Here is a 57,237-nt window from a genome sequence, read left to right on the forward strand (position 1 = left end):
ACACGGTTCGGCAGCCCACCATCCCCGCCGCCTCTCCCAACAACCGCCTGGATCAACCCACCAACCCCACAAGCGCTCATAGCGTCCAAGTAGCAGGACACTGTCTCAGAAACCTTGACAGGTACCGCCCGGCCAAATCAGGGGGTGGATGGAGGCGACACAGAAGGAACGTTGCATACTGCAATTATCAGGTGAAAGGTCGTGGTCTCGATGACCGTCAGAGCGAAGGCCCTGATCACTCTCTTCCCGACAGGCGAGGGCGGCCTGCCACATGAGCTTCCTTCTCGTACGCAGTCGCTGGTGGTGGTCGCGCGCACGGTCGATCACGGCGGGCAGCTGAGCAGGCCGTTCTCGGCGGCCATCGCCGCCGACGACCAGGAGCCGCTGGTTCCAGGCGAGCGCCTGCACGTCGTCACCATCACCACGACAGACGAGGGTGCGCGCGCTTACATGTGCCCCGGGAAGCGCTTCCGGCTGTGGTGCGGGCACGACGTCGGCTACGGAATCGTCTCGCGCCGCTTCATCTGACGCGCTGGGCCGGACCATCGGTCACGGCACGCGGCGCAGCGCCTCGGGCGTGAGGTCCTTGACGGCGGGATAGCCGTCGACCGCCATGATGAGGTCCGCTTCGGCCAGGATGGAGCGGATGACGTGCACGACGCCGTCGACGCCGCCGATCGCGAGGCCGTACGCGTAGGGCCGGCCGATCCCCACCGCGGTGGCGCCCAGGGCCAGCGCCTTGACGACGTCGGCGCCGCTGCGCACACCGGAGTCGAACAGGACGGGTAGCCCGTCGGCGGCGTCGAGCACGCCGGGCAGGCACTCCAGGGCGGGCAGCCCTCCGTTGGCCTGCCGTCCGCCGTGGTTGGAGCAGTAGACGGCGTCGGCGCCGTGGTCCTTGGCCCGGCGGACGTCGTCGGGATGGCAGATGCCCTTGAGCATCAGCGGCAGCCTGGTCTGGGTCCGCAACCAGTCCAGGTCGTCCCACCAGAACGGTCCGCCGAAGATCGGCAACGTGCGCACCACCGCCTCGACGGCGTCCTCGCCGGGCCGCAGCCCCTTCCGGAACACCGGGTCGCTGGTGTAGTTGCTCAGGCATCCGCCGGGCACCTGCGGGTAGTTCGAGCCGCGCAGGTCCCGGGGCCGCCAGCCGGTGACCCAGGTGTCGAGGGTGACGGCGATGCCTTTGAAATCCGCGGCCTCGGCGCGGTGCACCAGGCTCGCCGCCAGATCACGATCCGGCGGCGTGTAGAGCTGGAAGAAGCCGGGCGTGCCGTCCAGCACCGCCGCCACGTCCTCCATCGGATCCGCGGACAGGGTCGCCGCGAAGAACGGGACGCCCGTACGGACGGAGGCCCGCGCGCACGCGAGGTCGCCGTGCCCGTCCTGGGCGCACACCCCGATCACCCCGATGGGCGCCATGAAGACCGGCGAGGGCAGCGTCGTCCCGAGCAGCTCGATCGACATGTCGCGCTCGGCGGGAGCGACCAGCATCCGCGGATACAGGCCCCATCTCGCGAACGCCGCACAGTTGGCCCGCTGGGTGCGCTCGTCACCCGCGCCCCCGGCCACGTACTCCCAGACCTTCGGCCGCATCGCGGCCGACGCCCTTTCTTCCAGCTCCGCGAACGTCATGGGATACGGCGGCTGCCGACCGGCCCGCCCCTCGGCGTACAACTCGTCCTGGTACTCCGCGAAGCTCATACGTGCGCGTTACCCCCGGGTGGGTGCGTCACCCGGGCCGGGCGGCCAAGCCTGGGGAAACAGCCTCGACGGGAGCGAGCGCGGAAACATTGCATAGAGCAAATTGCCTGATAAAGAAGGGTTCCGGCCCGAGCCGCCGTTTGCGCCGCAGGGCACTGGGAAAGGCGACCGGGTAGCCGCTGGAAGCCGTGACAAGTCGCCGCAGATCGTCCATGCGGGCCTGTCTCCCCTCTCGCCTGTGAGGACTCGGCGGAGCGGAGCTGGATCATGACGAATGCGAAGATCCGAATCATGGACGTGCGAGAGACCCTCGCGCCCGTGGCAGGCAGCGTGGCCGGCGCCGTCGTCGACCCCAAGGCCGCTCTGAAACGCCTGAAGTCGGCGGTCGTGTCGCCGAAGCCGCTGTTCATCGCCGCCGCGCTCGCCGCGGCCTATGCCCTGGGGCGGTGGCACGGACTGCGCGCGTGCCGTTGACCGCGGCCTTCCACCTTCTCTATCCGAACGGAGAGCCACATGACTGAGATCGTCGGTGAGAGCCTGGCCAAGCGGCTGGTGGAGTGGGGAGTCGACACGATCTTCGGGCTCCCGGGTGACGGGATCAACGGCCTGATGGAGGGCTTCAGGCGGCAACGGGAGAAGCTCCGCTTCGTGCTGGTGCATCACGAGGAGGCCGCCGCGTTCATGGCGACGGGGTACGCCAAGGCGACCGGGCGGCTCGGCGTGTGCGCCGCCACTTCTGGCCCCGGCGCGATCCACCTGCTCAATGGGCTGTACGACGCCAAGCTCGACCATGTGCCCGTGCTTGCCCTGACCGGCATGCAGGAGACCTCGGTGCTGGGAACCCACTACCAGCAGGAGGTCCACCTCGACCGCCTCTACCAGGACCTCGCCGCTTACAACCTGATGGTCACCAACCCCCAGCAGATGCCCGGCGTCGTCGACCTCGCCATCCGCAACGCCATGAGCAGACGGACGGTCTCCCATCTGACCTTCCCCAACGACATCCAGGTCGCCGCCGCGAGCGAGGACCCCTACCGGCACGTCGGCCCGGGCAACCCGCCGTCGAGCATGCCCGGCTGTTCCCGGCTGCCGCTGCGTCCCCGGGAGGACGACCTGGCCCGGGCCGCCGAGGTGCTGCGGCAAGGCCGCAAGATCGCAATCCTTGTCGGGGTGGGCGCGCGCGACGCGCGGGAGGAGGTCATCGCGGTCGCCGAGAAGCTGGCCGCCCCCATCGTCAAGACCCTGCCGGGCAAGTTCGTGGTGCCCGACGACCACCCGTTGACCACGGGCGGCCTGGGGCTGCTCGGCACCGCCCCCAGCGAGGAACTCATGGAGGAGTGCGACACGCTGTTCATGATCGGCACGTCCTTCCCGTACGGGAAGTACCTGCCAGAGCCGGGCAGGGCCCGGGTGGTGCAGATCGACGTCGATCCCACCCTCCTGGGGGTGCGCCGCCCGACCGAGGCCCCGGTGGCCGCCGACGCGAAACTCGCCCTCCAAGCGCTGCTGCCCGTGCTCGACCCGGCCAAGGACCGGTCGTTCCTGGAGAAGTACCAGCGCAAGATGGACCGGTGGCGTTCTGACATGAAGGCGCTGCAGGATCCGTCCCGGGATCCGGTCGCCCCGCAGTACCTCATGGGCTGCGTCGACGAGGCCGCCGCCGACGACGCGATCTTGACCTGCGACTCGGGGACCATCGCCACCTGGGCCGCCCGCCACTGGACGATCCGCGGCGGGCGGGAGTTCTACCTGTCGGGCAACCTCGCCACGATGGCCCCCGGCCTGCCGTACGCCATCGGCATGCAACTCGCCTATCCCGGCCGGCAGGTCGTCGCCTTCGTCGGTGACGGCGGGTTCGCCATGCTCATGGCCGACTTCCTCACCGCCGTACGGCACGACCTGCCCATCAAGGTCGTGATCAACAACAACAACTCCTACGGCCAGATCCTGTGGGAGCAGATCATCCTCGGCTACCCGGAATACGCGGTGCGGCACCGGCCGCCGGAGGCCGACTTCTCCGCCTGGGCCAGGGCGTGCGGCGCCTACGGCGCGAAGATCAAGGACCCGAAGGACCTGCCCGGCGCGATCCGCGAGGCCCTCGCCCACGACGGCCCGGCCCTCGTCGACTGCGACGTCGACCCGAACGAGCCGCCCATGCCCGGCAGGGTCAAGTACGAGCAGGCCAAGCACTTCACCGAGGCGTTCCTGCGTGGGCAGCCGCACAAGGTCAGCACCCTCGCCGCCGTCGCCCGCGACAAGATCAATGAGTTGCTGTCATGACGGAGACGATTCGGCTCCTGCCCGATCCGGTGCTCGCAGCGCCCGCGCCCGGCGGCCGGACCGATCTGGCGGCGCTCGAACGGGACCTCAGGGAGACCGTGGACGGAGAGGTCCGCTTCGACGCGACGATGCGCGGCGCCTACTCGACCGACGCATCCAACTACCGGCAGGTGCCGCTGGGCGTGGTCATCCCCCATACCGTCGAGGCGGCGGTTGCGGCGGTGAAGGTCTGCCGGCGCCACCGGGCGCCGCTGCTGTCCCGGGGAGGGGGCACCAGCCTGGGCGGCGAATGCACGAACACCGCCGTCGTCATCGACTGGTCCAAGCACTGCCACCGTCTCCTGGAGGTCGACACGGAGAACCGGACCTGCCTGGTGGAGCCGGGCATCGTGCTCGACCAGCTCAACAAGCGGTTGCGCGACGTGGGCCTCGAGTACGGCCCCAGGCCGTCCACGCACGACCGTTGCACCCTCGGGGGAATGATCGGCAACAACTCCTGCGGCGCGACCGCCCAGCGGGCCGGCAAGGTCGTGGACAACATCGTCGAGATGGAGGTGCTCCTCTACGACGGCACCCGGATGTGGGTGGGCGAGACCAGCGACGAGGAGATCCAGCGGCAGAGCGGGCGAAAAGCCGAGATCTACGCCCAACTGCGGGCGCTGCGCGACGAATACATGGAAGAGATCCGCACCCGCTACCCCCGCATCCCGCGGCGGGTCTCGGGCTACAACCTCGACAGCCTGCTGCCGGAAAAGCGCTTCAACGTCGCCCAAGCACTGGTCGGCTCGGAGGGGACACTCGTCGTCGTGCTGCGGGCCCGGCTCAAGCTGATCCCGGTGGTCAAGGCGCAGACCATGGTCTACGTGGCGTTCCCCGACATCGCCGCCGCCGGGGACGCGGTGCCGGCGATCCTGCCCCACCAGCCGATCGCGCTGGAGGGCATCGACCACAAGCTCATCCACTTCCAGCAGGAGAAGAACCTCAACCCCGAGGCGCTGAAGCGGCTGCCGGGGGGCGGCGCGTACCTGCAGATCCAGATGGGCGGCGAGGACGAGGCCGACGCCGACCGCAGGGCCGGGGAGGTGCTGCGATCGCTCGGCAAGAAGCTGGACGACTCCGCGGTCGCCGTTTTCGACGACCCGGAACTGGAGGAGCAGATGTGGCAGATCCGGGAGTCGGGCCTCGGCGCCACGGCGCGCGTGCCTGGCCTGCCCGACACCTGGCCCGGCTGGGAGGACTCCGCCGTCTCCCCAGACCGGCTCGGCGACTACCTGCGCGACCTCGAAGCCCTGTTGCGGAAGTACGGCTACCAGCAGGCCTCGCTGTACGGGCACTTCGGGCAGGGCTGCGTGCACACCCGCATCCCGTTCGACCTGAAGACCGCCGAGGGCGTGGCGAACTTCCGCTCCTTCATGGAGGAGGCCGCCGACCTGGTGGTCGGCTACGGCGGGTCGCTCTCCGGCGAGCACGGCGACGGACAGGCCCGCGGCGAGTTGCTGCCCAGGATGTTCGGCGAACGCCTGGTCGAGGCGTTCGGCCGGTTCAAGGCGATCTTCGATCCCGATGACCGGATGAACCCCGGCAAGGTGGTCGCGCCGTACCCGCTCGACGACCTGCTGCGGCTGGGCGCCGACTACAACCACGGCGATGTGGTCACCAACTTCAAGTTCCCGCACGACCAGGGCAGCTTCGGCCGGGCCGTGCTGCGCTGCGTGGGGGTGGGCAGGTGCCGCCGCCCCGAGGGCGGAGTCATGTGCCCGTCCTACATGGTCACCCGTGCCGAGGAGCACTCCACCCGGGGCCGCGCCCGGCTGCTGTTCGAGATGCTGGACGGCACGGCGCGCGGCGGCGCGGTCGCGGACGGCTGGAAGTCGGAGGCCGTCCATGAGGCGCTCGACCTGTGCCTGGCCTGCAAGGGCTGCAAGTCCGACTGCCCGGTCGACGTCGACATGGCGACGTACAAGGCGGAGTTCCTGTCCCACCACTTCGAAGGGCGGCTGCGCCCGCGCGCCCACTACGCGATGGGCTGGCTGCCCGTCTGGGCCAAGCTCGCGTCGTACGCGCCGCGCACGGCCAACGCGCTGTCGCACGCGCCGGTGCTGGACCGGGTCGCCAAGGCCGCCGCGGGCGTGGACCGGCGGAGGGAACTGCCGCTGTTCGCGCCGCGGACCTTCCAGGAGTGGTTCGCCGGTCACGAGCCGGCCGGCGACGGCCTCCGAGGCGAGGTCGTCCTGTGGCCCGACACCTTCGACAACCACTTCCACCCCGGCATCGCACGGGCCGCGGTCGAGGTGATGGAGTCGGCAGGATGGCGGGTCCGGGTGCCTGAGCGGTCAGTGTGCTGCGGCCTCACCTGGATCTCCACCGGCCAGCTCTCCGCCGCGAAGAAGGCCCTGCGGCGTACGGTCGACGTGCTGCGCCCGCACATCCGGGCGGGCACGCTCGTGGTCGGCCTGGAGCCGAGTTGCACCGCGGTGTTCCGCGGCGACGCGCTGGAGCTGTTTCCCGACGACGAGGACGTCCGGCGGCTGGCGCACCTCACGGTGACGCTGGCGGAGCTGCTGCGCGACCACACGCCGGGGTGGACGCCGCCGCGGGTGCCGCGAGAGGCGCTGGTCCAGGTGCACTGTCACCACCACGCCGTGATGAAGCACGAGGCCGACGCCGCCCTGCTCGACGCCGCCGGAGTGAAGGCGAACGTGCTCGACTCCGGGTGCTGCGGCCTGGCCGGCGACTTCGGATTCACGGAGGGCCACTACGAGGTGTCGCAGGCCTGCGCCGAGCGGGTGCTGATGCCCGCCGTACGGCAGGCCGGCACCGGCACGGTGCTGCTCGCCGACGGATTCAGCTGCCGCACCCAGATCGAGCAGAGCGACCCGGGCGGCCGCCGGGCGATGCACCTGGCCGAACTGCTGCGCGCCGGGTTGCACGGCGACCTCGGCGACAGCTCCCACCCGGAGGAGACCTACGCCCCGCGGCCGTCGCCGCCGTCGACGGCCGCCCGGGTGGCCGCCGCCGTGACGGCCGGCGCGGGCGCGGTGGGCGTGGCGGGCGCGGTGGTGGGTGCGGCGCTTGTCATGGGCCGGCGGCTGCTGCGGAGGCGACCGGCGTGAAGATCGACCTCAGCGCTCGGGCGTACACGGTTCCGACCGACTTCCCCGAGGCCGACGGCACCCTCGCGTGGACGAGCACCACGATCGTGATCGTCCGCGCAGGCGCCGACGGCGTGGACGGGCTCGGCTGGACGTACGGCCCGGCCGCCACCGCCTCGGTGGTGATGGAGATGCTGGCCCCCGTCGTCGCCGATCTCGACCCCGGCGACGTGCCCGCCGCGTGGTCGGCGATGGCGCGCGGGATCCGCAACGCGGGACGGCCGGGGATCGCGGGCCTGGCTCTGTCGGCGGCGGACAACGCTCTGTGGGACCTGAAGGCACGCCGGTGCGAGCTCCCGCTGGCGCGCCTTCTCGGCGCGGCCAGGGGCGCCGTTCCGGTGTACGGCAGCGGCGGCTTCACCAGCTATGACGCCGAACGGCAGCACCGGCAGCTCGCCCACTGGGCACACGAGCTGGGCATCCCCCGGGTCAAGATCAAGATCGGCGAGTCGTGGGGCCGGCGCGAAGACCGGGATCTGGAGCGGATGACCGCCGCCCGGCGCACCATCGGCGACGGGACGGAGCTTTTCGTGGACGCCAACGGCGCCTACCAGCGCAAGCAGGCCGTACGGCTGGCGCGCCGGGCGGCCGACCTCGACGTGCGCTGGTTCGAGGAGCCGGTCTCCTCCGACGACCTGCGTGGCCTGGGACTCGTCCGCGACCTGGTGCCGGCCGATGTCGCCGCCGGCGAGTACGGCTACGACCTGGTCTACTTCGAGCGCATGGCGCCCTACGTGGACTGCCTGCAGGTCGACGTGACCCGGTGCGGCGGGATCAGTGAGTTCCTGCGGGCGGCGGCGGTCGCCGCCGCCCACGGGCTGCAGGTCAGCGGGCACTGCGCCCCGCACCAGCACCTGGCGGTCGCGGCCGCGGTGCCCAACCTGCGGCACCTGGAGTGGTTCCACGACCACGCGCGGATCGAGAGCATGCTGTTCGAGGGGACCGCCTCGCCCGAGGGCGGCGAGGTGCCGATCGACCGCGCCACGCCAGGGAACGGCCTGACGCTCAAGGAGGAGGACGCCGCCCGCTGGCGTACCGCCTGAGCCGTCTCGTCCCGTGGTCCCCGCGTGGGCCGGGAGGGAGGACGGATGCGGATCGAGGACTACGCGCTCATCGGCGACATGCACAGCGCCGCCCTCGTGGGCCGCGACGGCTCGGTCGACTGGTTGTGCCTGCCCCGCTTCGACTCCGGTGCGTGCTTCGCCGCGCTGCTGGGCGGGCACCAGGCCGGGCGGTGGCTGCTCGCTCCCGCCGGAGGCGGCACGTGCACAGAGCGTCGTTACAGGGACGGCACGCTCGTGCTGGAGACCACCTGGGACAGGCCCGGTGGGTGCGTACGAGTCGTCGACTTCATGCCGCCGCGAGGTGAGGCGCCCGACGTGATCCGGATAGTGGAGGGCGTACGCGGCCGGGTGGAGATGCGCATGGAGTTGCTTCTGCGCTTCGAGTACGGCCACGCCATCCCCTGGATGCGCCGGCAGAAGGGCGAACTGGCCGTCATCGCCGGCCCCGACGCCGCCTGGCTCCAGTCTCCCGTCGAGCTGTGTCATGACTCTCGTCTGCGCGCCGCTACCGCGTCGTTCACCGTCGCCGAGGGGGACGTGGCGCCGTTCGTGCTCACCTGGCAGGAGTCCTGGCGGGGCCGGCCGCGGCGGCTCGACGCGACACGGGAGATCGAGATCACAGAACGGCTGTGGCGGCAGTGGCTCGGCCGGGGCAGGTACGAGGGAGAGTACGCCGAGGCCGTCAGAGGGAGCCTCCTGACCCTCAAGGCCCTCACCTACGCGCCCACCGGCGGCATCGTCGCCGCGGTCACCACCTCTCTGCCGGAACGGCTGGGCGGCCCCCGCAACTGGGACTATCGCTACAGCTGGCTGCGGGACGCGTCCTTCACCCTGCAGGCCCTGCTGGGGGCCGGCTACGGGGCGGAGGCGACGGCCTGGCGCGACTGGCTGCTGCGGGCCGTGGCCGGGGACCCGGCCGATCTGCAACTCATGTACGCGGTCGACGGCGCCCGCCGCATACCCGAGTGGACGGTCGACTGGCTGAGCGGATACGAGGGCTCCCGACCGGTGCGGGTGGGCAACGCGGCCTCCCGGCAGTTCCAGTTGGACGTGTACGGCGAGGTGATCGACTGCCTGTATCTGGCCAGGCAGGCCGGGCTCCCCCCGGACGACGAGATGTGGGACGTGCAGCGCGCGCTCATGGAGTACCTGGAGGGCGCATGGCGGGAACCCGACAACGGGCTGTGGGAGGTGCGCGGGCCGCGCCGCCAGTTCACCCACTCCAAGATCTTGGCGTGGCTCGCGGCGGACCGGATGACGCTGTCCGTGGAAAGGCAGGGCCTTGACGGTCCGGTCGGTCGCTGGCGTGCCCTGCGCGAGGAGATCCACCGCGAAGTCTGCGCGCGTGGGTACGACCCCGGCCGCAACACCTTCACCCAGTTCTACGGTTCGAAGGGGCTGGACGCGGCCCTGCTGCTCATCCCGAGGCTCGGCTTCCTCCCACCGGACGACCCCCGCGTCACGGGGACCGTCGACGCGGTGCGCGGCGAACTCATGGAGGACGGCTTCGTCCTGCGTTATCGGCCCGAAGCCGACAGGGTCGACCGGATGCCGGGAGGAGAGGGCGTCTTCATCGCCTGCTCCTTCTGGCTCGCGCACGCGTTCGCCCTGCTGGGCCGTCGAAAGGAGGCACGGGAACTGTTCGAACGGCTGCTGACCCTGCGCAACGACGTCGGACTGCTCGCGGAGGAGTACGACCTCGGCCGCCGGCGCCAGATCGGCAACTATCCCCAGGCGTACAGCCACGTCGCGATCGTCAACACCGCATTCGCCATAACCGATGACCAGGACTCCCGTGAGATCGGAACGCCGGGCCGGACCCGCACGCCGCACCCGGGCGACTGACGGATCTGCCGGCCTGCCCGCTTCAGCACCTCTTCGGTGACATCCCCTACGTCGTGCCGGCGGCTGATCACACTGATCGCACCCTTGCTTTCGAAGATCACGTAACGGATCGAGGCGAGGGAGGTGACGCCGTGCTGGCGCAAGGTGGCGTAGAGGTCTTCTTCGGTGAGCCCGCAGCGCCTCAGCTCTCCATGGTGGATTTTCCCCTCGGTCACGAGGACGCGGGGCGCGTGGTCGGTCAGGAAAAGCATCCCGGGACGCAGCCGTAGCTGCGTGATGGCGCCGTGGGCGATGATCACGATGAGGAGCGCGACGGCTCCGGTGAGGTAGGACGTGTCGGCCGCCGTCGCCGTGCGGCCCACGATCGCACCCACCGCCACCGCGGCCACGAAGTCGAACAGCGAGAGCTCGGCGACCACCCGGCGCTTGGTGAGCCGCAACCCGGCGACAGCCGTGACGTAGAGGAGCAGCGCCTTGACGGCCACCCACCCAAGGCTCTCGATCTGTCCGAATAGCAGGGACATTTCTCCCCCAGGACTTCTTCGTCCACCGCACCGCAGGACACCGCACCGCAGGACACACGCCGCCGGGGCGCAGCACCGCAGGGCACCCGCACGAGGACGCAGCACCGCGGGACACCGCCCTCGACCAGGTCTTCCCGGCCCGGCTTCAGGTATTGCGGTATTCCCGCCGCTACGGCAATGCGCGTGGGGCCGTACGACCGGGGGCCCGCTTCAGGCCGGGGGGCGGGTGAGGAAGGCGCGGATGGTGGCGCTCGTGACGATCTCGTACGTCTTGCCGTCGGACAGGTGCCCGGCACGTTCCAGACCGAGCGCGCCCTGGGCCGCGGCCCACAGCGCATCGGCGATCTTCCGGGGCTGGGTGGGCACGAGGTGACCGGCGGAGATGCAGTCGGCGATCACCCGGTCCACGATGTTGAGCGCGGCCCTCGCGAGCGTTCTGGCGCGCTCGCTCGGCACGAAGCCGGGGATGGCCCGCTCGAACATCAGGCTGTAGTAACCGGGCTCGGCCAGCGCCGCCTCCCGGTACGCGGGGCCGAGCAGGCTCAGGTGCTCAAGCGGGTCGTCGCGCTTCGGCACCGCCTCCAGCCTCCGCCGGAACCGTTCGAAGCCCTCCAGGTAGAGCGCTTCGGCCAGCCCTTCCTTGCTGCCGAACATCGTGTAGATGACCTGGGTCGAGCAGCCGGCCTCGGCGGCGATCCTGCGAACGGTCAGGCTTTCCGGCCCGGCTTTGCCGAGCAGCCCGTTGGCGACGTCGAGGAGACGGGTACGCAACTCGTCGTAGTTGCTGCGGTGGCCGCGTGCGTAGGCACCCTGAAGACCGAGCGGCGCCGGCGTACCCATCAGCGACGAGCCCTTCTCATATTGGGGGTCCCGCGACAGACCCGGATGATGACTTAACCATGCTGCTCGGCCTTCAAACCGGAGTGAAACAGAAAACATCATGAAATTGCCGCGCATCTGTGACATCTGAGAAGTTGTCCATGATGGCGCGAAGGAGGGCGGTGATTGTCCCGCCCGGCGTAGGGACCACCTCCCGTCAGGGGCATAGCGTGAAGACATGGACGTAGGCCGCACTTCCGATCCCCGCCCCTTCTGGCTCGCCGGGCGCCCCGCCACCGGGGACGCCGAGCAGGCAGTCACCAGTCCCTACGACGGCAGGGTCGTCGGCGTCCACTCGGTGCCGACCGCCGAGCAGGTCGAGCAGGCGGTGGCCGCCGCAGACGCCGTGCGAAAGCAGGCCGCCGCGCTGCCCATCCACGTACGCGCCGAGGCGCTGGCCCACGTGTCCCGGCGGCTGACCGAGCGCGCCGAGGAGATCGCGCGGCTCATCAGCGCGGAGAACGGCAAGCCGATCTTCTGGGCGCGCGGCGAGGTGGGCCGCGCGATCTCGACCTTCCGCTTCGCGGCCGAGGAGGCCCGCCGGTTCAGCGGCGAGGTGCAGCGGCTCGACACCGAGCCCGCGGCGCAGGGACGGCTCGCCTACGTCTCCCGCGTGCCGCACGGCCCGGTGCTGGCGATCACGCCGTTCAACTTCCCGCTCAACCTGGTGGCGCACAAGGTCGCCCCCGCCATCGCCGTCGGCGCGCCGATCGTGGTCAAGCCCGCGCCCGCGACGCCGCTCTCCGCGCTCGTGCTCGGCGAGATCCTGGCCGAGACCGATCTGCCCGAGGGCATGTTCTCCGTGCTGCCGGTGCCCAACGACCGGGCGGCCGGGCTGGTGGAGGACCCGCGGCTGCCGGTCATCTCCTTCACCGGCTCAGGCCCGGTCGGCTACTCGATCCTGGAGAGCGTGCCGCGCAAGCACGTCACGCTCGAACTCGGCGGCAACGCCGCGGCGGTCGTGCTGGCCGACGCCGACCTCGACTGGGCGGCGAGCCGGGTGGCGCTCTTCTCCAACTACCAGGCGGGCCAGAGCTGCATCGCGGTGCAGCGGGTGCTGGTGGAGGACGCGGTCGCCGACGCGTTCACCGACAAGCTCGTCGCCGCCGTCGGCGCGCTCGTGACCGGCGACCCCGCCGACGACAAGACGCAGGTCGGCCCCCTGGTCAGCGAGGACGCCGCGATCCGCGTCGCGAGCTGGGTGGACGAGGCCGTCGCCGCCGGGGCGCGCCTGCTGGCCGGCGGCGTCAGGGAGGGCGCGACCGTCGCCCCCACGGTCCTGGCCGACGTGCCCGCCGGCGCCAAGGTGGCCTGCGAGGAGGTCTTCGGGCCCGTCATGATCGTGCAGCGGGTCGCCTCGGTCGACGAGGCGTTCGCCGCGGTCAACGACTCCAGGTACGGCCTGCAGGCCGGGGTCTTCACCCGCAGCCTGGACGTCGCCTTCCGGGCCAACCGCGAGCTGGAGGTCGGCGGCGTCATCATCGGCGACGTGCCGTCCTACCGGGCCGACCAGATGCCGTACGGCGGGGTCAAGGAGTCGGGCGTGGGCCGTGAGGGGCTGCGCTCGGCGATGGAGGACTTCACCTTCGAGAAGGTCATGGTGCTCACCGGCCTCACGCTCTGAGAGGCGAACGCGGCGAGACCGGGCTCGGGGACCACGCCCCCGAGCCCGGTCTCTTTTCTCCGGGGAGCCAGTCCACCACGAGCGAGCTCCGGGACCGGATCCCCGCCAGGGAATAGCACCGCCCGAGGGGGATTGGAATCGTCCGACAGGTGTAGTAGAGGGCCCATGGAGACGCCGGAAGCTTCACAGAGCGCGCGGGAGCACCCGGACGGCATCGAACTGCTGCGCCGTACGCCGGGTCTGAAGGTGCTGGACGACGATGACGACGATCCCGTCCTCGTACGGGCCGACGGCGGCCCGGTGGACACCTGGCGCGAGCACTACCCGTACGACCACCGCATGTCCCGGCAGGATTACGACCGGCAGAAGCGGCTGCTGCAGATCGAACTGCTGAAGCTGCAGTATTGGCTGAAGGACACCGGCGGACGCCTGGTCGTCCTGTTCGAGGGACGGGACGCGGCCGGCAAGGGCGGCACCATCAAGCGCTTCATGGAGCACCTCAACCCCAGGGGAGCGACCGTGGTCGCGCTGGAGAAGCCCAGCGAGCGTGAGCGCGGCCAGTGGTACTTCCAGCGGTACATCCAGCACCTCCCGGCGGCGGGGGAGATCGTGCTGTTCGACCGGTCCTGGTACAACCGGGCCGGGGTCGAGCGGGTCATGGGCTTCTGCACTCCTGAGGAATACATGGAGTTCATGTTCCAGGCTCCGCTGTTCGAGCGGATGCTCGTGCGCGACGGCATCCGCCTGGTCAAGCTGTGGTTCTCGGTGTCGCGGGCCGAACAGCGCACCCGGTTCGTCATCCGCCAGGTGGACCCCGTGCGGCAGTGGAAGCTGTCGCCGATGGACATCGCCTCGCTGGACGTCTGGGACGAGTACACCCGGGCGAAGGAGGACATGTTCCTCAACACCGACACCGAGGACGCCCCCTGGACGATCATCAAGAGCAACGACAAGAAGCGCGGCAGGCTTGAGGCGATGCGCTACGTCCTGTCCCTGTTCGACTACGAGAACAAGGACCACTCGGTGGTGGGCGAGCCCGACCCGCTGATCGTGCGGTCCGCCGCCGACATAGTGGACGAGGACAACGCGGAGCCGCTGTCGCCGTTCTGACCGTTCACGCCCGCTCGGCGGTGCGGTACAGGTCGCGTACGGCGGCGCCGAAGTAGGGGCCGTACATCGTGCGGTGGTCGTTGCTGTACTTGAAGCTGCTGACGGACGTCAGCCTGCCCCGGCCGGAGGCGGGGTCGAAGCCGCTGAGCCAGGGCCCGCCGCTCGCCCCCGCGGTGAGGTCGCATCGCAGGCCCTGGTCGCGCGTCTGCCGCTGCGGGTCGCCGTGCGGGACGCCCGCGCAGTAGAGCAGTCGCTCGCCGTCGTACGGAGGATCGGCGGGAAAGCCGAAGCCGTAGGTCCGGCGGCCCCGGGGCGGGTAGAAGCCGATGGGCTGCCCGCCCACGGCGTCGGTCAGGTGCTGCCCGTCCAGATCGTCCACGGCGACCATGCCCACGTCGTAGTCGTCGTCGCCGGAGCGCGACCAGGGCCCGGCGACGAACATGCGCCGCGCGGGGTAGGAGCCGTACGGCTGCCGCCCCTCGGCGTATCCGGGAACGAAGGTCCAGTTCTCCGCCCAGGCTCCGGCGCCGTCCTTGACGCAGTGCCCGGCGGTGACGACGAGGTCCCTGTTCGCGCTGCGTACGGCGCTGGCCGAGCAGGAGAAGTCGACGCCGTTCAGCGTCAGGAACACCCTGCCCGTGGTCCTCGTCACCGAGCCCCCCGCCGCCCAGTGTGTGCCGCTGGTGGTGGCCGGGGGCATCGCCGCCGCCTGCCGTGCCCTGCCTGTCCTGCCTGCGCTACCTGAGTTGCTCGTGCCGTTCACGCCGCTTGTGCCGTTCGTCCTGGACGTTTCGGCCGGCTGCGCCGTGTAGCCGGACACGAGCGCCGACTTGGCCCCCGGGGGGAGGGCGGCCCCGACGACGTCCGGCAGGACCGGCGGGGCGCCGCCCAGCAGCCGGACCGGGACCGCGCCCGCCATCCGCTGCGGTGTCCAGTAGATCCCGGTCGCGTGCCCGGCGACGTGCTCGACGACGTCTCCGAGGGGCGCGACCTCCGGGCCGGGGGCTCCCAGGAGCCCGGCGACGAGGGCGGTGACGGCAAGCAAGGGGAGGCTCGGAGTCATGGCTCCCGAGTGTGGACCACGAGTCGTGTTCCCGCTGCTACTTTGCGTGAAATCGGGTTTGCGTGAAATCAGGTGAGGGCCGTCTTCTGGGCCGTGTTGTAGACCGCCTCGGCCTCGGGGCCGAAGTAGGGCCCGAACATCCAGTAGGGCGCGAAGTTGTACTTGAAGCTGTTCACCGAGTTGAGCAGGCCGCCGCCGGTGCTCGCGTCGAACCTCACGAACCACGGGCCGCCGCTCGCGCCGCCGGTCATGCCGCAGCTCAGCCCCTGGTCCTGCGAGCTGAGGTAGTCGTCGAACGTGCGCCCGCCGCAGTACACCAGCCGCGACCCGTCGTACGGCGCGCCTGCGGGGTAGCCGAAGGCGTACGTCTGCCGGCCCCGCGGCTGGTTGAACGCGACGCCCTGACCCCCGACGACGTCGGTGAGGCTCTTGCCGTCCTGCGGCGCGACCACGGCGGCGGCGAGGTCGTAGTTCATGTTCTCGCCGGAGTTCCACTGCGGGGTGGTGAGCAGGGTGGTCGCCGGCCAGGTGCCGTGGGGGCGCTCGCCCCGGTCGTAGCCGGGGACGAAGACCCAGTTGGCGTGGAACGCGCCGTTCAGTTTCACGCAGTGGCCCGCGGTGATGACGACGCTCTTGTTGGCGCTGGTCACGGCGGTGCCCGAGCAGGAGGCGTTCCGCCCGGTGTCCGGCCCGGCCGCGACCGTGAAGAACACCCTGCCTGTCGTCTTCGCGACAGTCCCGCCCGCCGTCCAGGGCGAGCCCGAGGTCTGTGCGGAGACCTTCGCGGACGTGACGTTCGCCGACGAGACGTTCTCGGCGGCGCCCGCCGCCAGGGTCCTGGCCGCGGGCGTCGTGGCGCCCGGCTTGGCGGATGAGGCAGACCCGCCGGAGGAGGCAGGCGGAGTGGGGGAGACGACGACGGGCTGGGCCCCCGAGCCGCTGGTGGAGGCGGCGCCGGCGGAGGAGGTGGCCGAGGTGGACGCGGCGAAGTGCCGGTCGCCGGCGCGTGGCGCGTCGAGCGGTTCGGCGGCCTCCATCTTCGCCGAGGTCCAGAACTTCTTGACCGTGCGCTGCTCCTTCGTCGTGTCGGCGGCCTCGTGGACGGCGGGCCGGGGGCCGGGGGCGCCCCCGGTCACGGTCGCGGCGCCGTGCGCGGCGGGGAGCATAGCCCCCGCGGCCGCGAGTGCGGGGACGGCGATAACCGTGAGACGTCGTGCGATGGGGTGCATGCCTACCTCCGGGTCGGGATCTCCTGAGGCGGGAAATTAGCGACGCATTCCCCTGTATTTCGCGTAATTCGTCTATACGGTTATGGGCAAATTCGGTCTTATATGTTCTGTTTTCTCCTGCGTATCGGCCGTCTCGTGCCGGGGCGCGTCACGATGCCTCGTGGGCCCGTGCTGATGCGGGCCCCGGGCGCGGGTTGGGACAATGGGGCAATGAGCTCCCAATCGCTGCCGCAGCCCCGGTCCGTCGTCGTGCTGGGGTCCACAGGATCCATCGGCACCCAGGCTCTGGACGTGATCGCCAACGCCCCTGGACGGTTCCGCGTGGCCGCGCTCGCCGCGGGCGGCGGCCGGGTCGACCTGCTGGCGAGGCAGGCGGCCGACTTCGGGGCCGAGGCAGTGGCGGTCGCCGACCCGGCGGCCGTCCCGGCGCTGCGCGAGGCGCTCACGGCGGCCGGCGCGCGGCCGAGGGTGCTGGCGGGCCCCGAGGGGGTGGCGGAGGTCGCGGCGTCGCCCTGCGACGTCGTGCTCAACGGCATCACCGGGGCGCTGGGGCTGACCTCCACCCTGGCGGCGCTGGAGGCGGGCCGGGTGCTCGCGCTGGCCAACAAGGAGTCGCTGATCGTGGGCGGCCCGCTGGTCAAGCGCCTGGCCGGGCCCGGACGGATGATCCCGGTGGACTCCGAGCACTCCGCGCTGGCCCAGTGCCTGTGGGCGGCCGGGCCCGGAGGTGGCGACCTCGCGGCCGTACGGCGGCTGGTGGTGACGGCGAGCGGCGGCCCGTTCCGCGGCAGGAAGCGGTCCGAACTCACGGACGTGACGCCGGAGATGGCGCTGAACCACCCCACCTGGAGCATGGGCCCGGTCATCACAGTGAACTCGGCGACGCTCGTCAACAAGGGCCTGGAGGTGATCGAGGCCCACCTGCTGTTCGACATCGGGTTCGACCGGATCGAGGTGGTGGTCCACCCGCAGTCGATCATCCACTCGATGGTGGAGTTCGCCGACGGCTCGACGGTCGCGCAGGCGAGCCCGCCCGACATGCGGTTGCCGATCTCGCTCGCGCTTGCCTATCCCGAGCGGGTGCCGGGCGCGGCCCGGCCGGTGGACTGGACCACCGCCCACACCTGGACGTTCGAGCCTCTCGACGACGAGGCGTTCCCGGCGGTCGCGCTGGCCCGTCACGTGGGCGCACTGGGCGGCACGGCGCCGGCGGTCTACAACGCGGCTAACGAGGTGTGCGTGGAGGCGTTCCTTAAGGGCGCCCTGCCGTTCCCCGGCATCGTGGACACGGTGGAACGCGTGGTGGCCGCCCACACCCCGGGACCGGCGGCGTCCGTCGAGGAGGTCCTCGCGGCGGACGCCTGGGCGAGGGTGCGGGCGGCCGAGCTGACGCGTTAGGCGAAGCCCGCCGCCCCTGGCGCGACCCGGGTCAGGCGGGCCGCGCCACGAGCGGTTGGATCAGGTTGTGGATCAGGTTGTGGAGCAGGTCAGCGTCGGGGTGCCGCCGCTCGATCCGTTGGCCAGGAAGCCGAACGTGGTCGATGCGCCGGCGCCGATGCTGCCGTTGTAGTTCATGTTCCGCACGGTGATGTCGCTGCCGGACTGGCTGAGCGTGCCGTTCCAGACCTGGGTGATCGTGCCGCCGCTCGGCTGAGTCCATCTCACCGCCCAGCTGCTGATGGACGAGGAGCCGGCTCTCACCGTCACCTCACCCTGGAAGCCGCCACCCCACGCGTTGGTGACCGTGTAGGTGGCCGAGCAGGCGCCACCACCGGTGATCGGGCTCGGCGAAGGGCTCGGGCTGACCCTCGGGCTGGGCGAGGTGTCGGGCGTGATGACGGGGGACGGCGACGGCGACGGGGAGACCGGCGGGTTCGGGCTCGGGCTGGTGCTCGGCCCCTGGCCGACACCGGTCACCTCGCCGTTGCCGCCGTCGAAGACGACGTCCGAGCAGCTGTAGAACGTCTCGTTGCTGTCCGAGCGCTGCCACACGGTGTAGATGATGTGGCGGCCGCTCTTGCCGGACGGCAGGCGGGCGTTCCAGTAGTAGTGGCCGTCCTCGGTGCCCACCGAGCCGAGGCTCGGCGGGTTGGTCACGCTGTCGAAGGGCGTCGACTCCAGGTCGCTCCAGGCCAGCGCACGGGTCGGGCTCCAGGAGTCCTTCGTGATGTACGACCGGAACGTGCCGGGGTGCGCGGCCCACTTGTTGTACTTGAACTGGATGGTCGCGCCGGACGTCAGGTGGGTGACCGGCCAGTCGTTGCGGGCGAGGTCGAAACCGCTGAAGTCGTAGACGACCGCGCCGCCGCTGCACAGCTGCCCGTCAGGGATGAAGCCGGACATCCGGCCGGCACCGTCCGAACGGAGCACAGCGAACCAGTTGTACAGCGCGTTGGTCCCGCCCTTGGCGACCGCGGCGGCACATGCCGGGTTCTTCGGCTGGATGTTGCCGCTCGTGGTCGTGCCGTCCTTCCAGCACAGGTAGGTCCGGCTGCCGGGCACCATCGGGGCGCCGTGCGCGGACGCCGGGGAGGCGACCACGACGGCGGACACGAGGGCGGACAGTGCGGCGACGATCAGCCCGATCATCGCCTTCGTTACTTTTCTTCGTGGTCTTCCCACGGGCTACCCTTTCGCGTGGTCATGGCTGCCGCACTCGTGGTGCAGCACGGCACCGCCGACGCTGCGAGCACGTCGGCCCGGGGGACAGCCGTTGACACAAACCGACCAGATGGTGCGAGAGCGCTCACGCTGTTCGGACTGTAAGTCGGTTTCCATCGTCAAGCCCACCCGCTCGCGGACGCGCTGCCGGTTAGCGCAGGTCCAGCGGGTCTCCACCACGATGGGTCATGAAACCTTCATTGCTCGTGAAAGCTTTCGGGCCGTCCGGTGTCACGGCACTCCGTAGACTGGCAGGGCCCCCCATCGGGCGTCGCCTATCACAACAAGGTGCAGAAATGTCTGTTGATCTCGGGATTCCCGCCGTACGGACCCAGCCGATCGCCAAGCGGCGGGTGTCGCGTCAGATCATGGTCGGCTCGGTCCCCGTCGGCGGGGACGCGCCGGTCTCCGTGCAGTCCATGACCACCACGCTGACCGCCGACGTCAACGCCACCCTCCAGCAGATCGCCGAACTCACCGCTGCGGGCTGCCAGATCGTCCGGGTCGCGGTCCCGTCGCAGGACGACGCGGAGGCGCTGCCGGCCATCGCGAGGAAGTCGCAGATCCCCGTCATCGCCGACATCCATTTCCAGCCCAAATACGTCTTCGCGGCGATCGACGCCGGATGCGCGGCCGTCCGGGTGAACCCGGGGAACATCAAGAAGTTCGACGACAAGGTCGGCGAGATCGCCCGCGCCGCGTCCGACGCCGGTGTCCCGATCAGGATCGGCGTCAACGCCGGGTCCCTCGACCCGCGCCTGCTGCAGAAGTACGGCAAGGCCACCCCCGAGGCCCTCGTCGAGTCGGCGCTGTGGGAGTGCTCCCTGTTCGAGGAGCACGGCTTCCGCGACATCAAGATCTCCGTCAAGCACAACGACCCGGTCGTCATGATCCAGGCGTACCGGCTGCTCGCCCAGCGCTGCGACTATCCGCTGCACCTCGGCGTGACCGAGGCGGGGCCGGCCTTCCAGGGCACGATCAAGTCCGCGGTGGCGTTCGGCGCGCTGCTGGCCGAGGGCATCGGCGACACCATCCGGGTGTCGCTGTCCGCGCCTCCGGTCGAGGAGGTCAAGGTCGGCGCCCAGATCCTGGAGTCGCTCGGCCTGCGCGAGCGCGGCCTGGAGATCGTCTCCTGCCCGTCCTGCGGCAGGGCCCAGGTCGACGTGTACACGCTCGCCGAGCAGGTGCAGGCCGGGCTGACCGGGCTCAAGGTGCCGCTGCGCGTGGCGGTCATGGGATGCGTCGTCAACGGCCCCGGCGAGGCCAGGGAGGCCGACCTCGGCGTCGCCTCGGGCAACGGCAAGGGCCAGATCTTCGTGAAGGGCGAGGTCATCAAGACGGTCCCGGAGTCGCAGATCGTCGAGACCCTCATCGAGGAGGCCCTGCGCCTGGCCGAGGAGATGGGCGTCGACGTGGACCTCGACGAGGACGGGTCCGCGGGCCCCGAGGTCGTCGTCCGCTGACCCCGGGCGCGCCTGCCCCTCGCCGTGCGTTACACAAAGCAATGCTCTGACTACACAATGGCAATGGTCGGGTAGTACGCGCCGTACTCGGCCGATCACACCGCGATGCTGTCCTCTGCCGTAAAGGGAGCAGAGGAGCGTGCAGGTGAAGCGGGTCGTTGGTGTGGTCGTGGGTGTCACGGCGCTGGTCGCCGGGCTGGTCGGACCTGAGGCGGCGGCTGGATCCGACCACGCCGGGCCCGCCGGCCACGGGGGGCCGCCGCAGCGCCCACTGGAATGGAAGCCGTGCCCTGCGGAATCGGAGGCGGCCTCCGGGAAGACCTCCGCCCCGGCCAAACCCGCCCGCCGGGAGCCTGCCCAGGAGTGCGCGGAGTTGCGTGTCCCGCTCGACTACCGCGAGCCGTACGGCCAGCAGATCTCGCTGGCGCTCAACCGGGTGAAGGGCACCGCCTCGCGCGAAGGCAACCACCTCGGCGCGCTGCTGGTGAACCCCGGCGGGCCGGGCGGCGAGGGCCTCAGCCTGGCCCGGTTCGTCGCGGCCAAGCTGCCCGCCGAAGTCGCCGCGCGGTTCGACATCATCGGCTTCGCGCCGCGCGGCGTCGCCCCTAGCAAGCCCGCGCTCTCGTGCGTCGACGCGGCCCGCTTCTACGCGCCGCCCCGGCCGGACAACGTGCCGAAGAACGACGCGGAGGAGCAGGTGCTGGTCGGCAGGGCCAAGCAGTACGCCGAGGGCTGCGGCAACCGGGGATCCTGGTTCCTGCCCTACCTGACCACGGAGAACACCGCGCGGGACATGGACTCCGTGCGCGCCGCGCTCGGCGAGGAGAAGATCAGCTACCTCGGCTACTCGTACGGCACCTACCTGGGGGCCGTCTACGCCACGCTGTTCCCGCAGCGGGTGCGCCGCCTCGTGCTCGACAGCGTGGTGGACCCCGCCGGGGTCTGGTACGAGGCCAACATCGCCCAGGACCACAGCTTCGACCGGCGGCATCGCGACTTCCTCGCGTGGGTGGCCGAGCACGGCGACGTCTACAAGCTGGGCGCGACGCAGGCGGCGGTGTCGTTCGCGTGGTACTCCATGCGCGCACGGCTGCGCGAAAAGCCCGCGGGCGGGATCGTGGGCCCCAGCGAACTGGACGACGTCTTCTCCAACGGCGCCTACAGCGACCGCCTCTGGCCCTACCTGGGCGCCGCCTTCTCCGCCTACGTCCGCGAGGGCGACTCCTCGATCCTGGTGAAACTGTTCCACATGGAGGCCGAGATCGACGCGAAGGAGGAGAACTCCTACGCGGTCTACCTGGCGGTGGAGTGCCGCGACGCGGCCTGGCCCCGGTCATGGGACCGCTGGCGCGCCGACACGCGCCGGGCGCACGCCGTGGCGCCGTTCATGGCCTGGCCCAACGCCGTCTACAACGCGCCGTGCGCCTTCTGGCCGGAGAAGGGCGGCACCCCGGTCAAGGTGGGCACGCCGCGTCTTCCTCCCGTCCTGCTGATCCAGGCCGAGCGGGACGCCGCCACGCCGTACGAGGGGGCGCTGCGCATGCGCCGCCTGTTCCCGACCGCGCGCCTGCTCACCGCGGGCGGCGGCAACCACGGTGTGGCGCTCTCGGGCAACGCCTGCGTGGACCGGCACCTCGCGGCCTACCTGCGGGACGCGACGCTGCTGCCGCAGCGCAGGGGCAAGCGGGGCGCGGACGCGACCTGCCCCGGCGGGCCGGAGCCGCGGGCCGCCATGATGAAGGTCACGGAGGGCGCGCACGGTACGCCCGCCCACGTGTCCGCCGTATCCGTACGGTGACAACCGCGGCCGGGCCGATACCTCCCAAACGGTAATCGTTCGCGTAGGCTGGCCCCGTGATGCTGCGAACATCGGCGTCGCGCGTGCTCGACGACAGCGATCGTGACGAGGTGCTGGCGCTCCTCGACACCGATCCGGTCGCCAACGTGTTCGTAGCGGCCCGGGTCAGGGCCGTCGGCCTCAGCGCCTCACGGCTCGGCGGTCAGATGTGGGGTTACGGCCCGCGCGGCGGACTCGTGTCGCTCTGCTACGCGGGCGCCAACCTGGTGCCCGTGAACGCCACCCGCGAGGCGATCCACGCGTTCGCCGACCGGGCGCGCAAGCAGGGCCGCCGCTGCTCGTCCATCGTCGGTCCGGCCGACGCCGTCGAGCGGCTCTGGGAGCGGCTGGAACCGCACTGGGGCGGCGCGCGGGCCATCCGTTGGGCGCAGCCGGTCATGGCCACCAACTCCGCGCCCGCCGTCGAACCCGACCGGCTCGTACGCAGGGTCCGGCCCGAGGAGTTCGGGATCCTGCTGCCCGCGTGCGTGGCCATGTTCACCGAAGAGGTGGGCGTCTCGCCGGACAACGGCGACGGCGGAGCGCTCTACCGGTCCAGGGTCGCCGAACTCATCCGCATCGGGCGGTCGTACGCCCGCATCGACGACGGCCAGGTGGTCTTCAAGGCCGAGATCGGCGCGGTGACGCCGCAGGTCTGCCAGATACAGGGCGTATGGGTCCATCCCGACCTGCGCGGACGCGGCCACGCGGCGGCCGGCATGGCCGCGGTGGTCGAGCAGGCGCTGAAGTACTTCGCCCCGGTCGTCACCCTCTACGTGAACGACTTCAACCTCCCGGCCAGGGCGGTCTACCGCAAGGTGGGCTTCAAGGAGGTCGACACGTTCATGTCCGTGCTGTTCTGACGCACGGTGCTGTTATGACTCACCGTGCTGTTCTGGCGCACGGTGCTGTTCTGGCCCACGGTGCTGTTCTGATGTTGTGGCAACGTGGGTGGTTGTGGCCCTGGGCTGTTCTGCTTGCCTAGGTTGTTCCGGCCTCTTGGGGCGCCTGCGGCGCACGGACCATCCGGGTCAGCAGGTGTTCCAGCTCGGCCGCCGGATCGGCGGTCAGCCCGGCGTGCACGGGACCGGTCTGGACGACCGTGCTGCGCGGCGCGGTCAGCCAGCGGAACCGGGCGCCGAGAGGCTCCCCGACCAACGGCCCCGCCTCCTCGCCGCACGCCCGCTCGTAGGCGGCCAGAGCGAGCCGTACGCCGGGCAGGTCCACCGGTGTGCCCAGGGCCAGCAGCCGGGGGTCGTCGAGTTCGACCCGCGCGCACAGGTAGCCGCGCGGCTGGCAGTAGAGGATGATCCCGGCGTTGACCAGCTCGCCGCGCTCCACGCTGGGCACCACGCGGATCACCGCGTACTCGTAGACGTCGAGGTCGCTCATCGGCCGCCCTCCCGGGTGGCGCGCCAGAAGCCGCCGATCGTGGCGCCCCGCTCGGCGGGGCGCGCGGAAGCAGGAGCCGGAGCCGCGGCGGTGGCGGGGTCGGGCAGCCAGTCGCGCGGCCCCGCGACCCTGGCGAGCAGGTGCTCGGTGTAGGCGTTCCGTACGGCCCGCGCGTCCGCGAAGCCCGGCTCGTCCTCCAGCCACTCGTCCGGCACGAGCGCGGTCACCTCGTCGAGCAGCGAGCGGGTGACGAGCCCGGCCAGGTCCGCGTCGGCCTGTTCCAGCTCCGTCGCGTACGGCGCGAGGACGTGGTCGCGGCCGTCGAACCGGCGACGGGGGTCGGCCGTCGGCCAGTTGTGGTGGAACCACAGGGCCGCGCCGTGGTCGATCAGCCACACCCCGCCGTGCCAGACGAGCAGGTTGGGGTTGCGCCAGCTCCGGTCGACGTTGTGGACGAGCGCGTCGAACCACAGCACCCGCGAGGCGAAGCCGGCGTCGGGCTCCCAGGCGAGCGGGTCGAAGCCGAGAGCCCCGGGCAGGAAGTCGATCGCGAGGTTGTGCCCGGCGCTCGCCGTGAGCAGATCCTGGATCTCCTCGTCGGGCTCGCGGACGCCGAGCTGCGGGTCAAGGTCGATGATCTTGAGCTCCGGTGTGGCCAGGCCGAGCCGCCTGGCGAGCTCGGCGCAGACGATCTCGGCGACGAGCACCCGCCGGCCCTGTCCCGCGCCGCGGAACTTCACGACGTACGTGCCGAGGTCGTCGGCCTCGACGACACCAGGCAGGGAGCCGCCCTCGCGCAGGGGTGCGACGTACCGCGTCGCCGTGATCTGTCCGAGCACGAGAGGAAGGCTACCGTCAGGGCCGGCGGACGCTCCCCTCCGTGCGCCCGCCGGCCGTCGTGACGGACAAGCTCCTCAGCCGGCCTTGCTCGGCAGCCACCACATGCGGCCCTCGGCGACGTCGTGGTAGACGTCGAGCGGGTCCATGCCGGTGGTCTTGCTGCGGGACTCGGCCGCGGCCCAGGCGTACACGCCCCGGGCGATCGAGCCGGGCTCCTGCTGGACCCGCATCGCGTAGACGAGGGCTCTGATCTCGTGCACCCGCCGGTCCTCCGGCTCGGCCTGCGCGGCGATCTCGGCGAGCTGGCAGGCCAGGCGCAGGTCGCCGTCCGCCGCCGCGGCGACGGCCCGGCCCGCGACCGACGCCGCTCCCGCCGACAGTTCGGCGACCGCGCGGGCGAACACGGCGTCAGGGGCCGGCTTCAGGTTGGCCGGGTTGCCGTCATGCCAGCCGCCGTGCAGCCGCCAGATGTTGCGCACGATGAACTCGGGCTCGTCGTGACGTTCCCGCAGGTAGGGCCGCCCGGCGAGCGCCGCGGGCGGCGTGACCGAGTGAAGGATCTCGTCCAGCCGGGCGCCCGCGTTCATCAGGTCGAGCGTCTGCTCCACCAGGCTGTCGAGATAGTCGGCGGTGTCGGTCAGCGCCCGGTGCACCCGCGCGGGCCCGCGTACGGGCAGCCCGCGCCCGGGGAGCAGCAGATCGGCGCCGAGCGCCGCCATGGACCGCAGCGCCACCGCCCAGTCGTCCGGATAACGCTGGACCCGCTGCGGGTCGCCCGCTCCTGGAACCGTCCAGGAGAACAGGTCGCCGGTCAGCAGCACGCCCCGCTCCGGCAGGAACGCCCAGGTGGCGTCCTCGGTGTCGCCGCGGGCGTGTACGAGCTCGAAGGTCACGTCGCCGAGCGAGAGCGACAGCCGGTCGCGGTAGGTCAGGTCTGGCAGCCGCTGCGGCGGCGGCCAGACCAGCCGGGGGAAGCCCCGCTCGCGCAGGTCGACGACCGCGTTGTAGCCGGCCGTCCTGCCCTGACGGGCCAGCCGGCGGGCCAGGCCCTCCTGCGCCACGGCCAGCGGGCGGGGGCCGGGTTCCGCGTCGAACTTCTCCAGCGCGGCGAGCCGATCGGCCCGGCCCCGGGAGAAGATCGCGTACTTGAGCGGCTCGACCGACCATTTCCTGATGGCGCGATACGACTCCGCGGCCTCACGGGCGTCGCCGGTGTCGAAGAGCCCAAGGCCCTCCTCACCGCGGACCACGTACGCGTTGCCGTGGGCCGGCCACATCGCGACGCCGTAGGTGATCTCCTGCACGCCGTCTCTGCGCAGTTCGGCGTAGGGCACGTCCTCCGGGCGCACCGAACCACGCCAGACCTCGTCGGCGTACGAAAGGATCGGTGATTCCATGGTCAAGAGCCTGATCCTCCGTACGGGCGACGCCCAGTAGGGAGATCCCTAATGTCCGCGCCGGCCCGTGAGGGTCTCGGCGGTCCAGCTCGCGAGCAGGTTCAGGGCCCGTTTCGAAGACGAGCCGGCTTCGGCGGTGTAGACGAAGAGCGTCGTATCCGGGTCCCCGGGCAAGGAGAGGGTCTCGTACTCGACGGTCAGCTCACCGACGAGAGGGTGACGCAGCCGCTTGGAGCCGTGGGTGCGCTGGTGGACGCGGTGCTGCTCCCACCAATGGGCGAACTCACGGCTGTGCTCGCGCAGGTCGGCGATGAGCGCGGCGGTTGCCTGGTCGTCCGGGTCGCGCCCCGCGTCGAGCCGCAGGCTCTCGACCGCGGCGCGCGCATGGACGTCCCAGTCCACGAACAGCGATCGGGCGTCGTCGTCGAGGAACATCCACCGCGCGTAGTTGCGCTGCCGGGGCGGCAGCCTGTCGAAATCCGTGAACAGCGCTTTCCCCATCGTGTTCGCGGCGAGCACGTCGGTGCGGCGGCCGAGGACGAGGGCGGGCTCGCCGTCGAGGGCGTCGAGGAGCTGGTAGAGCCCGGGGCGAACGCGCTGGACGCCGCGCGCCGGGCGACGGACGGGGCTCGCGGTCATCCCGATGAGGTCGTGCAGATGGGCGCGTCCGGCGTCGTCGAGCCCGAGGGCGCGGCCGACGGCCTCGACGACGGCCGGCGAGGGGATGATGCGCCTGCCCTGTTCGAGGCGCGCGTAGTAGTCGGTGGAGATGCCGGCCAGGAGAGCGACCTCCTCGCGGCGCAGGCCCGGGACCCTTCGCACCCGCCCGTCGGGGGGCAGGCCGGCCCGTGACGGGTCGACCTGGCTGCGGGCGCGTCTGAGGAAGTCGGCAAGTTCACGGTTGGTTCCGGCCACGAATCCAGTGTCCGCGCTGCCGGGCGTCTTTGCCTGGTCCTGTGCGTCCTAGGTTGCCCGGTGCGCGGTCGCACAGGGCGCGATATGGGCGTCCGCGGCGGGTCGCGGCGAAGGAAGCTGATGTTGTGCCGGTTCCGGGGGCTTCCCGGGCCGGCGCCACTCGCGACATTCGAGAGGATGACCATGAGCTTCCCGACAGATCGACCGGCTACGTGGTTCGTGACCGGCACCTCCCGCGGCCTCGGCCTCGAACTGGTCAAGCAGGTGCTGGCGCGCGGTGACCGGGTGGCCGCGACGACGCGGTCGTCCGAGCGGCTGCTCGCCGCGCTCGGCGACGGGATCGAGACGTCGCGCCTTCTCCCGCTGACCGTCGACCTGCGCGACGAGGCGGCGGTCAGGCGGGCCGTCCAGGAGACCACCGAGCGGTTCGGAGGTCTGGACGTCGTCGTCAACAACGCGGGCTACGGATTCCTGGCCGCGGTGGAGGAGACCGGCGACCGAGAGGTCCGCGACATGCTCGACGTCCAGGTCGTGGGCGTGTGGAACGTGCTGCGCGCCGCTCTGCCCCTCCTCCGTGAGCAGCGCGGCGGCCACATTGTCAACGTGTCCTCGATCCTGGGCCTGACGGCCGTGCCTGGCTGGGCCCTCTACTGCGCGGGGAAGTTCGCGCTGGAAGGGTTGAGCGAGGCGCTGGCCGCCGAGGTGGCGGACTTCGGCGTTCAAGTCACCATCGTCGAGCCCGGCTACTTCCGTACCGAGTTCCTCACCACCGACTCCCTTGCCCTGCCCGCCGAGGCGACCGCGCACTACCCGGGCATTCGTGAGATGACCCGCGACCACCTCGAACTCCAGGGCAGCCAGCTCGGCGACCCGGTCAGGGGCGCCCGCGCGATCATCGGCCGGGTCCTGGCCGGGGAGGGCCCGCTGCGGCTGCTGCTCGGCTCGGACGCCCACTCCTACGCCGTGGCCAAGGTCGAAGCCCTGCGGGCGAACGTCCACGCCGCCGCCCTCACCGCACCCGCCACCGACTTCCCCGCCGCCTGACGCGCTGTCGCACCGGCCTTCGCGACCGTGCTCAACGCCTCGCCAACCCCGGAACCTGCCGCGTTCGGCCCTGTTCGGCCCACTGCTCGCGGAGGCGCTGTCAGAGGCACGCGGGGGGATCAGAACGGCGGCACCTCCAACTCGGGCCTGAAGGTGCTTCCTGATGCGGTGTCCACCTGTGCGGTGTCTGCGTGTGATGTGGTGCCGGCCTGTGATGTGACGTCGGCCTGCTCCCCGCTCTCGCGGGCGCGGCTGCGCCCGGCCCGGCTGTTCGCCTCGCCGCTCGTCGTGCGGTCGCCTCCACCGGTGGGAGCCGTCCCCGGGCATGAGGGATCCATGATCGTGCCCGGTGCTCCGGGAGGGTCTGTGGGCAGGCGTTCGGGCGGCGGGTCGGGCCAGCCGCGGGGCCGGGGTTCGGGAAGAGGATGGATGATTCTCGGAAGCGGGTTCGCATATGAGTGTCCGAGCGGGCTGGTCCAGACGATGAGCCGAGGGCCTTCGAAGGCGACCCGCCAGCCGCCGAGATGCTTGGCACGGTGGTCGTGGCGGCAGGCCAGATGGAGGTTCTCGGCGGTGGTGGTGCCGTTGTCCGCCCACGCCTGGATGTGGTCCTGGTCGCTCCGCATCGCGGGCATGCGGCAGCCCGGCCAGGAGCAGACCTGGCCCCGTATCTGGACATAGCGGCGTAAGGCCGCATCGGCCTGCCGCCGGTCGGTCGAGGGGGTCGTCTGTGTCGACTGGGCGCGGGTCGATGCGGATGATCGGGCCGGTTGACCAGAAAGACCGGGTCCTCTCGATGGATCTGATTGGGGCACGTTGGCCGCCGCGCATGCGCGGTCGCTCAGGTCGGCGACCAGGGCAGCCCAGGCGCCGGTCACGGCGGGCACGGCGGCCAGCTCGCGAAGCCGACTGAGGGTGACGTGAAGCTCGACGACGCCGCCGCGACGCGCATCGCGCGGAGGTCGTTCGGCGGGCGGACAGGGACGGCGACGGGTGACGCCGGTCAGCAGCAGATGCCCGTCGTCGGCACAGATGGCGTAGCGCCACTCCCCGCTGAACATGCCACTGACGATGCTGCGGGCGTGAGCGGCGTGGACCATGCCCCAGCCAGGCAGATGGGCCGGGTGCTCGTCGAGGCCGAGCAGGGTGGTCAATTCCACCCGTATCTCCCGCACAGACCAGGCCTGCGTCGCCCCGGCCTGCGTCGCCGAGGTCTGTGTCGATGGTGCCTGAGCTGTGGAGGCCTGCGTCGGCGGTGCCTGGGTCGAGCTGGTCTGCGCTGACGGGGTTGGCGTCGACGGGTCCTGGCGACACCCATCGCTGTGACCGTTCCGGTCGCCGTCCTCGTGATCGGCCGTACCGTGAGTCCGCTCGCCGGTCCACTCGCTCGATCTGTCGGCGGTCTCTTTGGCCCTCTCCGCGTCGGTTTCCCGGACAACCTCGTTGGTCGTCTTCTCGGCGGGGCTCGGGGTCATCGTGTCCGGTGTCTTCACGTCCTCGGTCGTCGTGTCCTGGGTCCGGCTGCCGGGCGGCGGGATGTCGGGGGAACCGGCCGGGGCGTCGCAGGGGTCGAGGAAAGGATGCGCACGGACATGGGCGATGATCTCGGCGTCGGACAGGCCCTCGAAGCTGCCGTCCAAGCTGCCCAGGAAGAGGTCGGCACGGATGTGGTCGACGGGGCGGTGGTTTCCGGCGCGCTTGCAGGCGCGGGCCAGTTCGTCGATGCGCTCGCAGCCGGCCACCGCCCGCTCAAGCGGCAGATCCAGCCCGGAAACGGTCGCGGTGCCATCGTCGTTGCGCATGCCGACCACCCGGCGCCTGCGCACGGCTTCCCGATAGCGCTTCTCCGCCCAATCGGGGTCGATCGCCAGCACCAGACGCTGGATGTGCTCGATCAGCTCTCCAACGGTCCAGGTCGGAGCCCGGCCGATCAGGTGCTCACAGACCCAGCCGGCCTGGGCGTCGGTCAAACCGCTCGTCCAGCGGATGAAGGCCGCCGCCCGCGGCTCGTCCAGCTCTCCCGCCAGCATGGCCTCTCCCAGAGCGGGAAGGCGGCGATGCAGGTTCCACGCCAGTTCGAAGGCCGAATCCGCCCGGCGGCGTGACCATACCAACGCTGCCCGCGCCTCGTCGGGGGCGAACTCGTCGGGGACCTCCAGCCGGACCACGCTGTCGCCGGAGAACTGCTCGCGCAGCCCGACCTCAAGCAGCGCCTGCAGGAACCGCGCCCGGTCGTGGCAGGACTGGCGGTAGGCGGCCCTGAGCACCTCGACGGTGTCGAACCCCGACACCCGCTCCACATCGATGTCGGCCAGCATCTGGGCGAGCTCGGCCCCCGGTGGGATAGCCGCCAGCCCTTCGGGAATCGGTGCCGGCGCTCCGCAGGCGTCAGGAGCGCAGGCCACTCGGTGCCCCGCGGGAGCGGACGGCGACGGCGACGCGGACACGGCGGATGACCCCCGGGGAGCGGAGAGAAGGCGACTGATCGGTTCCCGACCGCCCGGATCGGGACTTCCTGCACGCAGACTCGGCTCAACACACGGCGTACGGCCACCGACGGCCCGCCAGCTAGGCTCACCTCTAAGGGCTGCTCCAAGCCTATATCGAACGCACTATCGAACCAAGCCGTGATCCCCGAAAACGTGGAGTCACAGCCGCAGGGACCTCGTCGGCGCACATGTGTAGAGCGCGCATGCGAAAGAACGAGACGTCGATCCGCCGCGCGTGCCGCCCATGTCTGCGACTACATGCCATGAAGTGGAGGCCGCCGCACTCGGCGCGGCCGGGGGCCGGAGGCCGGGGGCCGGGGGAGGCCGGGGCCCGACTGCCCGGGGGTCTGACGGCCTGACGGCCTGCCGGACCGACGGCCTGACGGACCGACGGACCGACGGCCTGGCGGCCTGGCGGCCTGGCGGCCTGACGGACCGACGGCCCGGGGGTCCGACGGACTGACGGACTGATGGCCCGGGGGGCTCTTACAGCTCGCCGCGTTCGACGGCCAGGGCGAGTTCGACGCGCGACCGCAGGCCGGTCTTCGCGTAGACGCGGGTGAGATAGACCTCCACGGTCTTGCGGCTGTAGTGCAGTTCCTCGGCGATCTGGGGATTGCTCAGCCCGTCGGCGACCAGTTCGATGACGCGACGCTCCCCGGGGGTGAGGCGGCCCGCCGGTTCCGGCACCAGCCCGGCGTCGCGCAGGCGGCGCTCCGCCATGGCCGCCCACGGCGCGGCGCCGAGGCGGGTGAAGATCGCATGCGCGCGGGGGAGATGGGTGGTGTCGCCGAGTACGCCGAGGGCCAGCCGGGCCTGGGCCTCCTCGAACGGCAGGCCGTCCGCGCGGACCCGGTCGAGGGCCGCGCTCGCCCGCCCGCGGTCGCCGAACGCCCAGCCCACCGCGAGGTCGGCGGCGAACCTGGCCCTGGGCGTGCCGTTCGCCGACTGCTCGTCCAGCTGGGAGGCCGCCGCCCGGCAGCCCGCACCGTCGCCCGCTCCCCGCGCCACCAGCACCTTGACCGCCAGGGCCCGGTGCACCACCTCGGGCACCTGGTGGGCGAGGGCGGTGTCGAGTTCGCGCCGCGCGGCGGCGATGTCGCCGCGGCCGGACGCCAGGCGGGCGCGGTACACGTTCCGCATGCCCTGCTGCAGGGCCGAGTAGGGCGGCGGATCCGCGAGGACCCGGGCGGCCTCGTCCAGCCTGCCCTGGTCGAGCAGGATGTCCAGTTCCATGTTGCGCAGGAGGCCGAGGTTCTCCAGCAGGCCCGCCTCTGCCAGCGCCCGGCGCGCGACCGCGATCTCCTCCAGCGCCCGCGGCCACTCGCCGCTCATCCGCCGGATCACGGCCATGGTCCGCACGTGCTGCCCGGCGATGTCGTGCCAGCCCAGGCCGCGGTGGATCTGCTCGGCCTGGTCGAGCACCTCGACGGCGCGCGAGCGCAGCCCGGCGATCGCCAGCACGTGCGCCGCCGACTCCAGCGAGGCGAGCCTGGCGCCGGGCGGCAGCGCGGCGGCGAAGGTGAGCAGGTCGCCGACCGCTCGCTGGGTCTCGGCCCAGTCGCCCTGGACGAGCGCGTGCAGGGCAAGGTATCCGACGGTGATCGCGCGGTCCTGCGGCGGGCAGTCGGCCAGGCCCTCCCAGGCCCTCCGGGCGGACTCCCGGCTGGGACGGCCCATCTCCGCGCTGATCAGCGCCTGCTGCGCGAGCAGCGCCGAGGCGTCGTCGGCCTTCGGGATCTGGCGACGGGCCACGTCGAGAGCCACCTCGTACCACCCCATGACGTGGGCCGCGCCGACCGCGGTGTACGCGGCCCGGGTGCGACGGCGGCCGGCGGGCAGTGCGGCGAGCGCCCGCTGGGCCGAGTTCAGCGCCAGGGCGGGCCGCGACCCCTTCCAGTACGAGAGGGCCTGCCTGGCCAGCAGTTCGCCGGGCTCCGCGGACAGCTCGGCCGCCTTGCCGTACCAGTGCGCGGCCGACAGCGGCGCGGTCCAGCGGGTCAGTTCCGCCGCGCGCAGCACCGCGGGCAAGGCCTCCGCGGCGGGCCCCGCCTCGGCCATGTGGGTGGCCCACTCGAGCACCCGCCTGGTGCCGGTCAGGCCCTCCCTCGCGAGCATGTCGGCGATCCTGCGGTGGACCTCGCGACGGCCTGAAGGGCCGAGGTCGTCGTAGAGCGCCTCGGCCACGAGAGGGTGCGCCAGCGCGTAGCCGTCGCAGTTCTCGGTCACGACGCCATCCCTGACCAGCGCCCCGAAGGCGCGTTCGGCGGCGGGCGGGTCGAGCCCGGCCAGTTCGGCGAGCGCCGTGATGTCGGCGGTCTCCCTCGTGCGCGACAGCGCCGCCAGCACGCGGGCGAGGTCGCGTCCGCCCCGGTCGCGCTGGAACAGCCGGGTCAGGATCGCGCCGCGCCGCGCTCCCGGATCCGCGGAGCGCACCGCGCCGCCCTGCACCAGGGCGAGCACGGCCTCCTGCGCGAACCACGGGTTGCCCCGGCTCGCGCCGTGGATCCGCCGCAGCACGGTGTCGCTCGGCGTACGGCCGAGCAGCGTGGCGGCCAGGTCCGCGATCTCGGCCATGGTCAGCGGCTGGAGCCGTACGCACAGGTCCACGTCGAGCGCGGGAGGGTGGCGGGCGGTGCCGAGGATGGCGACGCCGTCGTGGCGGCGCGGCAGGGCCCGCAGCACGCCCAGCGTGTCGGCGTCGGCCAGGTGCAGGTCGTCGATGGCGAGGAGGGTGGGGCCGGGCAGCGACTCCAGCAGGCGGGCGGCCATCGCGCCCGGCGCGGCCGCGGTGTGCCCGAGCGCCGCCTGGTCGATCGAGTCGAGCAGGCCGGACAGGAGGTCGGCCGCCGCGCCGCGCAGCGTTCTGAGCGCGTCGACGAGGGGGGCGTACGCGCGGCCGCCGTCCAGCTCCCTGGCCTGGCCGCGCAGCACGTGGTAGCCCTTCAGCCGCGCCGCGACCTCGTTCAGCAGGTGCGTCTTCCCGATGCCCGGCTCGCCGAGGACGAGGACGGTCCGGGGCGTCTTCGACAGGGCCGAGATCACCTGGCCGAGTGTGCCCGCGCGGTCCTCGCCGGCGGCCGATACATTCACGGCTGGCCGTCACTCCCTTCGCGTCCGTCCCGCTGGTGTCCCATTAGGACGCGGCGGAAAGGTTGAGCGATCACACGAAATGTGACCCGGTCCGCAAGTGATCGCAAGGGGATCGTCGTGTCAGGATTCGAACACGGCGACGGCGGCCGCGGTCAGCCTCTCCTCGACGATCTCGGCGGGCATGTCCACGGTCCTCGCCACCCCGCACCGCACCGCTCCCAGGGCCGCCCAGGCGCGTACGCGCGTGTCCGGAGACGGGTCGGGTCCGGCCAGGCGGGCGAACAGCTCCCGGCCCAGCTCCCTGATCGCCTCGCCGGGGGATCCCGGTGGGGCGTCGTCGGCGCCGCCGATGTCCTCGGTGAGGAGCCGGATCACCGCGCGGTGCCGTACGGCGAACGCGGTGAACGCCCGCAGGAACTCCCGGTGCCCGGGAAACCCGGTGCCGAGCAGCGCGAGCAGGTCGTCGGCCGCCGGGGCGATGATCTCGGCGGCCAGCCGGTCCTTGGGATGGAAGTGGTAGGCGACCGCGGTCTTGGTCAGCCCGACCGCCGCCGCGATGTCGGCGAGCGACACGGCGGCGTACCCACGCTCGGCGAACAGGTCGCGGGCCGCGGCCAGGATCCGGGACCGGGTGACGTTGCCCTGGTCGAGTGTGGTCATCGTCTCAGTTTCCGGTGTGCCGCTCGTCCGCAATCTGTTCCGTCTACCCTCGTCCTGTACGGCCGTACAGGACGGTCGTCGCAAATGCTACCCGGGACGGACGACGATGAGCGGGCTTCTGGGGCGGCTCGGCGGGTGGTGCGCGCGCCACGGGTGGATCGTGCTGACGCTGTGGGTGCTGGCGGCCGGTCTGCTGACCGCGGCCACCCTGGTGTGGGGCCGCCCGGTGAACAACAACGTGTCGATCCCCGGCACCGACGCGCAGCGGGCGCACGAACTCATGCGCGAGGGCTTCGGCCCCGGCTTCGACCCGGGCGGGACGGTGCAGCTCGTCCTCTACACGGCGGACGGCACGCTGGCCGACGAGCCGCGCAGAGAGGCCGTCGAGCAGTCGATCGAGGCCCTGCGGCGCGAGCCGCACGTCGCCCAGGTGGAGACGCCGTACCGGATCGGCGGCATGTCGTCCAACCTCAGGATCGGCATGATCACCGTGCGGTTGAGGGGGCAGGACACCACCAAGATCGCGCAGACCTCCGAGCGGCTCGTCGCCGCCGCCGCGCCGGCCGTGCGGGCGGGCGTCGAGGTCGTGCCGTCCGACAGCTCCACGCCCGCCGACAAGCAGATCAAGACCGGCGCCAGCGAGGTCGCGGGCGTGGTCGTCGCGCTGCTGGTGCTGCTGTTCGCCTTCGGGACGCTGGTCGCCGCACTCGTGCCGATCTTCACCGCGTTGATCAGCATCGGCGTGGGGCTCGGCGTCATCGCGCTGCTCGGGCACGTCGTGGACGTGCCGTCGACGGCGTCGATCCTCGCCACGATGATCGGGCTCGGCGTCGGCATCGACTACGCGCTGTTCCTGCTGTCGCGGCACCGGTCGCTGCTGGCCGAGGGCGTGCCGGTGCGGGAGGCCGTACGGCGCACCGCGGCCTCCTCCGGCGGGGCCGTGCTGTTCGCCGGCGGCACCGTCGTGATCGCGCTGAGCGCGCTGATGTTCGCCGGCGTCCCGCTGCTGCGCACGCTCGGCTGGATCACCGGCGTCTCCGTCGTCTGCGCCGTGCTCACCGCGATCACCCTGGTGCCGGCCATGCTCGGCATCCTCGGCCACCGGATCGACGCGCTGCGGCTGCCCTTCTTCGGGCGCACCGCCCGCCGCGACGGCCCGGCGACCGGCTGGGCGAGGCTGGGCACCTGGGTGGCCCGCCGTCCCTGGCGGGTGCTCGCCGTCACCGCGCTCGTGCTCGCGGCGCTCACCGCCCCGGCCGCCACGATCGAGCTCGGCCCCCTGGACGACGGGTACGGCGACAAGGGCACCTCCGCCCGCCGCGCGTACGAGCTGATCGAGGCGGGCTTCGGCCCGGGGGCCAACGGCGGGCTCGTCGTCGTGGCCGAACTCGACAAGAAGATCGCCGACTCGACACCGCCCGACCCGGTCGTGCAGGTGCTGCGGCAGCGGGTGGAGCACACCGACGGCGTCGCGTACGCCGCCTCGCCGCAGGTCAACGAGGACGGCAGGTCCGTGCTCATCCAGGTCGTCCCCGACTACGGGCCGAGCGACCCGCGGGCCCTGGACGTCGTCGAACGGGTGCGTGCCATCGAGATGCCGGGCGTGGACGTCCACGTCGGCGGCGAGGTGGCCGGGATGGCGGACATGGGCGATCGCATCATGGGCCGGACCCCGCTGGTCGTCGGCATCGTGGTGCTGCTCAGCGCCGCGCTCCTCCTGCTGGCCTTCCGCGCGCCGCTGGTCGCGGTCAAGGCGGCGGCGATGAACCTCGTCTCGCTCGGCGCCGCCTTCGGCGCGCTGGCCGTGGTGTTCTCCCACGGCCTGGGCAGCCGCCTGGTCGGCATGGACCCCCCGCCGTCGGCCGACGGGTCCTACCTCGCCACCCTGTTCTTCTCCGTGCCCATCGACACGTACGTGCCGCTCATGCTGTTCGCCGTGCTGTTCGGCCTGTCGATGGACTACGAGGTCTTCCTGCTCACGTCCGTACGGCAGGCGTACGCCCGCAGCGGGGACAACCGCGCCGCGGTGGCCGAGGGACTGGGGTCGACCGGTCGCGTCATCACCTCGGCGGCGCTGATCATGGTGGCGGTGTTCACCGCCTTCATCGCCTACCCCGACCCGCTGGTCAAGGTGTTCGGTGTCGGGCTCGCCGTGGCCATCACCGTCGACGCGACCCTGATCCGGGGCTTCCTCGTGCCCGCCACGATGGTGCTGCTCGGCCGGCTCAACTGGTGGATCCCGCGGTGGCTCGACCGGATTCTGCCGAACATGTCCATCGAGGGCCACGAGGACGGCGAGCGGGTCGTGCCCGCCGAGCCGGGACCGGTCGGCCCCGGCCGGCACGCCCGCCGCTGACAGGCCGGTCATCAGGAGGCGGGGATCGAGAAGTTCTTGCTGCGGACGGTCCAGGGGGCTCTGACCGCCAGGCCCGAGGGGCTGAGGATGTACGCGCGAGCGAAGGTGTTGCCGTTGAGCGTCATGTCCAGGAAGTGGACCACCGCGGTCATGCCCTCGGTCATCTGGCCGCCGGTGATGAACCCGGTGTGACCGGCCTGCGGATGCTCGGCCAGAACGGCCGGCACCTGCGTGAGGTCGTAGTTGGCCCGGGTGTTGTCGTAGGCGATGTCGGAGGGCCCGCCGTCCATGAACATCACCGGGGTGTGCAGCTTGTTCAGCTCCGACCGCGGATACCCGAAGGAGGCGTCGGCGAAGAACCCGCTGTCCAGCGAGACGACGCTCTTCACCCGCCGGTCCTGCCCGGCGACCAGCGCCTCCAGCCCACCGCAGGAGTGCCCGGCCGTGGAGACCTTGGACAGGTCGAGGCGCTGGTAGAGCGCGGAGCCAGAGCGGGAGTTCTCCCGCTCTGCCCAGGTGATCCCCTCGGTCAGCAGCGACGGGATCGGCGACCCGCTCTGCACGCCGTTCGGCGAGCCGTCGACCGACGCGGTGTTCACCACGACGAAGCCGCGGGCGGCGATGAACGTCAGCGCCTGGACGACCTCGCTGCCGTTGGTGTGGGCGCAGGCCCCGTTGCCGAAGACCAGCACGGGCATGGGACGCCCCACGGCCGCGGGGTTCGACGGCCGGTAGACCGTGTAGCGGTTCGTGCCGTACGCCCCCTCCCTGGTGACGGGGAAGTTGTTCTCGATGGCCGGCCTGCTGGGGCTGGGGCTGGGGCTGGGACTCGCACTGGGCGAAGGGCTGGGGCTCGGTGAGGCGCTGGGACTGGGCGAAGGGCTCGGGCTGGCGCTCGGCGAGGCGCTGGGACTGGGACTGGGACTGGGACTGGGGCTCGGGCTGGGCGAGGTGACTCCGCCGGTGCAGGTCACACCGTTCAACGCGAAGTCGGACGGCACGGGGTTGGCGCCGCTCCAACTGCCGTTGAACCCGAACTCGGTGCTGCCTCCGCCGGCGATGCCGCCGTTGTAGGAGACGTTGGTCACCGTCACCTGCGAGCCGGACTGGGTGTGGGTTCCGTTCCACAACTGCGTGATGGTCTGCCCGGCCCCGAACGACCAGGTCAGCCGCCAGCCGTTGATCGGGTCACCGAGGTTGCGCACGGTGACGCTCGCGCCGAAGCCGCCCTGCCACTGGCTGGTGACCGTGTAGGTCACCTGGCACCCGGTCGTCGCGGCCGAGGCGACGTGGGCCCCCGCCACTCCGGCGCCGGCCGTCAGCAGCACCGCGGCGGCCGAAAGCCGCAACCGGCGGTGCCAAAAGCTGCCATCTCGCACGGGCTTCTCCCACTCTCCGAGCTGTTCGCGTCGGCGCGGACAGCCGCGGATCCAGGGGTCCGCGGACGTGGCTTCGCGCTGCCGGGAGTCAATCCGGCACGCCAGAGGCGAGTCAACGAGACGAGAGTGGCCGCTGCCGGCCCGCCACACGGGGAAACCCCTGGTGAACAGGTGATTCTGGCGGTACGCGAACCGGCCGGCCGCCGGGGCGGAGGTGAATCTTTCACCCGTTTCCGCCCCCAGTGCCCGGGTCAGTAGGCCAGGGAATCAGTAGGCCAGGGAAGGGGGCGGCTCGTCCTGCTGGCCGGGGCTCAGCACGTTAGGAGTCTGTTGGCTGGGGCTCTGCTGGCCGCGGCTCTGCCGTTCGGGCTCACGCGGGTAGGGATTCTCCGGGGCGGGACTCTTCCGCGGCTCAGGGATCGAGGACGTGCCCGGATTTTTGGGCTGATCGGGAGTCTTGGGCTGATCGGGAGTCTTGGGCTGATCGGGAGTCGTGGGCGTCTTGGGTGAGTCGGGTGTCTTGGGTGAGTCGGGTGTCCTGGGCGGGTCGGAGGTCTCGCCGCCACGGGCCGAGGGGGACTCGCGCGGCCGTGGGCACGGCGGGCCGTCGACCTCGACCTCGGCCTGGCGCGGCCCGCCGGCATAGGCGGGATCGGTCGTGACCCGCACCCCGAACAGGGCCGTCTTCCCGCATGCCACGGGGCCGAGGCCGGAGGCCAGTGCGAACGAATACGACGTGCGGCCCGAGAGCGTACGGACGTCGTCCGAGGCCGTGCGGCCGTCGCGGGTGAAGACGGTGGACACCCTGACCGGGCCCTTGCCCGCGGTCCGCACCGTCACCGCCGCCGCCTCGCCGTCCCAGCGGTCGATCGCCACGCCCTCGACGGCGGGCACGGGACAGGGCGCCCCGGTGAGCTTCAGCGTGCGGGCGCGGGGGCCTGTGCCCGCGGCGGGGACCGTGGACACCTCCACCCGCCGATAGACGGTGGTCCCGCAGGCGGGGGAGGGGAACGCCTGCTGCAGGCCGATGTGGTAGGAGGCCGCGCCGCGCAACGCGACCGTCTGCGCGGGCGCGGCGGTGAGCGCGTCCGTGGACGGCCCGGACGCGAAACGCGCGGTGAGCAGGACCCGGGCCGTCGTGCTCGCCCGTACGTCGACCGTGACCGCCTGGCCGTCGAACTCCGCGATGCCGAGGCCGGTCACTCGCGCGGGCGGCGGCGACATGGTCGCGCCCAGGTGGGATGGGGTGGCGCCCGGCTCGGAAGGGCCGGGCGGCCCGGTGGTCACCGACGAGACCGGCGTGCCGGACAGATCGGGCGGCGTCGCCCCGGTGTTCTCGTCCGGCTCCGCGCCGGTGTTCTCGTCCGGCCCCGCGCCGGTCTCGGAGACATCGCCCGGCAGGACCACGCCTGGCGAGGCATCACCCGGCGAGGTCTCGTCTGTCGTGTCGGGCGCGAGCGGCGCGGTCGTCTCCGGGGAGGTCGGGGCCGGGGGAAGCGCGGCGGGAGCGCTTCGCGGCGGCGGTGGGGTGAGCAGGGTGTCCTGCGCCATCGGGGTCTGCCGGTTGGCCGCGACCAGCGCCGCGACCACGACTGCCGACAGCACGGCGGCGCCGAGCGCGAAACGGGGCGCGAAGCGCGTGAGCCGCTCCGACAGCACGGTCTGGGCGAGCGACGTGGACGCCTCGACCGGCTCGGCCGGAGCGGCCAGGGGGAACGTCAATGCCAGCAGCGTCGCCAGTTCGGCGAGATGGCGCCGGCCGCGCTGCTCCCATTCGGGCCCGTACGCGGCGGTCGCGGCGGTCTCCAGGTCGGCCATGAACGCCCGCGCGGTGGGCGGCCGGTCCGCCGGGTTCTTGGCCATCCCGCGCGTGACCAGGCCCCGCACCGAGCCGGGGACGTCCGCCGCCGGGATGGGAGCGCCGCGGTGCAGCATGCGCAGCGCCGTCAGGTCGTCGGCGCGGTAGGGCCTGCGCCCGGTGAGGCACTCGTAGAACACGCAGGTGGCGGCGTACACGTCGGTGGCCGGGCCGGTGGGCCCGCCGTACCACTGCTCGGGAGCCATGTAGGGCGGCGTGCCCGCGGGCGCGTCAGGGGAGCCGCTGGGCGTCGCGATGCCGAAGTCCGACAGCTTGCTGGTCCCGTCGGCCTGGACGAGCACGTTCTCCGGCTTGTAGTCGCGGTGGACGATGCCCGCGGTGTGCGCGGCCGACAGGCCGGCGAGTGAGCCCTTCAGCACGACCAGCGCCGCCTCCGGGCTGGTCGAGCCGTGCTCGGCGAGGATCGCGCGCAGCGAGACCCCGTCGACGAGCTCCATGACGATCGCGGCTCCGTCGCGCGCCTCGACGTACTCGTACAGGCGCACGATGTTGGGGTCGTTCAGCTCCACCATGATCCGGGCCTCGTGCCGGAACCCGGCGAGGAAGCGCCGGTCCCGCCGCAGTTCCTCGCGCAGGTACTTGATGGCCACGTAGGCGCCGGTGGTCACGTAGGTCGCCAGCACGACCCGTCCCGCGCCGCCGGTGCCAAGCGGGCGCACCTCGCGGTAGCCCGGTACCGACCAGGCGTTCATGACGCCGCCCCCTCGGATTGGGTCGTCTCCGACTGGACCAAGCCCCTGCCACGTGTGGCCCGGGCGGCGCCCCCGCCGCGTCGCCGCCCCCACCCATGCCCGCGACGGGCGGCATTCGCCAGGCACTCCCCGGCCCTGACCCAAGGTCTCACCCGAAAGGGCGGTTGTCACCGGAGCAAAAACGTCACCTCGCGGATGTAGTCCTGGCGGGCGCGGGGCCCGGGCTCCGCCGTCCGGGGGCGGGGCCTATGGTGCTACTCATGCCGCGCAACCTCATCCTGTCCGGGGGAGTGGCCCACGACTTCCCGGCCACCTCGGCCGCCCTCGCGGGCGTGCTCGCCGAGATCGGCGTCGAGTCGGAGATCACCGAGGACGTCGCCGGGGCCCTGGCCGAGCCGCCGCGGGCCGGTCTGGTCACCGTGAACGCGTTCCGCTGGAGGATGGACGGCGACGACTTCGCGGACGAGCGCGACCGCTGGCGCTTCGAGACGCCCGACTCCGTCAGGCAGGCGCTGCTCGCCCACCTCGCGGGAGGCGGCGGGCTGCTCGCCGTGCACACCGCGTCGCTCTGCTTCGACGACTGGCCCGAGTGGGCCGGGATCCTGGGCGGCGCCTGGAGATGGGGCGAGTCGTACCACCCGCCGATCGGCCCCGCGCGGGTCCGCCTCGGCGCCGGCCATCCGGTCGTCGACGGCCTGGACGGCTTCGAGGTGACCGACTTCGAGGTGACCGACTTCGAGGTGACCGACTTCGAGGTGATCGACGAGGTCTACAGCGACCTCGACGTCCTGCCGGACGTGAAGCCGCTGGCGTACTCGGACGACCAGCCCCTGCTGTGGGCGCGGACCGTGGCGGGCGGCAGGGTCGTGTACGACGCGCTCGGCCACGACACCCGGTCGTACGAGAACCCGGTGCGCCGCACCCTGCTGCGGCGGGCGGCACGCTGGCTCCTCGGCGACTGACCCGCGAGCACCCCGCCACCCGGTCGTCTCACGGGGCCGCGCGTCCCCAGAGCGTCGCGGCGACGAGCTCGGGCACCAGCGTCTCGGTGAGCAGGGCGACGTCCTGGTCGTCGTCGTGCAGGTAGCGCACCGCCGCCTCCTGTCCCTCGACCTCCCCGCCGACGGCGAGCACCCGCGACCCCCTGAGCTTGATCCACTCCATCGCCTGGGCGTCGTAGCGCGACCCAGGGAACAGCACGGCCCGGTAGTCGCGGGTCTTGGTGAGATAGACGTCCACGTGCGCCCAGTCGCCGGTCTCGCACGCGTCGGCCTGGCGGCGCGGTCCCTCGCGGAACATCAGCGCGGACTGCTCGGCGGACGACAGCCGCTCGGCGGGCGCGATCGTGTAGACGCCGTCCGGGCCGTCGAGCAGCGTCACGGCGTCGGCCAGCCACTCCCGCCGCCGCTCCAGCAGGTCTGCGGAGGCCTGCGCGGCCCGCCGTACGAGGCCGGCCACGGCCCCGGGGCCCGCGGCGAGCGTGAGCAGGAGGGCGAGCGTGTGCTGGAAGGTCCGGCAGGCGACGCCGCCCCGTTCCTCGCCCGCGAGCATCGGCACGACGAGGTCGGCGCCCTCGGTCACGGGGGAGCCGGGCCGGTTGGTCAGCGCCACGACGAAGGACCTGCCCCGGTGCCGGGCCAGGGCGTCGAGCGTCTCCACGCTGCCGCCCGTGGCCGAGACGACGACGGCGGCCGTACGAGGGCCGGGCGGGGTGGCGAGCGCGGCGGAGGCGTACTCCGCCACGGCGTCCACCCCCGCCGCCCGCAGCCGCTGGGCCGCCACCCCCGCCGCGTAGCGCGAACTGCCCATGCCGAGGAACACGACGCGGTCGAGCCGCCCGTCTGTCAGCCGGCCGGCCAGCCCCTCGAACGGGTCGCCGTCGTCCAGGCGGCCGGCCAGCGCGTCCAGCGCGTCCGGCTTGGCCTCCAGATCGGCAAGGAAGAGCCCCGCGTCCACGTCCTTCTCCTTCGCGATGTCCTCAGGCGTACCAGGTCCGCAGCACGCCCATCGGCGCGTACCGCCAGCGCGGCAGGTGGCGTGCGGCGTAGATCAGTTCACGGCACTCCTGCTCGACCTCGAACGGCCGCAGCAGCGACCGGTCGAGCAGGTCGGCGCGCCCGGCCTCCGCGAGCGTCCGCGCGTAGGACTCCGCCAGGTCCCGGCGCGCCGCGGCGGCCCAGGCGGCCGTCGCGCCCCGGCCCGCGGACCTGCGCCTGACCGCCACCTGCCCCGCGTGGTCCACGCTGGTGGTGAGCTGCGCGAGGTCGCGGGCCGCGGGCTGGTACGGCTCGGCGCCCGCGACGGTGGGGTTGCCGTCGAAGTCGACCACGGCGTAGCCGTCCCGCCAGCGCAGGATCTGCCCCACGTGCAGGTCGCCGTGGACGCGGATCAGCGGCGTGGCCGGGGCGGAGGCGAGAGGCGCCAGTTCGCCGCGCAGGGCCTCGGCCCGTCGCGCCAGCCACGTCCCGTCCTCGCCGTCCGTCAGCGCCACGGCCTCGCGCAGCGCCTCCTCGGCCCGCCCCAGCCAGGCCCCCGAGCCGGGCGGCGACAGCCGTACGGGGTCGGGGAGGACCGCGGACGGCGTGGCCATGGCGAGGTGCAGTTCGGCGGCGAGCGCGCCGATCTCGGCGGCGAAGCCGGTGCGGCCGGCCTCGGCCTCGTCGACGCACCACTCCCAGCCGTCCCGCGCCTCGGGCAGGTACGCCGTCACCAGGGCGACCAGCGCGTCCTCCCAGTAGACCGCCGCGTACGGCGTGGCCGTACGGGCGAACCCGGCCAGATGGGCGAGCAGCGCGGGCGCGGGGTGGGGGGCCCGCGACGGCCGGGGGAACCACTTGACGACCACGGTCTCGCCCGCGACGACCGAGTGGTTGGTCTGGTCCACGGTGATCGGCCGCTCCCCCGGCGGCACGGGCGGCAGCGGCCGCAGCGTCCGCACCGAGAAGGGCGGCGGAACCGCTCCCCGCGCCAGGTCGCGCAGAACGCCCTCGGTGACGCCGTCGCGCGCCTCCAGCGAGAGGACGCCGTCCGGTCCCCCGGTCACCCGGGGCCAGCGGGAGCCTTCCACTCGATCTCCTGAACTCAGATTCAACAAGGGAACGAAACGAGGAGGTAGAGGTAACGGGCAAAGTCTTGTCTACGTTGAGCCGTCCTGCAACACTGGCCGCCATCCTCACGCAAGGGAGCCCCCCATGACTCGTCGCGTGCCCGCCGTCGTGGCCTCCGCCTGTCTGGCGTTCGCGGTGACCGCCTGCGGCGGAGGTTCGCCGGCCGACTCCGCGCCCGCGGCCCTCGACCCCAAGGCGGATCTGTCCAAACAGAGCCTGACGATCTCGATCTGGGACGGTTACAGCCCGAAGGATCTTCCGGAGCGGGTGAAGGCCAAGCTCGGTTTCGACACCAAGGTCGCCATCCACGACACCAACGAGACGATCGTGGCCAAGCTGACCGCCGGCGGCGACAGCGGCATCGACGTCGCGTTCGTGTCCGGCCAGTACGCGCAGGCGCTCAACGCGCAGGGCCTGTTGGAGCCCGTCCACCGGGAGCTGGTCCCGAACCTGAAGAACCTCTACCCCGAGGCGTCCCAGCTGGCCTACGACAAGGGGAACGCCTTCTCCGTGCCGTACACCTGGGGCACCACCGGGCTGTGCTACCGCAGCGACCTGGTGAAGACGCCGCCGACGAGCTGGAACGACCTGCTCGACCCGGCCCCCGAGCTGAAGAAGAAGATCACGATGATGACCACCGAGCGGTGGCTGGCGCTGCCCGCGCTCAAGATGCTCGGCGCGTCGGTCAACACCACCGACCAGGCGGTGCTCGACAAGGCCAAGGCGATGCTGCTGAAGGTCAAGCCCGACCTGCTGGCCTACGACGACACCACGTTCGGCGACCGGCTCAAGTCCGGCGAGGCCGCCCTGGTCGAGGCGTGGGACGGCTGGTGCCCGACGGCGGAGAAGAACGTCGAGTTCGTCGTGCCCAAGGAGGGCAGCGACCTGTGGGCGGACACGATGGTGATCCTCAAGAGCTCGAAGAACAAGGAGGCGGCGCACGCCTTCGTCAACTACATCCTCGATCCCGAGGTCCACGGCTGGGTGGCCGCGAATATCCTCTACAAGATCCCCAACAAGGCGGCCATGGACGCCGTCGACCCGGAGCTGCTCAAGAGCTATCCGGCGCTGGCGCAGCCGCCGGCCGAGCTGCTCAAGGGTGAGAGCCTGGTCGACCTGGGCGAGGCGTCCACCGCGTACACGCGCCTGTCCACCGAGGTCTCGGCGGCCCAATGACGGCCCGACAGCCCGCCCGCGTTCTCGGGAAGGCGGCCGGGCGGCTCGCGACGATGGGGCCGGGGTTCGGCTTCCTGGCCGTCTTCCTGCTGGTCCCGCTGGCGCTGGTGCTGAGTTACACCGTGTTCCGGCGGGGCCGGTTCGGGGGAGTGGTCTACGAGCCGACGGGGGAGAACTTCGCCCGCCTCGCCGACCCGCTCTACCTCGACGTGGTGATCGGGTCGGTGAAGCTCGCGGCGATCACGACGCTGCTCGCCCTGCTGCTCGGCTACCCGACGGCGTACCTGATCGCGAGGCTGCCCGCCCGGTGGAAGGTCGTCGCCCTGGTGGCGGTCGTGCTGCCGTTCTGGACGAACTTCCTCATCCGCACGTACGCCTGGATCGTGCTGCTCAACTCCGAGGGGCCCGTCAACTCGGGGCTGGAGGCGCTCGGGCTGGGGCCGGTGGAGCTGCTCTACACCGACGGCGCCATCGTCGCCGGGCTGCTCTACGCCTACCTTCCGCTGATGATCCTCCCGTTGTACTCGGCCGTGGAACGGCTGGACCCGGAGTTGCGGGAGGCCTCGGCGAACCTGGGCGCACGGCCGGCGAGGACGTTCTGGTCGGTCACGCTCCCGCTGTCGCTGCCCGGTGTGCTGACCGGCTGCGTGTTCGTGTTCGTGCCGAGCCTGGGCAACTTCGTGATTCCGGAACTGCTCGGCGGCGGGCGCCGGATCATGGTCGGAAACCTCGTCCGCGACCAGTTCCTCAAGGCCCGCGACTGGCCGTTCGGGTCGGTGCTGGCGCTGGCCGTGGTCGCCGTGCTCGTGGCGCTGCTGTTCGCCCAGGCGTGGGCCACGCGGAGGGCGGGTCGCGGTGCGTAGACACGGCTGGCTCCGGCTGCCCTTCTGGCTGACCTACCTGTTCCTGTACGCGCCGATCGTCGTGCTCGTTGTGATGTCGTTCAACCGGAACGAGTCGCCCTACTCGTGGGGCGGCTTCTCGCTGGACTGGTACGGCAGGCTGGCGGAGAACACCTCGATCCGCACCGGGCTGGTGAACACGCTGATCGTCGCCCTCGGTTCGACGGCGCTGTCCACGGTGCTCGGCACGCTGCTCGCGGTCGGCCTGGCCCGCCACACCCGCTCCCGGCTGCTCGACGCCCTCTCGACGCTGCCCGCGATCCTGCCCGACCTCGTCATCGCGATCGGGCTCCTGGTGTTCTACTCCGCGATCAAGCTGACGCTCGGGCTGCACTCCGTGCTGATCGCGCACACCGTCTTCGGCATGGCCTTCGTCGCGGCCGTCGTCCGGGCCCGGCTCGGCGGCATGGACACGTCCCTGGAGGAGGCCTCCCGGGACCTCGGCGCTACCCCGCTGACGACGTTCGTGAAGATCACACTGCCCACGCTCGCCCCGGGCATCCTCGCGGGCGCGCTGCTCGCCTTCACGCTCTCGCTGGACGAGTTCGTGATCGCGTTCTTCACCGCGGCTCCGTCCGAGCCGACGCTGCCGATCGTCATCTACTCCATGGTGCGGTTCGGCGTGACCCCCGAGATCAACGCGCTGGCGACGCTGCTGCTCGCGGTGAGCTTCACCGTCGTGATCGTCGCGCAGCGCCTGACCAGACTGACCGAGGCCCTGCGATGACTCTCATATCCATCGACGGCGTGAGCCGCCGTTTCGGCGAGGTGACCGCGCTCGACTCGGTCGGCCTCGACATCCGGCAGGGTGAGTTCTTCGCCCTGCTGGGGCCGTCCGGCTGCGGGAAGACCACCCTGCTGCGGATCCTCGCCGGATTCGAGCAGCCGGACACCGGCTCGGTGCTCCTCGACGGGGCCGACCTGCTCGCGATCCCCGCGCACCGCCGCCCGGTCAACCTCATGTTCCAGTCGTACGCCCTGTTTCCGCACATGAGTGTGGAGAAGAACGTCGCGTACGGTCTGGAACGGGAGCGGCTGCCCCGCGCGGAGATCCGGGAGCGGGTCGGCGCCGTGCTGGAGACCGTCGGCCTTACCGCGCAGGCCCGCCGCAGGCCGCACGAGCTGTCGGGCGGGCAACGCCAGCGCGTCGCCCTGGCCAGGGCCGTCGTCAAGCGTCCCCGGCTGCTGCTGCTCGACGAGCCGCTGAGCGCCCTGGACAAGCAGGTCCGCTCGGAGATGCAGCTCGAACTCAAGCGGCTGCAGCACGAGGTCGGCATCACCTTCGTCGTGGTCACCCACGACCAGGAGGAGGCCATGTCGCTCGCCGACCGGATCGCGGTGATGAACGGCGGCCGGGTCGAGCAGGTGGACGCCCCCGAGGACCTCTACGAACGGCCGCGCACGCCCTTCGTGGCCGGCTTCATCGGGGCCAACAACCTCTTCACCGGAAGGGTCACGGGCAAGGGCCTTGAGGTCGACGGGCTGGGTGTGCTCCCCGCGCCCGCGGGGAGCGAGCAGGGCGGGACGGCGATGCTCGCGGTGCGGCCGGAACGGATCCGCCTCGGCCCGGTCACGGCCGGCGAAGGGGTGCTGCGAGGCCGGGTCGTCGACGTCAGCTTCTACGGCGGCGTCTCCCACGTGGCGCTGAGCGTGCCCGGTCACGACCGCGCGGTGCTGGCGGCCACGCAGGGGCGGGCGAGGGTGGAGGCCGGCGCCGAGGTCGCCGTCTCCTGGGACGCCGACGACGCCGCCCTCGTGACGCCGCCCCTGTGAGCCGCCCCAGCCCACGGAGGTCAGCGGCGATCGGCGGGCCTGAGGGGGTTGCCCGTGGCCAGGCGGGCGTAGTCGAGGATCAGCTCGACGGCCTTGTCCGGGTCGATCGAGTGGTGCCGGGCGACGATGCGGTAGCCGTACGCGTCCTCGAGAGCGACGAGGTTGCGGGCGATGGTCTCGGAGTCCTGCGCCAGCGTGAAGACGCCGTGCGCGGCGCCCGTCTCCAGGATCGTCTGGTACATCGACACCTGCCGGTCGAACAGCGTGGTCAGCAGCGTCGCGTAGACGCGGTTGCGGCCGGCCGCGCCGCCGAGCTCGCACAGCAGCCTGACCCCCGTGTCGTCGGGGCCGTCGGGCAGGCCGGAGCGGATCGTGACGATCAGCTTCTCCGCCGGGTCGGAGATGCCGCCGATCTTCTTCATCCGCCGCTCGTAGAAGCGCTCCATGCCGGCGTGGTGCGCCTCGATCAGCAGGTCGCGCAGGTCGGGGTAGTGATAGAGCACCGCGCCCGAGGTGAGCCCCGCCTCCTCGGCGATCTGGTTGAGGTGGACCCCCTCGGCGCCGTGCTGGATCATCGCCCTGTGGGCCGCGTCGATGAGGTCGAGCCGCCGGTCCGCCTTGCTCTTGCGCTGTGTCGGCCTGCTCTCGCGCTGTGTCATTGCACCTCGCTTCATATCGTCCGACACGATACCCCGCCAGGTCTTGACGGGTGTACAGGCAACGTATTTGAATCTCGCTTCAACTAGCACGCAAGGAGCGGCGAATGACGGTCACGCCTTTGACGATCCTGTTCATGCCGGAGAGCGCCTACGGGCCGACGAACAACTGCATCGGGATCGGCGACGTGCTGCGCCGCCGCGGCCACCGCGTGGTGTTCGCCGCGGAGGCGTCGTGGAAGGGCAAGCTGGAGGCGCTGGGCTTCGAGGAGGACCTGGTCGACCTGGCGCCGCCGGCGCCCGAAGAACAGGACGCGACGGAGCAGGACGCGGGCCAGTTCTGGAAGGACTTCATCCGCGACACGGCGCCGGAGTACCGCAAGAGCACCCTGGACCAGCTGGAGACGGTCATCAAGCCGATCTGGGAGGCGCTCATCGACGGTGCCAAGTACTGCGAGCCGCAGCTCAAGGCCATCATCGAGCGGGTGCGGCCGGACGTGATCGTCGAGGACAACGTGGTGGCCTTCCCCGCGCTGGTGACGGCGGGCGTGCCGTTCGTACGGATCGTGTCGTGCAACCCCCTGGAGGTGAAGGGCCCCGGGGTGGCGCCGCCCTTCTCCGGCCTGCCCGCGGACGGGACCGGCTGGGCGGAGTTCCGGTCCGAGTACGACCGGACCCACCGCGAGGTGTGGGAGGCGTTCAACGCGTGGGTGGTGGCGCAGGGCGCCCCGCCGCTGCCGGACCTGGAGTTCATCCACGAGGGCGACGCCAACCTGTACGTGTACCCCGAGATCGCGGACTACACGGCGGACCGGCCGCTGGACGCGTCGTGGACCCGGCTGGACTCGTCGGTCCGGGAGACCGACGGCGACTTCACCCTGCCCGACATCCCCGGCGACGGCGCGCTGATCTACTTCTCGCTGGGGTCGCTCGGCTCCGCCGACGTCGAGCTGATGCGCCGCGTGATCTCCGTGCTGGCCCGCACGCCGCACCGGTACGTCGTCTCCAAGGGCCCGCTGCACGAGGAGATCGAGCTGGCTCCCAACATGTGGGGGGCGGAGCTCGTCCCGCAGACGAAGATCCTGCCGCTGGTCGACCTGGTGATCACGCACGGCGGCAACAACACGACGACCGAGGCGTTCCACTTCGGCAAGCCCATGATCGTGATGCCGCTGTTCTGGGACCAGTACGACAACGCCCAGCGCGTGCACGAGACCGGATACGGCGTCCGCCTCGACACCTACCGCTTCACCGACGACGAGCTGACCGGGGCGATCGAGAGGCTGCTGGCCGACCAGGGCCTGCGGGACCGGCTCGCGGCGGCGGGGGAGGAGATCCGCCGCCGCGACGGCCTGCGCGTGGCCGCCGACGTGATCGAGAGCACCGCGGCGAAATGAGCAGGGACAGCCGCCTGATCGAGGACGCCGCTCCCCGGGTGTTCTGGACCGACAGGCCAGGGGCGCCCGGCCCCTACGAGCCGCTGCGCGGCCGTACGACGGCGGACCTGCTGGTGGTCGGCGGCGGCTTCACCGGCCTGTGGGCCGCCGTGCTGGCCAAGGAGGAGAACCCCGCCTGCGACGTCGTCCTCGTGGAGAGCCGCTCCGTCGCGTACGGCGCGAGCGGGCGCAATGGCGGTTTCGTCTCCGACTCGCTGACCCACGGACTCGGCCAGGGGACCCGCCTGTGGCCGTCGGAGAACGCTGCGCTGCTCGCGTTGGGACGGGAGAACCTCGCGGCCATCGCCCGCTTCGCCGACGCTCACGGCATCGACGCCGACCTGCGCCTCGTCGGCAAGACCACCGTCGCGGTCGCGCCGCACCAGGTGGAGGAGCTGAGGCGGGCGGAGAAGCTGCACCGCGAGCACGGCGAGGACGCGGTGTTCCTCGACCGCGACGAGATGCGCGCCGACGTCGAATCGCTCACCTACCTCGCCGGGCTGCGCCTGCGCGGCACCGGCGGCCTCCTCGACCCCGCCGGGCTCGCGTGGGGCCTGGCCCGCGTCGCCTCGCGGCTCGGGGTGCGCGTCCACGAGGGCACCGAGGTCACCGCGCTGACCCGGACGCGGACCGGCGTGGAGGCCCGTACGGGAGGCGGTGGCGTGGTGAGCGCCGGGCAGGTGCTGCTGGCCACCAACGCCTTTCCCTCGCCCCTGCGCAGGCTGGGCCTGTTCGTGCTGCCGGTCTGGGACTACGTGCTCGTCACCGAGCCGCTGTCGCCCGAGCAGCGAGCGTCGCTCCGGTGGCGGGAGGGCCAGGGCCTGACCGACGCGGGCAACCGGTTCCACTACTACCGGCTCACCCGTGACGACCGCGTCCTGTGGGGCGGGTACGACGCGATCTACAACTTCGGCGGCGGGGGATCGGAGCAGCGTGACGCCACGCACCGACGGCTGGCCAGGCACTTCTTCGCGACGTTCCCGCAGCTGCGCGGCCTGCGCTTCACCCACAGGTGGGGCGGGGCGATCGACTCGACCAGCCGGTTCACCCCGTTCTTCGGCACCGCGATGGGCGGGCGGCTCGCCTACGCGCTCGGATACACCGGCCTCGGCGTCGGCGCGTCCAGGTTCGGCGCGCTGACCGCCCTCGACCTGCTGGCCCGGCGGTCCACCGCGCGGACGCGGCTGCGCATGGTCCGCCGCCACCCGGTGCCGTTCCCGCCCGAGCCGCTGCGCTGGCCCGTGGTGCAGCTCACCCGCCGCGAACTCGCCCGGGCCGACCAGAACGACGGCCGCCGGGGGCCCTGGCTGCGCTCGCTCGACCGTTTCGGCATCGGCTTCGACAGCTGAGGACGACCTCATGACGACATTGATCAATCCCGCCGACGGCCGGATCATCGAGGAGGTGCCCGACACCCCACTCGACGGGGTGGCGCTAGCCGTACGCGCGGCCCGGGCCGCCTTCGAGCAGTGGCGCGAGACCACGCCGGGGGAGCGGGCGCTGGTGCTGCTGCGCCTGGCGGACCTCGTCGAGCGCGACGCCGGCGAGCTGACCAGGCTGGAGGTCGAGGAGACCGGCAAGCCCGCCGCCGTGTTCCGGGACGGCGAGCTGCCTTTCGCCGTCGACAACCTCCGGTTCTTCGCAGGCGCCGCCAGGTCGCTGGACGGCACGGGCGCCGGCGTGTTCAGCGCCGGATACACGTCCGTGCTGATCAGGCGGCCGATCGGGGTGGTGGGTGCGATCGCGCCGTGGAACTTCCCGTTCATCATGGCGGTCTGGAAGATCGGCCCGGCCGTCGCCGCGGGCAACGCCGTCGTCATCAAACCGGCCCCGCGGACGCCCCGCACCACGCTGCGGCTCGCCGAACTGTTCGCCGAGGCCGGGGCCCCGGAGGGCCTCGTACGGGTCGTGACCGGCGGCGCGGACGTGGGCAGGGCCCTGGTGACCGACCCCGGCGTGGACATGGTCAGCGTCACCGGATCGACGGCCACCGGCAAGGAGGTCATGCGCGGCGCGGTGGACGGCCTCAAGCGGGTCCATCTGGAGCTGGGCGGCAAGGCCCCCGCGCTCGTCTTCGCCGACGCCTCGCTCGAGGACATGGCGGCCGGGGTCGTCATGGGCGCCACCTACAACACCGGCCAGGACTGCACGGCCGCGACCAGGGTGTACGTCGAGAGGTCGCGGTACGCCGAGGCGGTCGAGGCGCTGCGCGCGGCCGTCGCGCGGGTCAGGCCCGGCGACCCGTGGGCGGCGGACTCCGACATCGGACCGCTGATCAGCGCCGAGCACCGCGACCGGGTCCACGGCTTCGTGACCCGGGCGTCCGGCCGCGTCGTCCACGGGGGCGGGCCGATCGACGGCCCCGGCTTCCACTACACGCCGACGCTGATCGCCGACGCCGACCCGGCGAGCGAGATCGTGCGCAGCGAGGTCTTCGGCCCGGTGCTGGTGGCGATGCCGTTCGACGGGGAGGACGAGGCGGTGCGGCTCGCCAACGCCACGCCGTACGGGCTGGCCTCGTCGGTGTGGTCCTCGGACGTGGGCCGCGCGCTGCGGGTCTCCCATCGGCTCGACGTGGGGGTGACGTGGGTGAACGACCACCTGCCGATCGCCTCGGAGGCCCCGCACGGCGGCGTCAAGGGCAGCGGGTTCGGCAAGGACATGAGCCAGGAGGCCGTGCTGGAGTATTCGGTCACCAGGCATCTCATGATCAAGCACGCGGCTCCGCAGGCGCGCGACTCGTTCCGCCCGGCCTGATCTGTCCGGCCATATCTATTCGCCGGGGAGGTTCCGCAGCGCCTCGCGGCGGCTCAGCCCGCTGATGCCCTGGTGCTTCACGTAGCGGAGCACCTCCTGCGGGTTGGTCTTCGCGTACTCCCGCAGCGCCCAGCCGATCGCCTTGCGGGCGAAGAAGTCCGTGTCGGACAGGCTGGGCTCGATGCAGGCGTAGAGCAGGTGGGCGTCGGTTCGCTCCTTGAAGGAGTTCTGGCACAGGATGGCGGCGCGCCGCTTCCACAGGTCGCGGTCGTGCGCCCACTCCAGCACCAGGCGGCGCATGCTCTCGGGATACAGCCGCAGCAGCGTGCCGATCCGGTGCACGGCGATGTCGTCGACCAGGTCCCACCACGCCCCTGTGACGATCATCTCCTCGTACATGGGGACGGTGTAGAGCGTCTGCCAGGACCGGTAGTAGCGGTGCGCGGACAGTTCGATCGCGGCGTAGCGCTCCTCGCGGTACTCCGCCTCGCGCCACAGGGCCAGCACGGCCCTGCGCCACTCGGGGGCGCTGTCCAGCCGGTTCTCGGCGAAGACCCGGCGCAGCGCGGCCCTGCGGGGCACGGCCGGGACCCCGAGGAACGGCATGTCCGACTTCATGTACGACCGCATGGAGACGGCGCGCGCGGGGTCGGCCGCCTCGGTCAGCGCGAGCCGTACGGCCTTGTGGAGTGTCATGACGGCAGGGTGGTCCGTTCGCCGGTCGTCAGGCCGTCGAACAGCAGCTTGACGTAGTGGTCGGCCAGCGCGTCCGCGTCGAGCCCGCCGCCGGGGCGGAACCAGCGGACGGTCACCCAGATGGTGTCGCGGATCATGCGGTAGGTCAGCTTGGGGTCGACGTCGGGCCGGAACTGCCCGGTGGCCTGGCCGCTCTTGATCTGCTCCACCCAGATGCGCTCGACCTCGTCCTCGGCCCGGACCAGGTAGTCGAACCTGTCGCCGGGCAGCGAACGCAGGTAGCTCCAGTCGTTCTGCATGACCGTGATGGCCGCGCGGTGGTCCTCCAGCGTGCCGAAGCCGATCCTGACCATCTCCGTGAGGACCGAGCGCGGGTCGGCGTGCCTGTCCAGGACCCCGCGGTAGCGGGTGATCAAGTCCTCCAGGAAGGTGCGCAGCACCTCGTCGACGATCGACTCCTTGGAGTCGAAGTGGTGGTAGAGGCTGCCGGAGAGGATGCCCGCCTCCAGTGCGATCTCCCGCACGGTGGTGGCCTGGAAGCCCTTGCGCGCGAACAGTTCCGCGGCGAGCTTGACGAGGTGGTCGCGTCGTTCGGACGCCGAGCCCGCGGCCCCGCGCTTCGCCCTGACCGGCGCGGCGGTGCCGCCGGAGTCCTTACGCTGGTTCACGGACCCCATTATGGCCGTCAAGCAAGAGCTTGCTCACATCGTCGCCTCGTCCGACCTCCCCACGCGGCCGGGACGGGTAGGGCAGGATCGAACCCATGGCGAAAATGGGATATCCATTCACCTTGGGGGTGGCATCGGGAGAGCCGTTACCCGACGGCGTGATCCTGTGGACCCGCCTGGCCCCCGAGCCGCTGCATCCGACACAGCCCGGCGGCATGCCGAGCCGGGCGATGACCGTGCGCTGGGAACTCGCCGAGGACGAGGCGTTCAAGAAGATCGTGCAGTCCGGGACCGCGCCGGCGCAGCCGGACTGGGCGCACAGCGTGCACGTGCGGGTGGCGGGGCTGCGGCCGGCCGCCGACTACTTCTACCGCTTCTCCGTCGAGGGGCACGTCAGCCCGGTGGGCCGCACCAGGACCGCGCCCGCCTCCGATTCGACCGCGCCCGTCCGGTTCTGCTTCGTCTCCTGCCAGCGCTACGAGCACGGTCACTTCACCGCGTTGCGCCACCTCGCGGGGGAGCGGCCCGACCTGGTCCTCCACCTGGGCGACTACATCTACGAGTACGGCAAGCCGAAGGATCCGAAGCCGGGCCGATGGGTGCGCGCGCTGGAGTCGACGGCCGAGTGCACGACGCTGGGCGCCTACCGCAACCGCTACGCGCGCTACAAGATGGATCCCGACCTGCGGGCCGCGCACGCCGCCGCGCCGTGGGTCGCGATCCCCGACGACCACGAGGTGCGCGACAACTGGGCGGGCGCGCTGCCCGGTGACGGCGGCAGCCCGGCCGCCTTCCTCAAGCGCAGGGCCGCCGCGTTCAAGGCCTACTACGAGCACCAGCCGCTGCGCGTGCGCCCGTCGGGCTCCGGCCTGCAGAACTACCGCTGGCGGCCGTACGGCCGGGTGGCCGACTTCCTGCTCGCCGACACGCGGCAGTACCGCGAGGGCCGTGACATGCTCGGCGCCGCGCAGGAGAAGTGGCTGACGGACCGGCTGCGCGGCTCGGCGGCCCGGTGGAAGGTGCTCGCGCAGGCCGTGTTCTTCTCCCAGCGGAGGTTCCCCCTCGAACCCTTCAGCGCCGACGCGTGGGACGGCTACCCCGCCTCGCGGGCCCGGGTGCTCGCCGCCGCCCCCGACGGGCTGGTCGTGCTGAGCGGCGACGTGCACAGCGCGTACGCCTGCGACATCCGGGCCGACTGGGACGATCCGGCCTCGCGCGCGCTCGGGGCCGAGTTCGTCGGGCCTTCGGTGACGAGCATGCCCGGCATCACCGACGGGAGCGCGATCCTCGACGCCAACCCGCACATCGCGTTCTTCGACAGCCGCCGCGGCTACGTGTCCTGCGCCGCGGACATGGAGAGCTTCCGCGCGGAGTATCGGGCCGTCGCCTTCGTGGACCGCGCGGGCGCGCCCGTGACTACCATCGCCGGCTTCGAGGTGCGGGAGAACCGGCTCCACCGCCTCGATCTGTGAGCACATCCCCAGGCCCGCCCCCTAGCAAATAGGAAACTTTCCTATTAGATTGCGGGGCATGCCTGAGCGATGCCTTGTGGGCGCAGCATGAAGCGAAGCCCTGACCTGCTCCGTTTGGCCGACGCGGTCCTGTTGCCCGGCTTCGCCGGGACCACCGCCCCCGACTGGGTGCGGCGGCGGCTTGCCGATGGGCTCGCCGGTGTTGTGCTGTTCTCCCGGAACGTCGACACCCCCGCCCAGCTCGCCGCGCTGACCTCGGCGCTGCGCGCGGAGAACCCCGACATCCTGATCGGCATCGACGAGGAGGCGGGGGAGGTGACGAGGCTCGAGGCCAGGACGGGCAGCTCGCGGCCGGGCAACTACGCGCTCGGTGTCGTGGACGACGTGGAGCTGACCGAGCGGGTGGCCCGCGACATCGGCCGCGACCTGCGGACCGCGGGAGTGAACATCGACTTCGCCCCGGCCGCCGACGTCAACTCCAACCCGGACAACCCGGTCATCGGCCTGCGTGCCTTCGGCGCCGACCCGCTGCTCGTCGCGCGGCACACGGCCGCCTGGATCCGGGGCCTGCAGTCCACCGGCGTGGCGGCCTGCGCCAAGCACTTCCCCGGGCACGGCGACACGTCGGTCGACTCCCACCACGGGGTGCCGCGCGTCACGGCGTCGCGTGCGGAGCTGGCCGAGGTCGAGCTGTTGCCCTTCCGGGTGGCCATCGACGAGGGGGTGCGCTCGATCATGACGGGCCACCTGCTGGTCACGGCGTACGACGAGGAACTGCCGGCCACGCTGAGCCCCCGGGTCCTCACCGGCCTGCTGCGCGAGGAGCTGGGCTTCGACGGACTGATCGTCACCGACGGGATCGAGATGGCCGCCGTCGCCGGCCGGTACGGCCTGGGCGGCGCGAGCGCGATGGCCCTGGCCGCGGGGGCCGACGCGGTCTGCGTGGGCGGGGAGAACGCCGACGAGCGGGCCCACGAGCACATCCGCGACGCCGTCGCCGACGCGGTGACCGAGGGCGGGCTGTCGGAGGAGCGGCTCGCCGACGCCGCCGCGCGGGTGCGCGCGCTGACCGCCTGGCAGGCGCAGGCCCCGCCGCCGGACGGCCGCGGCGACGAGATCGGGCTCCTCGCCGCCCGCCGTGCCGTACGGGTGACCCTGCGCAGGGCCGGGGCGCTGCCGCTGGCCGGCGCCCCGCACGTGGTGGAGCTGGCGCCGGAGACCAACCTCGCGATCGACAAGGGCATGCCGTGGGGCGCGGGGGAGCCGCTCGGCACGCTGCTGCCCGGCACCACGGTCGCCCGGCTGCGGCAGGGCGACGTCCACAACGGCGTGGCGGGCACGGTGCTGAGCCGGGCCGCCGACCGGCCCCTCGTCATCGTGGTCCGGGACGCCCACCGCCACCCATGGCAGCTGGACCTGCTGGAGCGCCTGCTGGCCGCCCGGCCGGACGGCGTCGTGGTCGAGATGGGACTGCCGGGCCGTACGGACCTGGGGGCGGTCCACATCGCCACGCACGGCGCCGCCCGGGTGTGCGGCCAGGCCGCGGCGGAGGTGCTGGCCGGCCTCGGCTGACATCTCCCATAGCATTGGTGACTGCTGACATGTGTATGGGAGGGTCATGAAGGTCGCCTACGTCACCACGGACGATCCGGTCGGCGAGCGGGACGACGAGCGCGAGATCGCCCTCGCCGCCTGGCTCGGCGCTGGCATCGAGGGCACGCCGGTGAGCTGGCGCGACCCCCGGGTCGACTGGTCGGAGTTCGACGCGGCGGTGGTCAGGTCCCCGTGGGACTACATCGACAGGCGGGACGAGTTCGTCGCGTGGGCCCACCGGGTGGAGTCGGCGACGCGGCTGTTCAACCCGGCGGCGGTGCTCGAGTGGAACACCGACAAGACCTATCTGCGCACGCTGGGCGTGCCGACGGTGCCCACGCACTGGGCCGAGCCCGGCACGGACCTGCCCGACTGGGACGAGTACGTGGTCAAGCCCGCCGTCTCCGCGGGGGCCCGCGACACCATCCGC

44 protein-coding genes and 1 pseudogene (1 of these 45 only partly in view) are annotated in these 57,237 nt (G+C 71.9%); 25 read left to right on the top strand and 20 right to left on the bottom strand.

The window, feature by feature from the left end; genetic code table 11:
- Positions 1 to 210 precede the first annotated feature (210 nt).
- A complete protein-coding gene (locus tag HHX31_RS00005; RefSeq protein ID WP_169943850.1) occupies positions 211 to 528 on the top strand; it encodes a hypothetical protein in 318 nt (105 codons plus the stop codon).
- A gap of 21 nt (positions 529 to 549) precedes the next feature.
- On the opposite strand, the gene HHX31_RS00010 is transcribed toward HHX31_RS00005, so the two are convergent.
- Positions 550 to 1,704 (bottom strand): alpha-hydroxy-acid oxidizing protein, encoded by a 1,155-nt coding sequence (locus HHX31_RS00010; RefSeq protein ID WP_169943852.1) that lies wholly within the window; start codon positions 1,702 to 1,704, stop codon positions 550 to 552.
- A 267-nt stretch (positions 1,705 to 1,971) separates the two neighbouring features.
- Here HHX31_RS00010 and HHX31_RS00015 point away from each other — a divergent pair, with 267 nt between their 5' ends.
- The 5 genes from HHX31_RS00015 to HHX31_RS00035 are packed head-to-tail and all read left to right on the top strand — an operon-like array spanning position 1,972 to position 10,045.
- On the top strand, positions 1,972 to 2,178 hold the full coding sequence (locus HHX31_RS00015) for a hypothetical protein (protein WP_169943854.1): 207 nt from the start codon (positions 1,972 to 1,974) through the stop codon (positions 2,176 to 2,178).
- A 39-nt stretch (positions 2,179 to 2,217) separates the two neighbouring features.
- Positions 2,218 to 3,984, top strand: a complete 1,767-nt coding sequence (locus tag HHX31_RS00020) for a thiamine pyrophosphate-dependent enzyme (RefSeq protein ID WP_169943856.1) — start codon at positions 2,218 to 2,220, stop codon at positions 3,982 to 3,984.
- Positions 3,981 to 7,097, top strand: coding sequence for an FAD-binding and (Fe-S)-binding domain-containing protein (locus HHX31_RS00025; RefSeq protein WP_169943857.1), 3,117 nt, complete (start codon positions 3,981 to 3,983; stop codon positions 7,095 to 7,097). Before HHX31_RS00020 ends, HHX31_RS00025 begins: the two co-directional genes overlap by 4 nt.
- Positions 7,094 to 8,179 (top strand): enolase C-terminal domain-like protein, encoded by a 1,086-nt coding sequence (locus HHX31_RS33955; RefSeq protein WP_211589351.1) that lies wholly within the window; start codon positions 7,094 to 7,096, stop codon positions 8,177 to 8,179. The genes HHX31_RS00025 and HHX31_RS33955 overlap by 4 nt, the downstream gene beginning before the upstream one ends.
- Positions 8,180 to 8,224: 45 nt before the next feature.
- Complete coding sequence (locus HHX31_RS00035) at positions 8,225 to 10,045, top strand: glycoside hydrolase family 15 protein (RefSeq protein WP_169943859.1); 1,821 nt, start codon at positions 8,225 to 8,227, stop codon at positions 10,043 to 10,045.
- Between the two features lie 65 nt (positions 10,046 to 10,110).
- Here the strand turns inward: HHX31_RS00035 and HHX31_RS35465 are convergent.
- A pseudogene (locus tag HHX31_RS35465) lies at positions 10,111 to 10,569 on the bottom strand (DUF421 domain-containing protein); the annotation flags it as partial.
- 210 nt (positions 10,570 to 10,779) lie between these two features.
- Positions 10,780 to 11,409, bottom strand: a complete 630-nt coding sequence (locus HHX31_RS00040) for a TetR/AcrR family transcriptional regulator (protein ID WP_169943861.1) — start codon at positions 11,407 to 11,409, stop codon at positions 10,780 to 10,782.
- 217 nt (positions 11,410 to 11,626) lie between these two features.
- On the opposite strand from HHX31_RS00040, the gene HHX31_RS00045 reads away from it, so the two are divergent.
- The gene (locus tag HHX31_RS00045; RefSeq protein WP_169943863.1) at positions 11,627 to 13,072 is read left to right on the top strand and encodes an aldehyde dehydrogenase family protein; all 1,446 of its coding nucleotides are present in this window, start codon (positions 11,627 to 11,629) and stop codon (positions 13,070 to 13,072) included.
- A gap of 165 nt (positions 13,073 to 13,237) precedes the next feature.
- Entirely contained in the window at positions 13,238 to 14,182 is a 945-nt protein-coding gene (gene ppk2, locus HHX31_RS00050; protein WP_169943865.1) for a polyphosphate kinase 2, read from the top strand.
- A gap of 4 nt (positions 14,183 to 14,186) precedes the next feature.
- Here the strand turns inward: ppk2 and HHX31_RS00055 are convergent, their stop codons facing one another.
- Together HHX31_RS00055 and HHX31_RS00060 are read right to left on the bottom strand one after the other, a co-directional pair.
- Positions 14,187 to 15,245, bottom strand: a complete 1,059-nt coding sequence (locus HHX31_RS00055; protein WP_169943867.1) for a serine protease — start codon at positions 15,243 to 15,245, stop codon at positions 14,187 to 14,189.
- Positions 15,246 to 15,313: 68 nt separating this feature from the next.
- Complete coding sequence (locus tag HHX31_RS00060; protein WP_169943869.1) at positions 15,314 to 16,474, bottom strand: serine protease; 1,161 nt, start codon at positions 16,472 to 16,474, stop codon at positions 15,314 to 15,316.
- A gap of 210 nt (positions 16,475 to 16,684) precedes the next feature.
- Here HHX31_RS00060 and dxr point away from each other — a divergent pair, with 210 nt between their 5' ends.
- A complete protein-coding gene (gene dxr / locus HHX31_RS00065) occupies positions 16,685 to 17,872 on the top strand; it encodes a 1-deoxy-D-xylulose-5-phosphate reductoisomerase (RefSeq protein ID WP_169943871.1) in 1,188 nt (395 codons plus the stop codon).
- 72 nt (positions 17,873 to 17,944) lie between these two features.
- Here the strand turns inward: dxr and HHX31_RS00070 are convergent, their stop codons facing one another.
- Positions 17,945 to 19,063, bottom strand: a complete 1,119-nt coding sequence (locus HHX31_RS00070) for a lytic polysaccharide monooxygenase (RefSeq protein WP_169943872.1) — start codon at positions 19,061 to 19,063, stop codon at positions 17,945 to 17,947.
- Between the two features lie 368 nt (positions 19,064 to 19,431).
- Between HHX31_RS00070 and ispG the strand changes: the two genes are divergently transcribed.
- The 3 genes from ispG (at position 19,432) to HHX31_RS00085 (ending at position 23,298) form a co-directional block, all read left to right on the top strand.
- Positions 19,432 to 20,598, top strand: coding sequence for a flavodoxin-dependent (E)-4-hydroxy-3-methylbut-2-enyl-diphosphate synthase (gene ispG / locus HHX31_RS00075; protein ID WP_169943873.1), 1,167 nt, complete (start codon positions 19,432 to 19,434; stop codon positions 20,596 to 20,598).
- A gap of 145 nt (positions 20,599 to 20,743) precedes the next feature.
- On the top strand, positions 20,744 to 22,396 hold the full coding sequence (locus HHX31_RS00080; RefSeq protein WP_169943875.1) for an alpha/beta hydrolase: 1,653 nt from the start codon (positions 20,744 to 20,746) through the stop codon (positions 22,394 to 22,396).
- Between the two features lie 59 nt (positions 22,397 to 22,455).
- On the top strand, positions 22,456 to 23,298 hold the full coding sequence (locus tag HHX31_RS00085; protein ID WP_169945450.1) for a GNAT family N-acetyltransferase: 843 nt from the start codon (positions 22,456 to 22,458) through the stop codon (positions 23,296 to 23,298).
- A gap of 118 nt (positions 23,299 to 23,416) precedes the next feature.
- On the opposite strand, the gene HHX31_RS00090 is transcribed toward HHX31_RS00085, so the two are convergent.
- From HHX31_RS00090 to HHX31_RS00105, 4 genes are all read right to left on the bottom strand, one after another.
- Entirely contained in the window at positions 23,417 to 23,827 is a 411-nt protein-coding gene (locus HHX31_RS00090) for a DUF3037 domain-containing protein (protein WP_169943876.1), read from the bottom strand.
- A complete protein-coding gene (locus HHX31_RS00095; protein ID WP_169943878.1) occupies positions 23,824 to 24,666 on the bottom strand; it encodes a HipA family kinase in 843 nt (280 codons plus the stop codon). The genes HHX31_RS00090 and HHX31_RS00095 overlap by 4 nt, the downstream gene beginning before the upstream one ends.
- 75 nt (positions 24,667 to 24,741) lie before the next feature.
- Positions 24,742 to 26,064, bottom strand: a complete 1,323-nt coding sequence (locus HHX31_RS00100) for an alkyl sulfatase dimerization domain-containing protein (RefSeq protein WP_169943879.1) — start codon at positions 26,062 to 26,064, stop codon at positions 24,742 to 24,744.
- Positions 26,065 to 26,112: 48 nt separating this feature from the next.
- Positions 26,113 to 26,979, bottom strand: coding sequence for a helix-turn-helix domain-containing protein (locus HHX31_RS00105; RefSeq protein ID WP_169943881.1), 867 nt, complete (start codon positions 26,977 to 26,979; stop codon positions 26,113 to 26,115).
- Positions 26,980 to 27,162: 183 nt separating this feature from the next.
- Between HHX31_RS00105 and HHX31_RS00110 the strand changes: the two genes are divergently transcribed.
- Entirely contained in the window at positions 27,163 to 28,023 is an 861-nt protein-coding gene (locus tag HHX31_RS00110) for an SDR family oxidoreductase (protein WP_169943882.1), read from the top strand.
- Between the two features lie 119 nt (positions 28,024 to 28,142).
- Here HHX31_RS00110 and HHX31_RS00115 read toward each other — a convergent pair whose 3' ends face one another.
- From HHX31_RS00115 to HHX31_RS00125, 3 genes are all read right to left on the bottom strand, one after another.
- Positions 28,143 to 30,341: an HNH endonuclease signature motif containing protein gene (locus tag HHX31_RS00115; RefSeq protein WP_169943884.1), complete on the bottom strand. Its 2,199-nt coding sequence runs from the start codon at positions 30,339 to 30,341 to the stop codon at positions 28,143 to 28,145.
- A 657-nt stretch (positions 30,342 to 30,998) separates the two neighbouring features.
- The gene (locus HHX31_RS00120; RefSeq protein WP_169943885.1) at positions 30,999 to 33,605 is read right to left on the bottom strand and encodes an AAA family ATPase; all 2,607 of its coding nucleotides are present in this window, start codon (positions 33,603 to 33,605) and stop codon (positions 30,999 to 31,001) included.
- A gap of 120 nt (positions 33,606 to 33,725) precedes the next feature.
- Positions 33,726 to 34,265, bottom strand: a complete 540-nt coding sequence (locus HHX31_RS00125; RefSeq protein ID WP_169943887.1) for a TetR/AcrR family transcriptional regulator — start codon at positions 34,263 to 34,265, stop codon at positions 33,726 to 33,728.
- A gap of 106 nt (positions 34,266 to 34,371) precedes the next feature.
- Between HHX31_RS00125 and HHX31_RS00130 the strand changes: the two genes are divergently transcribed.
- Positions 34,372 to 36,621, top strand: coding sequence for an efflux RND transporter permease subunit (locus tag HHX31_RS00130; protein ID WP_169943888.1), 2,250 nt, complete (start codon positions 34,372 to 34,374; stop codon positions 36,619 to 36,621).
- 11 nt (positions 36,622 to 36,632) lie between these two features.
- Here the strand turns inward: HHX31_RS00130 and HHX31_RS00135 are convergent, their stop codons facing one another.
- Both HHX31_RS00135 and HHX31_RS33450 read right to left on the bottom strand, forming a co-directional pair.
- A complete protein-coding gene (locus HHX31_RS00135) occupies positions 36,633 to 38,000 on the bottom strand; it encodes a cellulose-binding domain-containing protein (protein WP_311930897.1) in 1,368 nt (455 codons plus the stop codon).
- 267 nt (positions 38,001 to 38,267) lie between these two features.
- Complete coding sequence (locus HHX31_RS33450) at positions 38,268 to 40,571, bottom strand: serine/threonine-protein kinase (RefSeq protein ID WP_211589128.1); 2,304 nt, start codon at positions 40,569 to 40,571, stop codon at positions 38,268 to 38,270.
- A gap of 260 nt (positions 40,572 to 40,831) precedes the next feature.
- Between HHX31_RS33450 and HHX31_RS00145 the strand changes: the two genes are divergently transcribed.
- Entirely contained in the window at positions 40,832 to 41,533 is a 702-nt protein-coding gene (locus HHX31_RS00145) for a ThuA domain-containing protein (protein ID WP_169943889.1), read from the top strand.
- A gap of 28 nt (positions 41,534 to 41,561) precedes the next feature.
- Here HHX31_RS00145 and HHX31_RS00150 read toward each other — a convergent pair whose 3' ends face one another.
- Together HHX31_RS00150 and HHX31_RS00155 are read right to left on the bottom strand one after the other, a co-directional pair.
- Positions 41,562 to 42,527, bottom strand: a complete 966-nt coding sequence (locus HHX31_RS00150; RefSeq protein WP_169943891.1) for an SIS domain-containing protein — start codon at positions 42,525 to 42,527, stop codon at positions 41,562 to 41,564.
- 22 nt (positions 42,528 to 42,549) lie between these two features.
- Complete coding sequence (locus HHX31_RS00155) at positions 42,550 to 43,638, bottom strand: hypothetical protein (RefSeq protein ID WP_169943892.1); 1,089 nt, start codon at positions 43,636 to 43,638, stop codon at positions 42,550 to 42,552.
- A 124-nt stretch (positions 43,639 to 43,762) separates the two neighbouring features.
- Between HHX31_RS00155 and HHX31_RS00160 the strand changes: the two genes are divergently transcribed.
- From HHX31_RS00160 to HHX31_RS00175, 4 genes are read left to right on the top strand one after another with little or no spacing between them, the layout of a single operon-like run.
- Complete coding sequence (locus tag HHX31_RS00160) at positions 43,763 to 44,854, top strand: spermidine/putrescine ABC transporter substrate-binding protein (protein WP_169943893.1); 1,092 nt, start codon at positions 43,763 to 43,765, stop codon at positions 44,852 to 44,854.
- Positions 44,851 to 45,717 carry an ABC transporter permease gene (locus HHX31_RS00165; protein WP_211589129.1) on the top strand — a complete coding sequence of 289 codons (867 nt, stop codon included), beginning with the start codon at positions 44,851 to 44,853 and terminating at the stop codon, positions 45,715 to 45,717. The genes HHX31_RS00160 and HHX31_RS00165 overlap by 4 nt, the downstream gene beginning before the upstream one ends.
- Positions 45,710 to 46,483, top strand: a complete 774-nt coding sequence (locus HHX31_RS00170; protein WP_311930903.1) for an ABC transporter permease — start codon at positions 45,710 to 45,712, stop codon at positions 46,481 to 46,483. The genes HHX31_RS00165 and HHX31_RS00170 overlap by 8 nt, the downstream gene beginning before the upstream one ends.
- A complete protein-coding gene (locus HHX31_RS00175) occupies positions 46,480 to 47,529 on the top strand; it encodes an ABC transporter ATP-binding protein (protein ID WP_169943895.1) in 1,050 nt (349 codons plus the stop codon). The genes HHX31_RS00170 and HHX31_RS00175 overlap by 4 nt, the downstream gene beginning before the upstream one ends.
- Before the next feature lie 20 nt (positions 47,530 to 47,549).
- Here HHX31_RS00175 and HHX31_RS00180 read toward each other — a convergent pair whose 3' ends face one another.
- Entirely contained in the window at positions 47,550 to 48,188 is a 639-nt protein-coding gene (locus HHX31_RS00180; RefSeq protein ID WP_169943896.1) for a TetR/AcrR family transcriptional regulator, read from the bottom strand.
- A gap of 104 nt (positions 48,189 to 48,292) precedes the next feature.
- Here HHX31_RS00180 and HHX31_RS00185 point away from each other — a divergent pair, with 104 nt between their 5' ends.
- The 3 genes from HHX31_RS00185 to HHX31_RS00195 are packed head-to-tail and all read left to right on the top strand — an operon-like array spanning position 48,293 to position 52,378.
- Complete coding sequence (locus HHX31_RS00185) at positions 48,293 to 49,582, top strand: glycosyltransferase (protein WP_169943898.1); 1,290 nt, start codon at positions 48,293 to 48,295, stop codon at positions 49,580 to 49,582.
- Entirely contained in the window at positions 49,579 to 50,970 is a 1,392-nt protein-coding gene (locus tag HHX31_RS00190; RefSeq protein WP_169943900.1) for an FAD-binding oxidoreductase, read from the top strand. The genes HHX31_RS00185 and HHX31_RS00190 overlap by 4 nt, the downstream gene beginning before the upstream one ends.
- Before the next feature lie 10 nt (positions 50,971 to 50,980).
- On the top strand, positions 50,981 to 52,378 hold the full coding sequence (locus HHX31_RS00195) for an aldehyde dehydrogenase family protein (RefSeq protein ID WP_169943901.1): 1,398 nt from the start codon (positions 50,981 to 50,983) through the stop codon (positions 52,376 to 52,378).
- 15 nt (positions 52,379 to 52,393) lie between these two features.
- On the opposite strand, the gene HHX31_RS00200 is transcribed toward HHX31_RS00195, so the two are convergent.
- On the bottom strand, positions 52,394 to 53,074 hold the full coding sequence (locus tag HHX31_RS00200) for a DNA alkylation repair protein (protein WP_169943903.1): 681 nt from the start codon (positions 53,072 to 53,074) through the stop codon (positions 52,394 to 52,396).
- Entirely contained in the window at positions 53,071 to 53,751 is a 681-nt protein-coding gene (locus HHX31_RS00205; RefSeq protein ID WP_169943905.1) for a TetR/AcrR family transcriptional regulator, read from the bottom strand. Before HHX31_RS00205 ends, HHX31_RS00200 begins: the two co-directional genes overlap by 4 nt.
- Before the next feature lie 86 nt (positions 53,752 to 53,837).
- On the opposite strand from HHX31_RS00205, the gene HHX31_RS00210 reads away from it, so the two are divergent.
- The 3 genes from HHX31_RS00210 to HHX31_RS00220 all read left to right on the top strand — a co-directional run.
- Entirely contained in the window at positions 53,838 to 55,214 is a 1,377-nt protein-coding gene (locus tag HHX31_RS00210; RefSeq protein WP_169943907.1) for an alkaline phosphatase, read from the top strand.
- Positions 55,215 to 55,301: 87 nt separating this feature from the next.
- Positions 55,302 to 56,786, top strand: a complete 1,485-nt coding sequence (locus HHX31_RS00215; RefSeq protein ID WP_169943909.1) for a glycoside hydrolase family 3 protein — start codon at positions 55,302 to 55,304, stop codon at positions 56,784 to 56,786.
- A gap of 46 nt (positions 56,787 to 56,832) precedes the next feature.
- Positions 56,833 to 57,237: the 5' portion of a RimK family alpha-L-glutamate ligase gene (locus HHX31_RS00220; RefSeq protein ID WP_169943911.1), read on the top strand. 420 nt of this gene lie beyond the right edge of the window; 405 of the gene's 825 nt are visible here — the first part of the coding sequence; its start codon is at positions 56,833 to 56,835; its stop codon lies beyond the right edge, outside the window.

The organism is Microbispora sp. H11081 (assembly GCF_012999535.1).
Classification (GTDB): Bacteria; Actinomycetota; Actinomycetes; order Streptosporangiales; family Streptosporangiaceae; genus Microbispora.

What these genes read in the sequence shown, in the direction of transcription:
- HHX31_RS00145 (WP_169943889.1), top strand. Translation starts at nt 40,832, where the DNA reads ATGCCGCGCAACCTCATCCTGTCCGGGGGAGTGGCCCACGACTTCCCG.
- HHX31_RS00110 (WP_169943882.1), top strand. Translation starts at nt 27,163, where the DNA reads ATGAGCTTCCCGACAGATCGACCGGCTACGTGGTTCGTGACCGGCACC.
- HHX31_RS00035 (WP_169943859.1), top strand. Translation starts at nt 8,225, where the DNA reads ATGCGGATCGAGGACTACGCGCTCATCGGCGACATGCACAGCGCCGCC.
- HHX31_RS00025 (WP_169943857.1), top strand. Translation starts at nt 3,981, where the DNA reads ATGACGGAGACGATTCGGCTCCTGCCCGATCCGGTGCTCGCAGCGCCC.
- HHX31_RS00175 (WP_169943895.1), top strand. Translation starts at nt 46,480, where the DNA reads ATGACTCTCATATCCATCGACGGCGTGAGCCGCCGTTTCGGCGAGGTG.
- HHX31_RS00010 (WP_169943852.1), bottom strand. Translation starts at nt 1,704, where the DNA reads ATGAGCTTCGCGGAGTACCAGGACGAGTTGTACGCCGAGGGGCGGGCC.
- HHX31_RS00060 (WP_169943869.1), bottom strand. Translation starts at nt 16,474, where the DNA reads ATGCACCCCATCGCACGACGTCTCACGGTTATCGCCGTCCCCGCACTC.
- HHX31_RS00160 (WP_169943893.1), top strand. Translation starts at nt 43,763, where the DNA reads ATGACTCGTCGCGTGCCCGCCGTCGTGGCCTCCGCCTGTCTGGCGTTC.
- HHX31_RS00130 (WP_169943888.1), top strand. Translation starts at nt 34,372, where the DNA reads ATGAGCGGGCTTCTGGGGCGGCTCGGCGGGTGGTGCGCGCGCCACGGG.
- HHX31_RS00125 (WP_169943887.1), bottom strand. Translation starts at nt 34,265, where the DNA reads ATGACCACACTCGACCAGGGCAACGTCACCCGGTCCCGGATCCTGGCC.
- dxr (WP_169943871.1), top strand. Translation starts at nt 16,685, where the DNA reads ATGAGCTCCCAATCGCTGCCGCAGCCCCGGTCCGTCGTCGTGCTGGGG.
- HHX31_RS00020 (WP_169943856.1), top strand. Translation starts at nt 2,218, where the DNA reads ATGACTGAGATCGTCGGTGAGAGCCTGGCCAAGCGGCTGGTGGAGTGG.
- HHX31_RS00185 (WP_169943898.1), top strand. Translation starts at nt 48,293, where the DNA reads ATGACGGTCACGCCTTTGACGATCCTGTTCATGCCGGAGAGCGCCTAC.
- HHX31_RS00165 (WP_211589129.1), top strand. Translation starts at nt 44,851, where the DNA reads ATGACGGCCCGACAGCCCGCCCGCGTTCTCGGGAAGGCGGCCGGGCGG.
- HHX31_RS00180 (WP_169943896.1), bottom strand. Translation starts at nt 48,188, where the DNA reads ATGACACAGCGCGAGAGCAGGCCGACACAGCGCAAGAGCAAGGCGGAC.
- HHX31_RS00200 (WP_169943903.1), bottom strand. Translation starts at nt 53,074, where the DNA reads ATGACACTCCACAAGGCCGTACGGCTCGCGCTGACCGAGGCGGCCGAC.
- HHX31_RS00070 (WP_169943872.1), bottom strand. Translation starts at nt 19,063, where the DNA reads ATGATCGGGCTGATCGTCGCCGCACTGTCCGCCCTCGTGTCCGCCGTC.
- HHX31_RS00040 (WP_169943861.1), bottom strand. Translation starts at nt 11,409, where the DNA reads ATGGGTACGCCGGCGCCGCTCGGTCTTCAGGGTGCCTACGCACGCGGC.
- ppk2 (WP_169943865.1), top strand. Translation starts at nt 13,238, where the DNA reads ATGGAGACGCCGGAAGCTTCACAGAGCGCGCGGGAGCACCCGGACGGC.
- HHX31_RS00215 (WP_169943909.1), top strand. Translation starts at nt 55,302, where the DNA reads ATGAAGCGAAGCCCTGACCTGCTCCGTTTGGCCGACGCGGTCCTGTTG.
- HHX31_RS00015 (WP_169943854.1), top strand. Translation starts at nt 1,972, where the DNA reads ATGACGAATGCGAAGATCCGAATCATGGACGTGCGAGAGACCCTCGCG.
- HHX31_RS00190 (WP_169943900.1), top strand. Translation starts at nt 49,579, where the DNA reads ATGAGCAGGGACAGCCGCCTGATCGAGGACGCCGCTCCCCGGGTGTTC.
- HHX31_RS00045 (WP_169943863.1), top strand. Translation starts at nt 11,627, where the DNA reads ATGGACGTAGGCCGCACTTCCGATCCCCGCCCCTTCTGGCTCGCCGGG.
- HHX31_RS33450 (WP_211589128.1), bottom strand. Translation starts at nt 40,571, where the DNA reads ATGAACGCCTGGTCGGTACCGGGCTACCGCGAGGTGCGCCCGCTTGGC.
- HHX31_RS00090 (WP_169943876.1), bottom strand. Translation starts at nt 23,827, where the DNA reads ATGAGCGACCTCGACGTCTACGAGTACGCGGTGATCCGCGTGGTGCCC.
- ispG (WP_169943873.1), top strand. Translation starts at nt 19,432, where the DNA reads ATGTCTGTTGATCTCGGGATTCCCGCCGTACGGACCCAGCCGATCGCC.
- HHX31_RS00055 (WP_169943867.1), bottom strand. Translation starts at nt 15,245, where the DNA reads ATGACTCCGAGCCTCCCCTTGCTTGCCGTCACCGCCCTCGTCGCCGGG.
- HHX31_RS00085 (WP_169945450.1), top strand. Translation starts at nt 22,456, where the DNA reads ATGCTGCGAACATCGGCGTCGCGCGTGCTCGACGACAGCGATCGTGAC.
- HHX31_RS00115 (WP_169943884.1), bottom strand. Translation starts at nt 30,341, where the DNA reads ATGCTGGCCGACATCGATGTGGAGCGGGTGTCGGGGTTCGACACCGTC.
- HHX31_RS00205 (WP_169943905.1), bottom strand. Translation starts at nt 53,751, where the DNA reads ATGGGGTCCGTGAACCAGCGTAAGGACTCCGGCGGCACCGCCGCGCCG.
- HHX31_RS00195 (WP_169943901.1), top strand. Translation starts at nt 50,981, where the DNA reads ATGACGACATTGATCAATCCCGCCGACGGCCGGATCATCGAGGAGGTG.
- HHX31_RS00005 (WP_169943850.1), top strand. Translation starts at nt 211, where the DNA reads ATGACCGTCAGAGCGAAGGCCCTGATCACTCTCTTCCCGACAGGCGAG.
- HHX31_RS00100 (WP_169943879.1), bottom strand. Translation starts at nt 26,064, where the DNA reads ATGGAATCACCGATCCTTTCGTACGCCGACGAGGTCTGGCGTGGTTCG.
- HHX31_RS00210 (WP_169943907.1), top strand. Translation starts at nt 53,838, where the DNA reads ATGGCGAAAATGGGATATCCATTCACCTTGGGGGTGGCATCGGGAGAG.